Here is a 41,662-nt window from a genome sequence, read left to right on the forward strand (position 1 = left end):
GCGCCCGCCACGGGAGATGCGTACGCCTTCTGAACCGGTGATCATGGAGCGGTGATCGTCGAACGCGCGTATGCCCATGTGGATTCCCCCGACCCCGTACCACTGCTTACTGGATGACCGTGATCCGGTCCGTCGCCGGCGGGGCCAGCGGGGAGGCGGCCGAGGAGTGGGCCGCCAGGTAGGTGTTGAACACCTCCAGGTCGGAGGCGCCGACCAGCTTGTTCGTGCCCTGGCCGAGGGCCGGGAAGCCGTCGCCGCCGCCCGCGAGGAACTCGTTCATCGCGACACGGTAGGTGCGCGCCGGGTCGATCGCCTCGCCGTTCAGCCTGATGGTGTCGGTGACCACGCGGGCCGCGCCGGTCTTCGTCAGGTCCAGGGTGTAGGTGAGGCCCTTGGAGACCTGGAGGATCTTCGGTGCGGCCTCGTTGGCTCCGCTGACCTGCTGCTGGAGCGCGGTGACCAGCTGGGCGCCGGTCAGGTCGACGACGTTCATCATGTTGGTGAACGGCTGCACGGTGAACGCCTCGCCGTAGGTGACGACCCCGTCGCCCTCACTGCCGGACGCCTTGTAGACGAGGTCCGCGCGGATGCCGCCGGGGTTCATGAACGCGATCTGCGCACCGCCCTTGTCGGCCGGGGCGAGCGCTTCGAGCTGGGCGTCGGCGATGACGTTGCCGAGCGGCTTCTCGGGGGCCGTGGAGCCCCGGCCGTTGATGTCGGCGCTGATGTAGCCCTGCGGCGCGTTGGCGATCGGGGCCGCGAGGCGGTTCCAGCGCTCGATCAGGCGGGTCATGTCGGTGGCCTTGGGCTGGTCCCGGGTCACGACGTGGTTCGCGGACTTCACCGACGTACGGACGATGTCCTTCGTACGGAGGTCGTAGGTGAGCGTGGTGTCCGTGTACAGCTTGCCGAAGGAGGCGGCCGAGGTGACCATCCGCGGCTTGCCCGCCGGGTCCGGGACCGTGCAGACGTACGCCTGGTGGGTGTGGCCCGTGACCAGGGCGTCCACCTTCGGCGTGATGCCCCTGGCGATGTCGACGATCGGGCCGGAGATGCCGTCGCCCGCGCCGGGGCTGTCGCAGTCGTAGTTGTACGAGGTGGAGGCCGGGGCCCCGCCCTCGTGGATCAGGGCCACGATGGACTTGACGCCCTTGCGGTCCAGTTCCTTGGCGTACTTGTTGATCGTCTCGATCTCGTCGTGGAACTTGAGACCCTTGACGCCCTCGGCGGTGACGATGTCCGGCGTGCCCTCCAGGGTCACCCCGATGAAGCCGATCTTGACGCCGTTCTTCTTCCAGATCGTGTACGGCTTGAGCAGCGGCTTGCCGGTCTTCTCCTTGGTGACGTTGGCCGCCAGGTAGGGGAAGTCCGCGCCCTTGAACTTCTTGCCCTTCTCGTAGCAGCCCTCGACCGGGTGGCAGCCACCGTTCTGGAGGCGGGCCAGCTCGGCGGCACCCTCGTCGAACTCGTGGTTGCCGACCGCCGAGACGTCCAGCTTCAGCCCGTTGAGCGCCTCGATCGTCGGCTCGTCGTGGAAGAGGCCCGACAGCAGCGGGCTCGCGCCGACCATGTCACCGGCGGCGGCCGTGATGGTGTACGGGTTGCCCTTGCGCGCGGTGCGCAGCGAGGTCGCCAGGTACTCGACGCCACCGGCGGGGATCGTCTCGACCGTGCCGTCCGGGTGCGTCTTCGTGACGTTGCCCGCCGAACCGGCCGGGGGCTCCAGGTTGCCGTGCAGGTCGTTGAAGGACAGCAACTGCACGTCGACGGTACGGGGCTGGTGGCCGTGCCCGTGCCCCTGGCCGTGTCCCTGGCCCGGTCCCCGGTCGTGGGCCCCGGCCGGCATCGCGGCGACGAGGGCGCCCACGGTGGCCAGCCCCGCCACGGCGGCGAGCACCCGCCGGGAGGCACGTTTCTTCTGCGGAGTCGCTGACATCGGTCCCCTTGTGTCGCACGTCTGGAATCCTGCGTGCCGCAGCCTAGAGTCAACGCGCGTAGCGCAACAGGTGTCAGGGGTTACAACCTGGTTGCCATCCGGCCAATTGGCTCACGGACCTACCTTCGCGCCTGCCTTAGGGCCTGCCTTCGCCCATCCCCTCAGACGTACCCCGCCGCCCACATCGCGGGCCAGACCGAACCCGCCGCCGCCAGCCAGAAGTCGTACGCGCGCGGGCGGGAGAGACGGGCGGCGACCCGTCCCGTCCAGGCGTCCGGGTCGGCGTAGTGGGCGCGGTCGAGCAGCCAGTCCCTGCAGTGGCAGATGAGGAAGAGGCCCAGGCAGAGGCCCATGGCGAGCAGGGAGACGAAGCCGGGGGTCTCGAAGACCGGATGAACGTGGTCCCCGAGGGCGAGAAAGAGTGCGGAGAGCAGGATGCTCACCATGAGACCCCCACCCCAGGCCCCGCACGCGGCCGGGTACGCCACGTCGAGGTCCTCGTTGTCGACCTCCTCACCCCGGGCGATCCGGAGGCAGACCTCGCGTTCGTCCGCCCGCTCCTCGGGCGGGGGCCGGTGGCCGGTCAGCGCGTTGAGGGGGAGCGCCCAGCGGGCGATGTACCAGGCGATGTCCATGGGTTCAGCTTTCTGACGAGAAGAGGAGGAGAGAGGGAGAGTGAAGGCGCCGCCAGCTCCCTCAGGGCGTTCACGGCCTCACACCATTCCGGCCCCCCAGAGAGCGGGCCACACGGAACCCGCCGCCGCCAGCCAGAAGTCGTACGCGCGCGGGCGGGAGAGACGGGCTGCGATGCGTCCCACCAGGGTCTGCGGGTCGGCGCGGTCGAGCATCCAGTTGCGCAGGGCGCAGAGGAAGACGAGCGCGAGAGCGATGCCCATGGTGAGCAGGGCCACCAGGACCAGCACGTCGAAGGAGGGGTGGACGTCTTCGAGGAAGAGCCCGAGGACGACCAGAACCATGGAGGTCATGATTCCGCCCCACCAGGCGGAGATCGCCGCGCCGTAGGCGAACTCCAGATCGTCTGCTGGGACCTTCTCCCGGCGGGAGAGACGGCGGCAGAGGTCCTGCTCCTCGGCCCGCTCCTCCGGCGAGGGGTCGTGGCCGATGAGGCGGCCGAGGACCAGGATCCATCGGACGACGAGCCAATTGAGGTCCACGTTCGGGCCTTTTCATGATGAAGGGTATGGATGGGACGGGGCGCAAGGGCGGGGCAGGAGAGCCCCGCCCTTGCGGGAACATCTATTTTCCGGTCATTCAGCGGCGCCGGTTGTTCCAGTGACTCTGGGCGACCGCGACGTGGACACCGAACGTGGTGTACCGGGCGTCGTAGCGACCCCAGCGGGTGGCCCTACCCGCCGCGGAACGGTAGCGCGCACCGGACCTGGCGACAGCTCGCTTGCTGGAGCCCTTCTTTCTGATTCGGGTGGACTTGGCCGTGTTGTACGCCTTCTTCGCCTGGTTGGCCTTCCGGCCGAGCCGGTAGGCACGACCCGCGATGCCCACACCCGGGAGGGCGAGGGCCACACCGAGTCGGTCACCGCTCTTCGCCGACCGGTAGACGCTGTAGGCGTTCAGTCCGAGCGCGACCAGCCCCAGCCCGGGCACGAACATGCTCGCCACCGAGGCGACCGTGGCGATGGTCCCGATGTTGCGGTTGACGAATCCGCCGACCCTCTTCGCCAACTTCTTCCAGCCGAACCGGCCGTCGAGGTCGTAGCAGTTGACGGGGTCGGCCGTGCAGTACTCGTAGGCGTTGGCGTTCCCTCCGTGGACCGGGTCGGTGGAGAGGAACCGGCCGGTGGCCGGGTTGTAGAGGCGGACGCCCATGAGCGTGAGACCGGTGAGGGTCTCGGTGGAGCGCTGCTTGGCGCCGAGCCAGGTGTAGCGGGTCGCCTCCTGGCCGACGCGCGGGTTGCCGTACTCGTCCGAGTCCAGGGCGACGGGTGCCTCGCCCGCGGTCAGCGGGAGCTTGAGGGCGACGTCGCCGTGGATGGTGGTGAGGTGCAGGACGGTGTCGCCGGTCTTGCTCGTGGTGGCGGCGAGGTCCCCGGAGGCCGAGTCGACGTTGCGGGTCAGGGCACCCGACGCGGTGTCCTCGGTGATCCAGCGGGGGTTGTCGCTGTCGCTGTCGTAGTGGTTCAGCTTGGACGCGGTCTGGGTCCAGGTGGAGCCGCTGCCTGTCTCGACCTTCCAGGAGCGGAAGCGATGGGCGGCGTCGAGCTGCCAGGTCTGCCGCTTGCCACCCGCGGTCTGCTGGTGGGCGAGGTCGTTGGCGTAGTACCCGATGGTGCTGCCCGGCAGGGCGGTGGTGCGGCCGAACGCGTCGTAGACGTGACCACTGTCGACGAGGCGGTCGGCACTGTCGTAGGTGTGGTTGGTGGTGGTCCCTCCGGTGGTGGGGCAGTCGGCGCCGGGGGTACCGGTCGCCGTGGTGCGGGACTTGCGGTTGGTGCGCGCGTCGAAGGTGTAGGCGCGGCGGGTGCAGACGGTGTCGGCGGTGTCCTCGACGGTGGTGAGGCGGCCGATCGCGTCGTAGCGGTAGGTCTGGCCCGACCAGCCGTCGTGGCTGGTGACCTGCCCGTGGACGGACTCGGTCACGGTGTCGGAGTAGACGATCGTGCCGTCGCTGTCGCGTGTGTAGGTGCGGTCGGTGGTGGCACCCGTGGTGTCCTCGGTCTGGGTGAGGGTGTAGCCGCCGGGCAGCTTCTCGGAGCTGACCGACCCGTCGGCGTCGTACGTGGCGTGGAAGGCGCCGGCGACGGAGTCGGTGGTCCTCGTGGCCAGGCCGCGCGGCTCGGCGTTGTGGTCGTAGGTGTAGGTGACGGTCGAGGGGGCGCTGTCGGTGACCTTGACCGGGCGGTCGAGCAGGTCGTACTCGGTGGTGGTCTTCCCGCCGTCGGCGTCGGTGTAGGACACCTGGCGGCCGAGCTTGTCGAACACCTTGGTGATGGTGCCGCCGGTCGGCGAGACCGTCCTGACCGCCCGGCCGGTGGCCGGGTCGTACTCGGTGGTGGCCTCCGGGACCGCCGGGCCCGTGCCGCCGGTGATGGCGACCCTCGTCTGACGGCCGGCGTTGTCGTAGGTGGTGGTCGTGGTGCGGGTGACGCCGTTGGCCGTCTCCGTCGCCTTGGCCGCGCTGCCCCACCAGTTGTACTCGGTGGTGGTGGTCGGCAGGGCGGTCGGGTTGCTGCCGCCGCCGGTGATGGCACCGGCCGGTCCGGTGGAGCAGACCAGGTCGGCCCACTCCGGGCGGCCCTGGCAGGTGCCCGTGCCGGTGGCGGACCAGTAGGTCGTCACCCGGGTCGCGGCGTCGCTGCCGGTCGCCCCGGGCAGCAGCTGCTTGGTGATCCGGCCCTGGGCGTCGTACTCGGTGGTCTCGGTGATCGCGAGACCACCCGGGTCCTTGACCGTCTTCGTCGGCAGGCCCTTGGCCCAGTCGTAGACCGTCTGCGTGACCCGCGGCTCACCGAGCACGGTGGGGTGCTCACGCACCTGCGCACCGGTAGTGACCTTGGTGACCTGGTCCCTGACCTTCGCCGTACCGTCCGTGGGGCGCCCGGCGTCGAACTCGTTGACCGTCCAGGTCCGGGCCGTCACCGACGTACCCGAGGGGACGAGGGTGGTGGTGCCGGACTTGAGGTCGGTGGTGAGGTCGATCCGCCGCAGCGGGCCGAACTCCTCCAGCTCCCGGATGCCCTTCTCGTCGTACACGGAGGTGGTCGCCAGCAGGTCGGCGCGCTCCGCGACGGTGAGCCGGTCGATCCCGAGATCGGCCTGTACGGCACGGTCGGCGGCGGTGGTCCCCCGGGCGACGGCCAGGTTGGCCGCCGACAGTTCACGGACGGTGTTGCCGAAGCGGTCGTACTCGGTGGTGGCCGTGTGGCCGCCGGGAGAAACGGTGTTGACCGTGCGGCCCGAGACACCCATGTAGGTGATGTCGGCCCGCTTGTAGAAGGTGCTGGTCAGCGAACCGCCCGTGGCGGATGCCGGTACGGAGTCGGCCGGGAAGACCGCGGTCGCATCCGTCGGGGCGTCGAGCTGGCCCCATGTCCTCACGTCCGCCGCGCCCATCTTGTACGGGGCGGTGGTGCCGGTCAGCGGTACGTCGTAGACGACGCTGGTGGCGGCCGTACCGGACTCCGTACCCGTGGTGCCCTGCTGGAGGCCGGGGCGGGATGCCTTGAGGAGCATGCCGTCACCGGCGGTGGCGGCGTTGCCCGCCTTGCCGTAGGTGAAGGTCCAGGGCAGTTCGCCCGCCGGGGCCAGGGTGGTGACCCGGCCCGCCGCGTCATAGCTGTGCTCGGTCTTGAGCGCGGGGCTGGTCAGCGGGTTCCAGGTCTGGCGGAGCCGCCCGCTTCCGTCGTACGCGTACGACTGCACGGCCTTGGAGGTCGCGGAGGCGGCACCGGGCTCGGTGGACCACTGCCGGATCTCCTTCACGCGTCCGGCGTAGTCACCGAAGGCGGAGCCGGTGGCCGTGGTGGAGGTGGCGTAGACGAACTCCAGCCCGCGGCAGCCCTTGGCGGTCGGGGTGGCCGTGCAGGTGGCCGTGGTCGTGGCGGAGGTGGGAGCGATGATCCGCTTGGGGCGGGCCAGCTTCTTGCCGTCCACCGTCACCGCCTCGGAGACGACCGTGGTGGTGGAGTTCGCCAGGCCGTTCAGGAGCGTGGAGCTGACCTGCCAGGTGGGCACGCCCGGGTCGGGCTTGGTGAACTCGGTGACGGTCCCTTCGGTGTCGGAGAGGGTGAAGGAACCGGTCACGCTGCCGGTGAGGGTGAGGTCCTCGGAGCCCGGCTCCGGGATCCACCCGGTCTTCGCCGCGTTCGCGGTGAAGAACAGCTCCTCGCCCTCGGCGTCGACGACGGTGACGGCGGTGTCCGAGACCCTGCGCAGCTGGGCGTAGTCCGAATCGGTCAGCTCGGCGGCGGTACCCGAGACCCACTCCTTGCCGAAGATCGCGACCTGGCCCTCCTGCTGCGCCCCCTTGTCGGGGTTCCGCGAGGAGGCCGTACGGGAGACGGCCAGGCCGAACGCCGAGGCGTCCGACGCGGAGAGCGTGTAGTCACCCGTGAGCAGGTTGACCGAACCGGGGCCGACGTCGCTGGTGGCGGCGCCGGAGGCGTTGCGGTCCACGATGACGGTGAGCGGCTCGGTGGCCCCGGTGGCGTTGTTGGGGCCGGTGAAGTCGGCCTTGAGCTGGACGCTGCCGTCCGGGTCGACGGTTTCGGTGGCGTTCCAGACCAGGGGCGCGTTGCGGCCGTTGGTCATGGGGACCGGCCACGCGGTCAGCTGGGTGCCGCCGGAAGTGACCTGTCCGGCCGGGATGCGGACCCAGGGGTCGGCCTCGGAGCGGCGCCAGGAGAAGGCCACGCCGGTGAACTTGGCAGCCTCCGCCTCGGCGACCAGCGGCAGACGGCGGGCGGTGCGCTCGCCCTCGGACGGCTGGATGAACCCGCCGGGCCCGGCGTGGAAGGTGTAGTCGATGGCCTCGGACTTGTTGTCGGCCTTGTCGACGGCCCGCACCTGGAGGGCGTGCGTGCCGTCCTTCGGCGGGGTCACGCTGATGGCCTTGGCCGCGGCGGCGCCGCCGGTGGTGACCTTGGTCCAGGTCAGCCCGTCCAGGGACCATTCGACCCAGTTGTGGTCACTGCCGGAGGGCGGGGTGACGGTGAACGTACCGGCCTGGCCGGCGCCCTTGACCCACTTGTCCACCGGGTAGTCGGTCGAGACGATCTTCGTGGGGGCCGAGGGGGCGGTGGTGTCGACCGTGAAGGTCTTCCACGCCGACCAGCCCAGGTTGTAGTGCGTCCCGTCGTACGGGCTGCTGCGGAACTTGTACGTCTTGCCGTTGGCCAGCACGCCCGCCGGAACCGTCACCGGGGCGGGCTGCCCCGAGGGGACGAAGGCCGAGCGCAGGACGTCCCCGACCTGGGTGTCGGTGGCGTTGTCGAAGATCTGGTACGCGCCCTGGATCTTGTCACCGTTGGGGTCGACGAACGTGTCGCGCAGAGTGGGACGCACGGTGTTGACCGTGTAGGCACCGCCGTAGGAGAAGAACGGCGGACCGGCCTCCTGCTTCGTGCCCGTACGCGGCCGGTAGTTGTACGTCACGACCAGCTTGGGCGGGTTCTTCGCGGCGTTGGCGGAGTTGACCCGCTTCCACTGCGGCACCGACGTCTCGCTGGTGGCCCGCAGGCCCATGTGGGACCGGGCCGCCTTCGCCGAGGCCCACTCCTGGACCAGGGTGGTGACGTTGGCGTTGATCCAGCCGTCCGGTGCCGAGGTGCAGGACGGGTTGCCCTTGGTCTCGGTGGAGGTGGCCTTCTTCGCCGTCCACGCCGGCTGCGCGGTCCAGCGCGAGGAGGTGGAGGCGGCTCCGGCCGACCAGACCTCCCACGACTGCGGCTTGCAGTCGGTGTTGCCGGAGTGGAAGTTCCACAGGCTCAGCTTGGCGTCCGTGACGAGTGCGTCAGCGATGGGCGCGGTGTTCCAGGAGATGAACGAACGCGCCGTACGGGGCGTGCCGTTGGCGTTCTTCGTGCCCGGGTTCCCGAGGTCCAGCTCGACGTCGGTGGACCAGTCGCGGGTCTCGCCCTGCTGGACATAGGTGTCGAAGACGTTGGAGAGCGCCGATGTGGACGGGTCGACGATGACCGGGTACTTGGTGGCGGGGTCCGCGAGGAACTTCGCGTCCGGGGTGACGACCAGGTCGACGCCCTCGTCGTTCTTCACGACCTTCATCGCCACCGGGACCCGGCGGGTGTGCTCACCGGAGACCTCGTCCACGGTGGCGTCCCACATCACCGGTGCGGGCATGACGGCGGTCTTCTTGTTCTTCGCGTCCGTGAACAACACGCTGCCGTCGGGCTGCTGTTCGACGTCCAGGCCCTTGGCCTTCAGCGGCAGCGTGTAGGTGTAGCTCTCGACTGCGGGCCGCTGTTTGATCTCGACGTACTGCTCGAACCCGGTCCGGGTCGCCTCCACGACCACATCCGCGCCCGGCACGGCGTTCACGTACTCCGCGCGCGTGCCCTCCAGCTTCGGCGTCGGCAGCGCGCCCTTCCACTGGAGAGTGATCTGCTCGTCGCCCTCGCCCAGGGTGACCAGGTCAAAGGCCTTGGCCGACTGGGCCGCCCGCAGCGAGGTCGGCGGCGTGCCGGTACGGCCCGCCAGCTTCAGCCCCTCCGGGTGCGCCTTCGGCTCCACCGAACCGTCGTCGCCCGCGACCAGGTCCAGATCGACATCACGCCACTCGCCCGTGGCCTCGTCCTCGAAACGGACCGGACCCGCCGTCAGCTCGGTGGTGAGCGAACCGTCCTTGTTAGCCCAGGTCGTGGAGGTCTCCGTACGCTCCGACAGCGCCTCCACCCGCTTGCCCGACAACCGGGCGGCGACACGGGCGGACGGTATGTCAGCGGCCTGCGTGACAGCGGCGGGCTTCTCCGGCGCGACAGGCTCCTGGCGCTGGCCCGCGGCCACCGCCGCACTTCCGTCGAGCAGCGTCACGGACAGCGCCAGCACCAGACTCCCCGCCAGATAGCGGAGACTCCCCCCGGTCCACAGCCGCCCACGCTCCTCAGGTGCAGGTATATGCACCGTCATATCCCCCTCAGTCTCATCAACACATTCTCATCACTTACGTGATGCAGATGTGAAAGATACTGGTGGGTAAATAATGTGAAATACCCCTGAAGAGTGATTATTCAGACTCCCAGCTCCCGGAAGGTCGCGTGATCTGCGTCTCCGTTGGGGACATTCGGTGAACGGCACCACGGCCGACCGCATCTTCCACCGCGTCCACCGTGCGCACGCGGTGGGCACCGGGTGCGGCACCGGGAGGGAGCCCCGCACGGGACGCACGCACACCCACCCTCCGAGCGATGGGCTGACGCCGAGAAAGGGGCGGACCGCATGGAGCGGACGCGGAACAGCCGTCGTGACCGGCGCCGGGCCCTGGCCCGGGAGCGGCGGGCGCGGCAGGAGGTGCTCGCGGGCGAACTCACCCCGAGCGCCACTCCCCTGGCGTGGGGCGCCGGGCCGGGCAGCCGGGTGCTGGCAGTCGTATGGCTCGCGCTCCTGGTGGTGTTCGGGCCCTTCGCGTACGACCGGGATCTCGGCGCGTTCAACTGGGCGGACTGGCTCTTTCGGGGGTGGGGGCTGGCCGCGGGGCTCTGGATCCACTGCCGCCTCTCCGCGTGGAAGATCACCGCGGACCGCGACGGGGTGGCGATCCCCGGCCTCTTCTCGGTCGACCACGTCCCCTGGGCCGACCTCGGCACCGTCGTGCCCCGGCGAGACGGGTGCCTCCGCGTCGTGGACCGGATGCCCGGACCCTTCCTCCCGCCGCTCCTGGCCCGCCTGCCGCGCCGGCCGGTGACCGTGGAGACGGTGGCCGACCATCTCATGGCGCTGTCACGCCACCCCGGACTCCGCCCCACCGGGACGGCCGGGCCCCGGGCCTGGGGCCCGCCCTATGCCGTCTGGCTGCCCCTGCCCCTTCTCGTCATCGCGATCCCCCATCTGTTCGCACTGGCGAAGTGAGTACGCGCGTACGCGAGTGGGCGCGCGGGCGGGCACGGGTCGGCGCGAGCCGGTGGTCACGGCGGCCGTGTGACCGCCGCCCCGCCCGTTCCCGTACGCACCCCGACCGCGCACCCACCCCCCGTACGCTCGTCCCATGACGACTGAGACACCCCTTCCCTCCCCCGGGCGTGAGATCCAGGCGCTCGACGTACTCGACCCCGAACAGGCCGACGCCGTCCTCGAACTCCTCGGCGAGGCGGCCCGGTTCGACGGCAGGCAGGCGGTCTCCGAGCAGGGAAGGCTCCGCATCCGCGGCGGACACCGCGTCGGCGTACGCCACTTCCTGCTCATCAGCGAGGGGAGCCTCGCCGGCTACGCGCAGTTGGAGGACACCGACCCGGTCGAGGCCCCGGCCGCCGAGCTCGTCGTCCACCCCGAACGCCGCGGCACCGGCCACGGGCGGGCCCTGGGCGCCGCGCTCCTCGCGGCGACCGGGAAGCGGCTGCGGGTCTGGGCGCACGGCGGCAGTTCGGCGGCCCGGCACCTGGCACAGGTGCTCGGCCTCTCCCTCTTCCGCGAGCTGCGCCAGCTCCGCCGCGGCCTGGTCCCCCTCGACCTCGCGGAGCCCGTACTGCCCGAAGGCGTCACCGTACGGACCTTCGAGCCGGGCCGGGACGACGCCGCCTGGCTCGCCGTGAACCGCGCCGCCTTCGCCCACCACCCCGAGCAGGGCTCCCTGACCCAGCAGGACCTGGACGACCGCAAGGCCGAGCCGTGGTTCGACCCGAAGGGGTTCTTCCTGGCCGAGCGGGACGGGGAGATCGTGGGCTTCCACTGGACGAAGGTGCACGCGGAGGAGCAGCTGGGCGAGGTGTACGTCGTCGGCGTGCTCCCCGAAGCCCAGGGCGGCGGCCTCGGCAAGGCGCTCACCGCGATCGGCCTGCACCACCTGGCCGCGCAGGCACTGCCCACCGCGATGCTCTACGTCGACGCGGACAACACGGCGGCCGTGACGGTCTACGAGCGGATCGGCTTCACGACCCATGAGGTGGACCTGATGTACCGCGCGGAGTCCTGAACCCCGCACCCGCGCCCGGAAGAAAATCTATCGCGGCGGGAGTAGACATCCCGCTTTTGACGGGTCTAGTGTTTCTCGTGCAGCCGGACAGCGAAGAGGGCACGGCGGTGGAGTGGTGGAGCCGGAAGCAGTGGGTTCCTCCGCTGGTCGCCGGGCCGGAAGGCCCCCAGGGGGCGTACACCGTACTCGCCCTGTCCGGCCGATGAACCGAACCGACCGAGGTAAGGAGCAGACACCATCAGGATCGCCCGGGCGAGGCGCACACCGCCCGGGTACCGCAGGCCCCAGAACGGAAGGTGGTCCCCGGTCACGCATCCGCGATCCCCGCTCCCCCGCCCTCACCGGCGGACCGGCGGAAAAAGAGGGCCGGCCGCAACGGCCGGCAGATGGTGTTGAAAGCTCGGGGCCCGAGCGCCGCACGGCGCTCGGGCCCCCCGACGTGTGCACGCCCCCCAGACCGGACGTGTCCCCGAAAGAAGAGGTCTATGCCCCCTCGCAGTACCCGCCCCACCGACCACCTGGACGACGACGACTACCCCGCCTACACCATGGGCCGGGCCGCCGAGATGCTCTCCACCTCGCCCGCCTTCCTCCGCGCACTCGGCGAGAACCGCCTGATCACGCCGCTGCGCTCCGAAGGCGGCCACCGCCGCTACTCCCGCTACCAGTTGCGCATCGCCGCCCGCGCCCGGGAACTCGTGGACCAGGGCACCAAGATCGAGGATGCCTGCCGCATCGTCATCCTGGAGGACCAGCTCGAAGAGGCCCAGCGCATCAACGAGGAACTGCGTTCCGCACGGACGCGGTAGACCTCTCCCGGACACGCTCAGGGGCGGCGTCACTTGACGCCGCCCCTCCCTTAGGCCACCCTTTCACTACTCAATTAGTGAAAGGGTGGTGAACATGGCAGAGTCCGCAGCGGTCGAGTTCCGCATCGACCGGCGCAGCGGCGTCGCCACCTACCTCCAGATCGTCCAGCAGACGAAGCAGGCCCTGCGCCTGGGCGTCCTGGAGCCCGGGGACCGCTTGCCCACCGCCCGCGAGGTCGTCGAGGCCACCGCCATCAACCCGAACACCGTCCTCAAGGCGTACCGGGAACTGGAGCGCGAGGGCCTCGTCGAGGCGCGGCGCGGGCTCGGCACCTTCGTCCGCAGGACACTCGGCGGCGCGGCCGAGGCCTCCGCCGCCGACGCGCCGCTGCGCACCGAACTCGCCGACTGGGCCCGCCGGGCACGGTCGGCCGGGCTGGAGAAGGACGACGTCAGCGCGCTCTTCACAGCCGTACTGGACAGCACGTACAAGGGGGACCAGGACTGATGACAGGTGCTGCGATCGAGGCCCGGGGCCTCACCATGGCCTACGGGCGCGGAGGGCATGCGCGCCCGGCCCTGGACGGTTGCTCCTTCCGCCTCCCCGCCGGACGGGTCTGCGCACTCGTCGGCCCCAACGGGGCGGGGAAGTCGACCCTGTTGAACCTGGCGGCCGGGCTCGCCGGGCCGAGCGCCGGGTCCCTCGCCGTCCTCGGCTCCGCCGACCCCGCCGCCGTACGCGGGCGGATCGCGTACGTGCCCCAGGACAAGCCGCTGTACCCGCAGCTCACCGTGGCCGACACGCTGTGGGCCGGCGGCGAGCTGAACCCGGCGCGGTGGGACGCCGACACCGCCTGGCGGATCGCCGCCCCGCTCCCGTCCGAAGCCCGGGTCCGGACGCTCTCCGGCGGGCAGCGGACCCGGCTCGCGCTGGCCCTCGCGCTGGGCAAGCGGCCCGAACTGATGCTGCTGGACGAGCCGATGGCCGACCTCGACCCGCTCGCCCGCCATGAGCTGATGGGCGTGCTGATGGCGGAGACCGCCGAGCACGGCACCACCATCGTGATGTCCTCGCACATCCTCACCGAGCTGGAGGGCGCCTGCGACTTCCTGCTCTTCGTGGACGGCGGGCGCGTCCGGCTCGGCGGCGAGGCCGAGGACATCGCCTCCGCCCACGCCCTGGTCACCGGCCGGGCCGACCGCGAACTGACCCCGCACACCGTGGTCGAGTCCCGCACGACGGGACGTCAGCTCACCGCTCTCATACGGAAGGAGGGCCCTGTGGACGAGTCCCTCTGGGCCGTCACGGAACCCTCCCTGGAGGAGTTGCTCCTCGCCCACCTCCGCTTCCCGGAGGCCCCGCCGCTGCTCACGCCGAGCGCGATGCCGGGTGCGCTTCGCGATGCCCGTGAGGCGGTGGCTTCCGCATGAGCGCTCTGACCGCGAAGGTCCGGACGCTGCGGGGTCCCTCCCGGGTCCTGTTGCGCCTGCACCGACGGATCCTGTGGACGGCAGGCGCGGCCGTCGCCGTAGGAGTCGTCGGCCTGATCGCGCTGGGGCTCCTGGCCGACCACGCCGTCACGGACTTCGCGAACGCCGGGTGCACCCTGTCCAGCAGCACGGAGGCATGCTTCCAGCCGGCCCGCGACTTCACCGACCGGATGCTCGACCTCAGCCGACTGCTCGTCTACGCGGGCTACGCCCTCATCGCGCTGCCCGCGATCGTCGGGGCCTTCGTCGCGGGCCCGGTGATCGCCAGGGAATGGGAGACCGGCAGCATCAAGCTGTCCTGGACCCAGTCGGCCTCGCCCTCCGCCTGGCTGGCCGCACGATTCGCCACCCTCGTCGTCCCGGTGGTCGGCGGGATCGTGGTGCTGTCCGCCGCCTTCTCCTGGTCCCGAAGCAGGCTCGACTACCCGTTCCCGGCGATCTGGGAGGAGCCGTCGGCCTTCGGCGCCACGGGAACGGTCCCGGTCGCCAGTGCGCTGCTGGCGCTCGCGCTGGGCACCCTCGCCGGTCTGCTGCTGCGTCGCACGGTTCCGGCGCTGGCGGCGGCCCTGCTCGCCTCCGGACTGGTGACGGTCGTCCTCGGCACGGTGCGCGACCACCTGTGGCCGACAGTGAAGGCCACCTACCCCCTGGAAGGCGCCTACCCGGTCCCCACATGGTCCGCCGTCGTCGAGTCCGGTTTCGTGACGAGCGGGGGCGACCGGCTCCCCCACGACATCTGTGCCGGCATGTCTTCCGGCTACGAGGGCTGCCTGGCCGGGCATGACGTGGTACGTAACTACGTGCACTACCACCCCGCCTCCCACTACTGGCCCCTCCAGCTCGTCGAGACCGGCATCCTGCTCGCCCTCGCCGCACTCGCCGTGTTCGCCGCCTTCCGGGTCCTGCGCCGCCTGCACGGCTGAGCCCGGGCCGGTACCGGCCCGGGCACCGACCTCGCCGTCCGGGCCCGACAGGGGTGGGCCCGGGCGGCGAAGACACGTCGGCACCGGTCACGTACGGTTACCGCGAGCCCCAGCCGCAGGCACACCGCTCCCTGGACGTCATGTCTCCGTTACCGTCCATTCAGACGCCCTTGCGACCCTCACGGAATGCAGCCAGCCGTGCCCGCCCCCCGCCGCAACGGGAGAGCCCGGGGCGGCGCGCCCGAGGACGCCTCGGACCGTGCCCCGGACCGCGTCCCCGGGTTTCCCGGGCCTTCCGCGATCTTTCCCGGCTCCGACGCGCCTGCTTCGCCCTCCAGGCGGAACAATGGGTTCATGAGCCAGCAGCCCAGCTCCGAGGTCCCGGTCCAGTCCGCCCAGCCGTCCGCCGGCCCCGGTCGGCCGTCCGCCGGCGCGGCCCAGCCGTCCGTCAGCGCTCTCGCCGCGCACCGGCCGCAGGCCGTCGCGCACTCCTCCTCCGGCGCCGGATTCTCCACCGCCGCCGACCTGGACCCCGGTCTCGACGCCGACGCGGACGCGTACGAGCCCGACCGGGACGGCGACGAGCTTCCCCAGGGCCGCTTCCTGGACCGCGAGCGCTCCTGGCTCGCCTTCAACGAACGCGTGCTGGAGCTGGCCGAGGACCCGTCGACCCCGATCCTGGAGCGCGCCAACTTCCTCGCGATCTTCGCCTCGAACCTGGACGAGTTCTTCATGGTCCGGGTGGCCGGCCTCAAGCGCCGCATCGCCACCGGCGTCGCCACCCGATCCGCCTCCGGCCTCCAGCCCCGCGAGGTCCTCGACCTCATCTGGACCCGCTCGCGCGAGCTCATGGCCCGGCACGCCGCCTGCTTCCAGCAGGACATCGCCCCGGCCCTCTCCGACGAGTCGATCCAGCTCATCCGGTGGCCGGATCTGACCGAGAAGGAGCAGGCCCGCCTCTTCACCTTCTTCCGGCAGCGCGTCTTCCCCGTGCTGACCCCGCTGGCCGTCGACCCCGCGCACCCCTTCCCCTACATCTCGGGGCTCTCGCTCAACCTCGCCGTCGTCGTCCGCAACCCGGTCAGCGGCCACCGCCACTTCGCCCGGGTCAAGGTGCCTCCGCTGCTGACCCGCTTCCTGGAGGCGTCCCCCCAGCGGTACGTCCCCATCGAGGACGTCATCGCCGCCCACCTGGAGGAGCTGTTCCCCGGGATGGAGGTGCTGGCGCACCACATGTTCCGGGTCACCAGGAACGAGGACCTGGAGGTCGAGGAGGACGACGCGGAGAACCTGCTCCAGGCCCTGGAGAAGGAGCTGATGCGGCGCCGGTTCGGTCCCCCGGTGCGGCTGGAGGTCGAGGAGTCCATCGACCCGTACGTGCTGGATCTGCTGGTCCGCGAGCTGAAGGTGTCCGACGCCGAGGTCTACCCGCTGCCCGGCCCCCTGGACCTGACCGGCCTCTTCGCCATCGCCTCGCTGGACCGGCCGGAGCTGAAGTACCCGAAGTTCATCGCGGGCACCCACCGGGACCTCGCCGAGGTGGAGTCCGCCTCCGCGCCCGACATCTTCGCCGCCCTGCGCGAGCGGGACGTCCTGCTCCACCACCCGTACGACTCGTTCTCCACCTCCGTCCAGGCCTTCCTGGAGCAGGCGGCGGGCGACCCGGACGTGCTGGCCATCAAGCAGACGCTCTACCGCACCTCCGGCGACTCCCCGATAGTGGACGCCCTCATCGACGCGGCCGAGTCCGGCAAGCAGGTCCTCGTCCTCGTCGAGATCAAGGCCCGGTTCGACGAGCAGGCCAACATCAAGTGGGCCCGCAAGCTGGAGGAGGCGGGCTGCCATGTGGTCTACGGCCTCGTCGGGCTGAAGACCCACTGCAAGCTCTCGCTCGTCGTCCGCCAGGAGGGCGACACCCTGCGCCGCTACTCGCACGTCGGCACCGGCAACTACCACCCCAAGACGGCCAGGCTCTACGAGGACCTCGGCCTGCTCACGGCGGATCCGCAGGTCGGGGCGGACCTCTCCGACCTGTTCAACCGGCTCTCCGGCTACTCCCGCCGCGAGACCTACCGCCGCCTCCTGGTCGCCCCGAAGTCCCTGCGCGACGGGCTGATCGCCCGGATCAACAAGGAGATCGCCCACCACCGCGCCGGGCGCCCCGCCTACGTACGCATCAAGGTCAACTCGATGGTCGACGAAGCGATCATCGACGCGTGCTACCGGGCCGCCCAGGCAGGCGTGCCCGTCGACATCTGGGTCCGCGGGATCTGCGCCATCCGCCCCGGGGTCGCCGGGCTCTCCGAGAACATCCGGGTCCGCTCCATACTCGGGCGCTTCCTCGAACACTCCCGGGTCTTCTCGTTCGGCAACGGCGGCGAACCCGAGGTGTGGTTCGGCAGCGCCGACATGATGCACCGCAACCTCGACCGCCGGATCGAAGCCCTCGTCCGGGTCACCGACCCCGCCCACCGCGCCGCACTCAGCCGACTCCTGGAGACCGGTATGGCCGACACCACCGCTTCCTGGCACCTGGGCCCCGACGGCAACTGGACCCGGCACGCCACCGACGCGGAGGGGCAGCCGCTGCGGCACGTCCAGGAGATGCTCATCGATGCCCGGAGGCGCAGGCGTGCGACGCCCTGACCACCAGACGACGACCCGCCCCACCACCGTGAACGGGGGCCCGGAGGACAGCGGGCCGGGGGGCGGAGGCCCGGGCGCCGGGGTTTCGGAGTACGTGATTCCTCAGGCCGGTACGGCGGGGGGCCACGCCCCGGACGTGTCCGCAGGCCTCCCCGCCGAGCCCCCGGCCGACCCGCACCGTCCCACCGGCGGCCTCCCCGCTGACGGGGTGACCGCCGAAGGCGTCCTCGCGCCCTACCTCCAGGGGCAGGCCGCGGAATTCCTGCGCAGCCTGCGGCTGCACCACGAGCACAGCGCCCCCTCGGACGCGGCCGGCCAGGGGGTCGAGGCCGCGGCCCGCGCCCTGCGGCGCTCGGCCCGGCGCATCAGCGGCTCGCTCCACACCTTCCGCAACGCCCTCGACCCGGTCTGGGCCGACCACCTCCGAGCGGAACTGGCCTGGCTCTCCGGCACCCTCGCCCGCGAACACGCGTACGCCGGCCGGCTCACCCGCCTCGTCGACGCCCTGCACCGGCTCTCGGGAGCCGCCCTGCCCGCCGCGCGCGGGGCGGAGCCCACCGCGAAACCCGCGAAAGCCACCGGCCCGGGCGCCCAGGGCCGGGCCGTCCTCGGTGTCGGGGCGGCGCGGGCCGGGGCGCTGCTGGAACGCCAGCTCACCCTGGCCCGGACGCGGGCCCACTCCGCCGCGCTCCAGGCGCTGGGCTCCTCCCGCTTCCACGCGGTCGCCGACGCCGTGGCGCTCCTCGCCTCCGAGGTCCCGCTGGCACCCGGCACCACCGGCCGGGGGACGGAAGCGCTCCTGGGGCCCGCCGAACGCGCCGAGCAACAGCTGATCGATGCGGTGGCAGCCCTCCCGCCCGACACGTCCGCGGAGCCGTACAACGAGGCGCAGGACACCGCCTGGCACCAGGCCCGCCTGCTGCTGCGGCTGCACCGGTACGCCCACGAGGTCGTCCTCGGCACCGCCGACCCGGTCCTCTCCGGCGCCGGGCACGCCCTGGACCTGCACCGGGACGCGGCGGAGGCCGCTGCGGCGGCGGCCTCCGCGGCCCGCACCCCACGCATCGCCCCGGCCACCGCGTACGCCCTCGGGGTGCTCCACGCGGACCAGCGGCACGAGGTGGAGGCGGCGCGGGCGGTGTTCCGGGAGACCTGGCCGTACGCGACGGCCATGACGGCCCCGTGAGCCGACCCGGGCAGCGCCCCGGCGGCCTCGGCACCGTCCTCGCCGCGGGCTGCGTCCTGTGGCGCCGCGCCCCGGGCGGGGACGGCTGCGGAGTGGAGGTGTGCCTGGTCCACCGGCCGCGCTACGACGACTGGTCCTTCCCGAAGGGCAAGCTGAAGCGAGGCGAGGACCCGCTCACCGCCGCCGTACGGGAGGTCCTGGAGGAGACCGGCCACCACTGCGCCCCGGGCCGGCGCCTTCCCACCGCCCGGTATCTCGTCGACGGGCGCCCCAAGGAGGTCCGCTACTGGGCCGCCGAGGCGACGGGCGGCGCCTTCGCGGCCAACGCCGAGGTGGACCGCCTCCTGTGGCTGGCCCCCGAGGCCGCCCTCGTACGCCTCACCCAGCCACGCGACCGCGAGCAGCTCACGGCCCTGCTCGACACGCTCCCGGGAGCCTGAGAGCCCGCCCGCGCCCCGAAAGCCCCGCCCGAATCCGGCGAACGTCCCGGTCAGAGCGCGGTCGGCAGCGCACCCGAAGGCAGCGGCCACCGGCGCCTCCTCACCCGCCTGCCCGACACGATTCACCTGCCGTTCACTTTCTCCCGTGGGCGGCTTCACCTGTTCTGCCTAATTTCGGACGTACACGGTGCGCGGCGCCAAGCCGCAGCAGCCCTCCTCATCGCACGCCGTCGTAGAACGAACAGACCACGGCGGCTCCTGGAAGGAACACCCGAAAGTGAAGCTTCAGCGCAAGAACCGGCTTCGTGCCACCGCGCTCGGTGCCCTCGCCGTCTCCGGCGCCCTGGTCCTCACGGCGTGCGGTTCGGACGACAACGGCGGCGACAGGGCCGGCACCGGCCAGAAGAGCACCGCCGCCGCCTCGGACATCAAGTGCGACGACGCCAAGGGCCAGGTCCTGGCCGCCGGCTCCAGCGCGCAGAAGAACGCCATGGACGTGTGGGTCAAGGAGTTCCAGGCCGCATGCCCCGGCGTGGAGATCAACTACCAGCCCATCGGCTCCGGCGGCGGCATCACCAAGTTCACCCAGGGCCAGGTCGCCTTCGCGGGCTCCGACTCGGCCCTGAAGCCCGAAGAGGTCGCCTCCTCGCAGAAGATCTGCGCGGACGGCGGCAAGGGCATCAACCTGCCGATGGTCGGCGGCCCGGTGGCCATCGGCTTCAAGCTCGACGGTGTCGATGAGCTCGTCCTCGACGCCCCGACCCTCGCCAAGATCTTCGACACCAAGATCACCCGGTGGAACGACCAGGCGATCGCCAAGCTCAACCCGGACGCGAAGCTGCCGGACACCGCGATCCAGGCCTTCCACCGCTCCGACGAGTCGGGCACGACGCAGAACCTCAACAAGTACCTCAGCATCGCCGCCCCCGATGACTGGAAGTACGACGCCTCGTCGAAGTCCTGGGAGGCCAAGGGCGGCCAGGCCGCCAGCGGTTCGGCCGGTGTGGCCTCGGGCGTCAAGGACACCAACGGGGCCATCGGCTACTTCGAGCTCTCCTACGCGGCGGCCAGCGGCATGACCACCGTCAAGATCGACACCGGTGCCGGAGCGCCGGTCGCGGCCACCACGGAGAACGCCTCCAAGGCCATCGCCGCCGCCAAGATCAAGGGCACCGGCAACGACCTGGCCCTGGAGCTCGACTACGCCACCAAGGCCGAGGGCGCCTACCCGATCATCCTGGTGACCTACGAGATCGCCTGCGACAAGGGCAACAAGGCGGAGACGCTGCCCTCCGTCAAGGCGTTCCTGAACTACGCGATCAGCGACGCGGGCCAGAAGGTCCTCACCGACGCGCACTACGCCCCGATGCCCGCGGAGATCGCGGCCAAGGTCCGCGAGATCGTCCCCACCCTGTCCTGACCCGGCCGCGGCCGGCCCCCTGACCGGGGTCGGCCGCGCCTTCCGGTGCACCGCCGCCAGGAGCCCCACGGCTCCGCAGACCGGAGACATCAGATGGAAACAGCAACCTCACCCACACAAGCGCCGCCACCAAAGCAGCCGCGGGACACCCCCCGCGGCAAGGCCCGGCCCGGCGACCGGATCTTCCTCGGCCTGTCCAGGGGCTCCGGTATCACCCTCCTGGTGATCATGGCCGCCATCGCGGCCTTCCTCAGCTACCGCGCGGTCCTGGCCATCTCCAAGAACGAGGCGAACTTCCTCACCGCCTTCGAGTGGAACCCGGCCGGCGACCCGCCCGTCTTCGGTATCGCCGTCCTGGCCTTCGGCACCATCGTGAGCTCGGTCATCGCCATGGTGCTGGCCGTGCCGGTCGCCATCGGCATCGCCCTGTTCATCTCGCACTTCGCGCCCCGCCGACTGGCCGGCCCGATAGCCTACGTGGTGGACCTGCTGGCCGCGGTCCCCAGCATCATCTACGGGCTCTGGGGCGCGGTCTTCCTCGTGCCCTACCTCGACGGTCTGAACAAGTGGCTGGACGAGTACCTGGGCTGGACCTACATCTTCGAGCGGACCAGCGAGGGCCTGGCCCGCAACCTCTTCACCGTCGGCATCCTGCTGGCGATCATGATCCTGCCGATCATCACCAACGTCACCCGCGAGGTCTTCCTCCAGTCGCCGAAGATGCACGAGGAAGCCGCACTGGCCCTCGGCGCAACCCGCTGGGAAGTCATCCGGATGGCCGTCCTCCCCTTCGGCCGCTCCGGCATCATCAGCGCCTCGATGCTGGGCCTGGGCCGTGCGCTCGGCGAGACCATGGCCGTCGCCGTCGTCCTCTCCCCGAGCTTCGTGCTCTCCGGCCGGCTGCTCGATCCGGGCGGCGGCACGTTCGCCCAGAACATCGCCGCGAAGTTCAACGAGGCGGACGAGTTCGGCCGTGACGCCCTCATCGCCTCCGGCCTCGTCCTCTTCGTCATCACCCTGCTGGTCAACGGTGCGGCCCGCGCGATCATCGCCCGCCGCAAGGAGTACTCGGGGGCCAACGCATGAGCCACACCGTCCAGGAAAAGCGCCCCGTCGCCGCCGCCCCGACGACCGCCACGCTCGCCCACGCCAGGATGCCCCGCTGGGCTCCGGCGGGCATCGCCGTCGGCTCGGTGGCCACCGGCTGTCTGATCGGGTTCGTCACCGGGCTGGAGAGCCGCATCCAGTGGGGCCTCATCTCCGCACTGGTGTTCGTGGCCGCCACCTACCTCATCACCGCCAAGGTGGAGGGCAGCCGGCAGGGCAAGGACCGCGTCGCCACCAGTCTGGTCTGGGTCTGTTTCGTCCTGGCCATCGTGCCGCTGCTCTCGCTCGCGTGGATCACCCTCACCAAGGGCCTCACCGTCCTCGACGGCTACTTCCTCACGCACTCGATGAGCGGTCTCCTCGACGCCGAAGAGGGCGGCGGTGTCTACCACGCCCTGCTCGGCACCATCGAGCAGGTGGCCATCGCGGCGGTCATCGCGACGCCGATCGGTCTGCTGACCGCCATCTACCTGGTCGAGTACGGGCGGGGACGGCTCGCCAAGGCCGTCACCTTCTTCGTCGACGTCATGACGGGCATCCCCTCGATCGTGGCCGGACTCTTCGTCCTCGCGACCTGGAACCTCATGCTCGGCTTCGGCCCGTCCGGCTTCGCCGGCGCCCTGGCCCTCGCGATCCTGATGATGCCGGTGATCGTCCGCTCCACCGAGGAGATGCTCAAGCTCGTCCCGAACGAGCTCCGCGAAGCGTCCCTCGCCCTGGGTGTCCCGCAGTGGCGCACGATCCTGAAGGTCGTCCTGCCGACCTCGATCGGCGGTATCACGACAGGTGTGATGCTGGCGGTGGCCCGCATCACCGGTGAGACCGCCCCCGTCCTGCTGCTGGTCTTCGGCACGAAGCTGATCAACCCGAACCCCTTCGAAGGCGCGCAGTCGTCCCTGCCGCTGTACGTGTACGAGCAGTACGCCGTCGGCACCACCGCATCGGTCGACCGCGCCTGGGCAGGCGCCCTGGTCCTGATCGCCTTCGTCATGATCCTCAACCTGGTGGCTCGCGGCATCGCCCGCTGGAAGGCCCCGAAGACCGGCCGCTGAGGCCACCGAAAGTGAAGTGATCCCCATGGCCAAGCGCATCGACGTCAGCGGCCTGACCGCCTTCTACGGCACGCACCGTGCCATCGACGACATCTCGATGACCGTCGAGCCCCGCTCCGTGACGGCCTTCATCGGCCCGTCCGGCTGCGGCAAGTCCACCTTCCTGCGCACCCTGAACCGCATGCACGAGGTGACGCCCGGCGGCCGCGTCGAGGGCAAGGTGCTGCTGGACGACGAGAACCTCTACGCCAGAGACGTCGACCCGGTCGCCGTGCGCCGCACGGTCGGCATGGTCTTCCAGCGCCCGAACCCCTTCCCGACCATGTCGATCTTCGACAACGTCGCGGCGGGTCTGCGTCTGAACGGCAACTACAAGAAGTCCGAGCTCGCGGACGTCGTGGAGAAGTCGCTCAAGGGCGCCAACCTCTGGAACGAGGTCAAGGACCGCCTCAACAAGCCGGGCTCCGGCCTCTCAGGCGGCCAGCAGCAGCGCCTGTGCATCGCCCGCGCCATCGCGGTCGAGCCGCAGGTCCTGCTGATGGACGAGCCGTGCTCCGCGCTCGACCCGATCTCGACCCTCGCCATCGAGGACCTGATCGGCGAGCTGAAGGAGCGCTTCACGATCGTCATCGTGACGCACAACATGCAGCAGGCGGCCCGCGTCTCGGACCGTACGGCCTTCTTCAACCTCGCGGCCGTGGGCCAGCCCGGCAAGCTCGTCGAGATAGACGACACGGAGCGCATCTTCGCCAACCCGTCGGTCCAGGCCACGGAGGACTACATCTCCGGCCGCTTCGGCTGATCCCCCATACGGCCTTGCGGTGCTGCATGGCGGTGCCACCACAAGGCGAAAGGGTCCGCCCCCGCTCTCCCTGGTACGGAGAGCGGGGGCGGACCCATGCGGTGTGCGGCGACGGACCGGCTCAGCCGAAGAGCAGCAGTACCGCGCCGTAGCTCAGCGCGGCGACGAGCGCGGCGGCCGGCATGGTGATGAACCAGCCGAGGATGATGTTCTTCGCGACGCCCCAGCGCACGGCGTTCACGCGCTTCGTGGCGCCGACACCCATGATCGCGGAGGTGATGACGTGCGTCGTGGAGATCGGGGCGTGGAAGAGGAACGCCGAGCCGAACATGATCGACGCGCCGGTCGTCTCGGCCGCGAAGCCCTGCGGCGGGTCCAGCTCGATGATCTTCCGGCCGAGCGTACGCATGATGCGCCAGCCACCCGCGTACGTCCCCAGGGAGAGCATCACCGCACACGCGATCTTGACCCAGATCGGGATCTCGTCGTTGGGGCCCTCGATATCGGCGATGACCAGGGCCATCACCACGATGCCCATCGTCTTCTGCGCGTCCTGGAGCCCGTGGCCGAGCGCCATGCCCGCCGCCGAGACCGTCTGCGCGATCCGGAAGCCGCGCTTCGCCTTGTGCGGGTTGGCCTTGCGGAACATCCACATGATGCCGACCATCACCAGATAGCCGACGCCCAGACCGATGATCGGGGAGAGGAACATCGGAATGACGATCTTCTCCAGCACCCCGGACCAGATGACGTCCGTCCCGCCGGCCAGCGCCGCGCCGACCATGCCGCCGAACAGTGCGTGCGAGGACGAGGAGGGGAGACCGTAGTACCAGGTGATGAGGTTCCAGATGATCGCGCCGACCAGCGCCGCGAACAGGATGCCCATCCCCTTCTGCCCGACCGGCGTGGCGATCAGGCCTTCGCTGACGGTCTTGGCGACGCCCTGTCCCAGGAAGGCACCGGCGAGGTTCATCACCGCCGCCATCAACAGAGCCGCACGTGGAGTCAGCGCCCGGGTGGAGACCGAGGTGGCGATGGCGTTCGCGGAGTCGTGGAAGCCGTTCGTATACGTGAAGCCGAGCGCGACCCCGATGGTCACGACCAGCGCAAAGGTGTCCACGAGGTTCAGGACTCCTTGACCGCGATGGTCTCCACGGTGTTGGCGACGTGCTCGAACGCGTCGGCCGCCTCTTCCAGCACATCCACGATCTGCTTGAGCTTCAGCACCTCGATGGCGTCGTACTTACCGTTGAAGAGGTGGGCCAGCAGCTTGCGGTGGATCTGGTCGGCCTGGTTCTCCAGACGGTTGACCTCGATCCAGTACTCGGTGAGGTTGTCCATGGTCCGCAGCCCCGGCATGGCCTCGGCGGTCAGCTCCGCCGCCCGGGCCAGCACCTCGATCTGCTGCTCGACACCCTTGGGGAGTTCCTGGACCTGGTAGAGGACGACCAGGTCGACGGCCTCCTCCATGAAGTCCATGATGTCGTCGAGGGAGGACGCCAGCTTGTAGATGTCCTCGCGGTCGAACGGCGTGATGAAGGAGGAGTTCAGCTGGTGGAAGATCGCGTGGGTGGCGTCGTCCCCCGCGTGCTCCGCTGCCCGCATGCGCTCCGCGATCTCGACTCGGGAGGCAGAATCCGCCCCGAGCAGTTCCATCAGGAGTTTCGAGCCCGTGACAATGTTGTCCGCGGACGCGGAGAACATGTCGTAGAAGCTCGTCTCCCTGGGGGTCAGACGAAAGCGCACGTGGGGTCCTCGGGATGCTTTGGATTCGGTCAGGCTGATGCTAGGCGCATCATCCGGCCACGGCTAACCGGCGTTCTTCAGTGTCGCCCATCGGGAACGGGGAGCAGTACGGACCCCCCGTCACGTTTCCGCCGGATTCGTTACGATATACCCGGCAGGGGTATATCAGGAGTCAGGTGCGCAGAACCGCAGCGTGAACGGCCGGCGGACCAGCACCACCGGCCACATCAGGCCACACCAGGAGGACGCAGATGACCACCACCGAGACCACGGGCGCGGCAGCGGCACCGGACGCGGTGCCTGGAGCCGGGGCCGGACCGGCGGACACCGGGGAGATCGTGACCGACCACGACCTCGGCATCCACGGCTACCACCACCAGAAGGACGAGCACCTCAAACGGCTGCGCCGGATCGAGGGCCAGATCCGCGGCCTCCAGCGCATGGTCGACGAGGACGTCTACTGCATCGACATACTCACCCAGGTTTCGGCCTCCACCAAGGCCCTGCAGTCCTTCGCCCTCCAGCTGCTGGAGGAGCACCTGCGCCACTGTGTGGCGGACGCGGCGGTCAAGGGCGGCGCGGAGATCGATGCGAAGGTCGAGGAAGCCACGAAGGCCATCGCCCGCCTGCTGCGTACGTGAAGGCGACGGGGCACGTGCCGACGGGGGCGGCGCCGGTGCGGAAGTGAGCGCGAGGGGGCCGGTACGACACCGGGCCGAACACATCGACACCAGGCGCGATCGCGATGCCCGGGCGGTCGCGGAGACGGCCGGGCGGCGTCAGCGCCGACGGACGCCCTGCCGGGGGACGGTCGTACGCGCCTCCGCGTCACCACCGGCCCCACCGCCGGGCAGCTCACTCCCGGGGCGCAGTTCGTCCCGGACCTTGAGCACCTCATCGATCCGGTCAGGACTGAGACGCTCCTCGCGCGCCGCCGAGGCCGCGATCATCAGCTCGCCGCACAGCTCGATCTCGGCGAGGGCCACGTAGTCCTGAGCGTTCGGAGCGCTGAGCGTCACCACCTGCGTCACCTCTCTCTGCCGTCGCCGACCCTTCGCCGATCGCCGACCTTTTTCGACGCACCGGCTCCCTAGCGTAGGGAGCCCGGTACGTGCCGCGCATGGCACGGACGGACCATTTAGCCCCCTCCCAACCGGCCCCTCCCGTCCCGCCCTCCCCTCCAGGGACGGACCGACGGGCGGCCGCTCACCCCTGCCGGATCTCCCCCGTGTAGATGTCCTCCTCGTCCGGCAGCGTCACGGTGACCGGCACCCCGAACCCGTACAGCAGCAGCGTCGAGACGACGGTGACCTCCGCTACCTCCTGGCCCTCGGTGGCGAAGGTGAAGCGGTGGCGGACCTTCCGCAGCCGCCCCTCCTCGTCGAGGTACGCGTCGAACGGGACGGCGTCCCTGCTGAACCCTTTCGCCGCCGCACTCAGGGCACCACGCGACTGCGGTGACGCGGCCCGCGCGGCACGGTTGAGGTCCGCGACACCCCGGTAGTGATGCACCGTCACCCCGGCCAGCTCCGACTTCCCCACGTACGCCACGTCACCGGCATCCCTCAACAGCTCGGCCGCGGCCATCGGATCGGTGACCCCGCCGGTGACGAGGTTGCCGTCCTTGAGGGCGGTCGTGTCGATCCTGACCCACTTGTCGTCGGGGACCCCGGCGCCACGGTTCTTCATGTAGAGCGCGCCCGGCGCCAGCAGTTCGGTGATCGGCCGGTGGTCCTCGGTGCCGGCCGCGTCGGCGGGCAGCACGACCTTGAGCCGCCCCGTCTGCGTACGGAAGTCGTAGACGCCCTGCCCCCGGATCGTCACCCGGGTCCCGCCGGCCGCCGTCTCCATCGACGTACGGGCTTCCGCCCCACCCGCCCCGGCGAGGACGTCGGCGGCCCGGTCGAGCGCATCGAGGGGGCGCTCGGCGGCCACGGCGCGCCGCTCGGACCCGTGGCTTCCCCCGCCCCCACTTCCCTCACCGCTTCCGCCGACGCAGCCGGCGGTGACCGCGATCACTCCGGCCACGGCGAGGGCGCGGGCAGCGCGGGCCCCGCCTCCGTCCCTGTACTGCTGCACCACCATCGCCTGCCAACCCCCAACGACTGCCGCTCGGCCGAGCCCTCGCCCGCTCCGCATAACGACCACCGGCGCCCCCCGTCACGCCGACCCCGCGCGTACGCCGTACGCCGGGGCTCCGTACGGCCCGCGGCCCCCGTTCCCAGGCCGTCCCCGGTACCGTGGACAGGTGCACGAGGAACCTCCCGCCCCGGTCCGCACCACGACCCTTCACCCCCCTTCGCACTCCCCGCCGCCGCCCGCGGCGGAGCACGCCGGCACGACGATCGAACGCGGCTCGTTCTGCCTGGCGCGCTGCACCTGCGGCTGGTCGGGCCCGGCGCGCAGATCCCGGGACCGGGCCCGCACGGACGCCTCCGAACACGTCACGGCACTGCGGCCGACCTGAGCCGAGGCCTCCCTCACCCACCGCCCCGGGCATGGCCGGAACAGCACGATCCCCCAGGCTCTGAGGAACCTGGGGGATCGAAGTTCGGGAATGCGGGGTCCGGGACGGGCAGGGCCCCTCGGGAGGCACGGACAGGGAACCCGGGAGCATGCGGCGGCCCGGGCAGGAATCAAGCGGCGAGATCCTTCTCCCCCGGATTGCCCCGCCCGGTGCCCGGCCGCGGCTCGGGGATGCCCAGCTCGTCGCCGCGCTCCTCGGCGTACGCCGTGTCCGCCTTCTTCGACCGGACGATCCAGCCGACCCGGTCGGAGCGGGAGATGGCGGCCATGAGCGGGGTGAGCAGGGCCATGGCGAGGGGCGCCAGCAGCAGGACGACGGCCGTGCCGAGGGCGAAGCCGCCGATGACGTCGGTCGGATAGTGGACGCCCATGTAGACCCGGCTGACGCCGGCGACGACCGCGAGGCCGAGCGCGACGGACCCGAACTTGCGGTTGGCCACGAAGATGCCGACGGCCAGGGCCATGGCGAGGGTGGAGTGGTCGCTGACGAAGGAGTAGTCCGTCTTGCCGTCGATCAGGACTTCCAGGCCTTCGTGGTCGTTGAACGGACGTGGTCGTTCGACGAAGCCACGGATCGGGACGTTGACCACGACAGCGAGCGCGGCGGCGAGCGGCGCCCAGACAAGCGCGGCGACCGTCGTCACCGAATCGTCGACGCTCCCGCGCTTGCGCATGCTCCACCAGCACCAGAGGCCCACCAGGACGAGGCCGAACATGGTCCCGTACTCACCGACGAACTCCATGACCCGGTCGAACCAGGGAGGAGCGGCCTTCGCCAGCCCGTTGATGTCGTAGAGCAGACTGACGTCCGGGTTCGACCCTTCGCGTTCGAGTCCAGCCATCTGCTGCGGCCCCTTGCCTTGTCTGCTTCATCTGTGGCGACGTGCGTCCGTGCGCGCCACCGTGGTCGAACCCCCGTGATTCGGTGTGGTTCCGTTCTCGCGCACGCATGGTCGATGCACATGCTGTCCGCAGTCCCTGTCCAGGGAACGGCTCGCCCCGCGCCCGCGTTCCACTCTCCACCGAATGATCACCATGACGTTATCGAAGAGTGACTGGTCGCCGCAGCTCAGGGCCCAGCCTTCACGGAGAGTTCCGGCCAGGGCCGACTCCCCGTCAGCTCCCCCGCACAGCACCGCATGGCACCGCACCGCACCGCACCGCATCGACGAGAGGCAGATCACGTGAGGACAGCCCTTAGGGCGCGTCCTTCGGCAGATCGGTCGGCAGAGCGGCGGCACCGTCCTTGGTGACCCGGGTCGCACCGAAGTAGTCAGGTGTATCGATCTTGTCGAACCGGATGACCGCTCCCGTGAAAGGGGCATTGATCATATAGCCGCCCCCGACATAGATCCCGACGTGCCGGATCGCCCGCGAGTTGGTGAGGTCGTCCGAGAAGAACACCAGATCCCCCGGGAGCAGCTCGTCCCGCGAGGGGTGCGGCCCGGCGTTGTACTGGTCGTTGGCGACACGTGGCAGTTCGATTCCGACGCTCCGGTACGCGGCCTGGGTCAGCCCCGAGCAGTCGAACCGCCCCTGCTGCTCGGGCGTCCCGTTGCCGCCCCACAGATACGGGGTGCCGAGCTTCTTCTGCGCGAAGTAGATGGCCCCGGCCGCCTGCCGTGAGGGGGCGACGCGGCCGACGGGCCGGGCGAAGCTCTTCTCCAGCGAGCGGATGATCTTGACGTAGTTCTGCGTCTCCTTGTAGGGCGGCACGCCGCCGTACTTGATGACCGCGTAGGCGCCGGCGTTGTACGCGGCCAGCATGTTGTTGGTCGGATCGCCCGGCACCTTCCTGACGTACCCGGCGAGCTCACAGTCGTACGAAGCGGCCGAGGGGATCGCGTCGGCCGGGTCCCACACGTCCCGCTTTCCGTCGCCGTTGCCGTCGATCCCGTGCGTGGCCCAGGTGCCGGGGATGAACTGGGCGATCCCCTGCGCGGCGGCATGGCTCTGCGCCCTCGGGTTCCAGCCGCTCTCCTGGTACAGCTGCGCGGCCAGCAGGGCGGGGTTGATGGCGGGGCAGAGGTTGCCCCACTTCTGCACGAGCGACTGGTACCGCGCCGGAACGGCCCCCTTGGCAAGCGCGACGGCCCCTCCACCCCCCGCGCCGACGAGCCCGGCAGCAGCCGAGTACGTACCGACGAGGAGCAGCGCCATGAAGCACGCCACCGCGCCCACGCCGATGCCACCGAAGACCCAGAATTTCCGCACCCCTCAACCATCCCCCATCGGGGAACCGTTCAGGGGCGTTTTCGACGGTGTGTACGAGTCATCCGCGGCACACCACCGGCGCACCCGGAGCACACGGGGGCGGCGCAGGCCCACCTGCCCCTCCCTTCCCGCCGGCGCTCACGCACTGACGACCGATCAGCCCCCGCCTGCCGACCAGAAGTCGGAGTGGATGTTGGGCCGGGGGATGAACTCCAGCCCCTCGTAGAGGGGCGCGGTCGCCCTGCTGGTCGAGTCGGCCACTTCGGACTCACGGACGCAGGGCGTGTCCACCTGGAAGAAGGCTTGGCCTTCGCCGCCGATACGAAGGCTCACCGCGAATCCGTCGCGTGTCTGAGCATAAATCGCCGGAAATGACTCATCGTTATTTACAGCAGTCATCCGGTATCCGCCCTTACGCCAGAACCGGTCCACAACGCCCAATAGATTTCCCCGCCGCGCAGCAGAGACGTCCGTCATGACAACACGTCTTCGTGTCAGATCGCAGATTCCCACGGTCGTGGGACCGTGCGTCCACCGCAGCTCCGGCCTGACCTCTCGCAACACCGCGTCGAGGATCGCATCCGCCCTTTCTGCTGCGGCCTGCATATCCATGTCCGACTCCCTTTGAACCGTGCACCCACCCACTACCAGAACGACAATGACGGCAAGCAGAAAGGGCCGTATTGAGTGCATCACCGTGCCGCCTCCTGCTTGACCTTCTGCCCTTGCCCTGCCACCACCAGTGCAATGCTGCCTGCCGACGCAGAATCCAACCTCGGGTCGAAGTACTGCGAATGCGCGTCAAGCGAAAGGCGTCCGGGACCGATGACGGGAGGCCCCGGATCCACTGCGAAACGCCGCGCGCCGAAGCCCTCGCTCGCCGGGTCCCTTCCGAACCAGAGATCGCCGTCGCCCGGGTGGGCGACATCCACCATCACCGCTCCCGCAGGGCCGAGCGCACGCCCGGCGGCGGCGAGCAGCCCCTGCTCCTTGGACGGAAGCCGAGTCACCACGTCGTTGTCCGCAGCACCGACGAATACATGGTCTTTCCCTACCCCGAGGTCCTCCGCGCGGTCCACGCCGACGCCAGGGCTGCCGACCAGGACGATGTCATCAACCCCGGGGATGCCACCTCCTTGCTGCGTTGCCGCCCCGACTGTTCGCGAACCATATGAGTGCCCGATAGCCGTCATGTGCGGATCGTCGTGATCGTTCGATGCCTCCAGCCCGGCCATAAAGCCCCGAAAGGCGCGACCGCCACTCTCCGCCCTCCCCGTGCCAGCGACAGCCAGGCTGCTCAGCCCGTCCGGACTCTGAGGTGCGTCGTATCCCAGCCAGACCATTGCCGCTGTCGAGTGATCGATCTCCCTGGCGGCCGCGGCCGTATCACGCGCCCGCTTCAGATCACCCTTGGCGAAATCCTCATCCAACGACGTGTTCAGCCCAGGAACATAGACCGCCACATTCCTCGACGTATCCGGGTTCCCGTACGAGACGATCGCCCGCCCGTTTCCCTCGCCCCCGATGCCGAGCAGATACACCGACGGCTCCCCCGGCTTCGGCACCGCCCGCAGCTGCCGGTCGATCTCCCGCAGCGCGGCCAGCTTCGTGACCGCGTCCGCGTCATCCCGCCCCGCCAGCTCGCCCATCAGCAGCTGGAGGTTGTCGCGATTCGCCGCGTCCCGGACCAGAGCCGGAATCCCGTCCAGGTTGCCGATCAGATCCGGGTACACCGCGAGGTACTCCTCGCGTTGTCCTTCCGTCAGCCCCGCCCACCACGCCTGGCGTTCAGCCGGAGAGCCCTCCGTCGGGATCCCCCGCCCCAGATACCCGTTCGCCGCCTCCCGCACCGCGGCCGCGTCGCCCGCCGCATCCGTCCATGTCGCCGTCCCCGCCCCCAGGCCGTCCTCCGCCTTCAGCGCCCGCAGGATCTTCGCGTACCGCCAGTCCACGTCGGCCGCCCCCCGCACCGCCCGGGCCACCCGGTCCGCGATGTCCTGGGCCAAAGCGGCGTTCGGGTTGGGCATGACGAGCCCGGAGGAACCGGCCAGGCCCGGGTTGGGCACCCCGGACGCCCTGCCGCCCGCCAACGGCTTCCCGTCGACCAGCCCCTCGCCCCCCGCCGGATACGTCACGGAACCGTCCGGGTGCACCGTGAACTTCAGGGCCGCCGCATCGTCGAGCGCCCCCTGAAGCACCCGCTGCTGGGCCTTCAGCTCATGGGCCAGACTGTTCAGCGTGGTCCGGAGCAGCCCGCACTCCGTGTAGACGTACTGGAAGTTCTTCGACAGCCGCCGCAGCCGCCTGACCGCCACCCGGGCCGCCTCACCCTTCTGCGTCCGGCCCAGCTCGGTGACGATCCGGGTGTCGATACGGTCCCGGGCGGCGTCGGCACGGCCACTGACCCGGCCCCACCCGTCCGCCGCCTCCTCCAACTCGCCGCACTTCACCTCGCGTAACTGCGCCCACGTCAACACCGATCCCAGCCCGCCCACCCCGCTCACCGCTCCTCACTCCCGCCGGAGCCAGAGCCGGCGCCCGCCCCGGGTCCCGCTCCCGCGCCTCCACCCGCCACCCTCACCCCGTCGAACGCCCCCTTGACGGTCTCGTTCACCGCGGACTGGGTGACGGCCACCGCCCGCAGCTTCCCGGCGAGGCTGCGGCACTCGTCGCGGGCGGTCTCGACCCGCCGCTCCCACGACGCCCGTACGGCACCCAGCTCGGCGAGCGCCGACAGCTCACCGACCCCGGCCGTCAGTCCCGCGTGCGCCCGCCCCACCTCGGCCCGCACCGGACCGAGGTGCGCCACCAGTGCCTCCGTGTCCCGGGCAGCCCGCAGCCACGGCCCGTCGCTGTGCTCAAGGTCGCCACCACCGCCACCACCTCTTCCGCCCCCGTCCGCCGCCCCCTCCGGCGCCCCACCGCCCGGCCCGCCCCACCACCACGGCCGATCACCGCCCAACGGCCCCGACCGCCCCACCGGCCCCATCCCGCCCACACCGCTCGACCCACCCGCTCCACCCACACCGTTCACCTCGTCCTCGCTCACGGAGCGGCACTGTCCCAAACACGGCATCGCCGACATGCCGCCCACCTGCACACCGAGGAGACGGAGACGGGGGCGGTCGGGCCGTGATCGCGGGGCTTCTCGCCGCTCCGGGCGGACACGGGATTCACCCGGACGACGGACGCCGACCCCTGACCTCCCCCTGCACCCGCCCGCCCTGACGGCGCATCGCCCCGGCTCACCGGCGCACCGGCAGTCCTCGAACGGCGCATACGAACACCCCGTGCCCCGCGAACGCTGCAACCGCACCGGGGACCCATGGCCACCCTCGTTGCTCGCGGTCACACCGCGTGATACACAGAGTGACCAGGCATGTGCATGTGGATACCGGGAGGCGCCGCAGGTCAGGGCAGCCCTGTCGGTCGAACGTGCGAGATCCGGGTAAAGAGACCGGGAAGGCGTCGTGCGAGCGCGGTTTCATCAGCGAAGATAGAAGGCGACCCGTGCCGCACGGGCGCGGAGAAGCTAACTACCCAACAGGGGCGGTGACTTACATGATCCTGGCAGCAGAGAAGGGCGACATCACCACCATCATCGGCGGAATCGCCCCCAACTGGGGCCCGTTCGGCTCGCTGGGCAACGAGGCACGCATCATGATCGAGGTGGTGATGGCGATCGCCATCCTGCTCTGCCTCGGCATCGCGATCTGGGGCGCGGCGAAGCAGCGCATCGGGGCCACGGCGCTGCGCGACACGTTCAGCGCGGAGCAGGGCAAGGGCCTGATCGTGGCGGGCCTGACCGGCGTCTTCATCATCGGCTCGCTCGGCACGCTCTTCACCATCGTTTACGGAATGGCTGTCTGACCCGCCGTCGGCCAGACCGCACCGGGCCGTCCCCGCCCGCCCCCACCATCCGTCCGTCGTGCCCACCGGCTGAGGTTGCGTCTCCCTGATGTCGAGTCACTCCACCGCGCTCACGCGGCACCCAGCACAGCTACCGTCGTCATGCGCGGAACCGCGCACGACCGAGGGAGCGAACGCGGCATGAGTCCCGGCGACGAGCGCGACTACCGCGGCATGGACCAGGGTGGGCGCGCGGACGATCCGTACAGCACCCTCGGCGGCACCCGCCAGACCCGCACCCGCCTCCCGGACGGCGACCCGGGCCACCCGCACCCCCGTCGGCCCGCCCGCAACTCGCGCTCCCTCGTCACGATCACCGGCGTGGTCGTCCTCCTCATCGCCGCGATCGCCTTCGCCAACCGGGGCGGCACGAGCAACGACGACAACGCCTCCCCAGGGTCGCAGAGCTCCGGCTCCGCGGGCTCGGCCCCCACCGCCCCCACCGGCACCAAGCCGGTCCAGGGCAAGAACGGCACCATCGCCTCCGGCTTCGCCCACGACGAGCAGGGCGCCCAGAGCGCGGCGGCGAACTACTCGGTGGCACTGGGCTCCGCGGAGATGTTCGACAAGGCCAAGCGCGACGAGATCCTCGACGCCGTCATCGCGCCCGCCTCGGTCAGCCGGTTCCGCGACACCCTCGACAAGGCGTACTCCGCCCGCTTCTACAAGAACGTCGGCCTCAACGAAGACGGCTCCACCCCCGAGGGCTTCACCTTCATCTCCCGCACCGCGCCGCTCGGCACCAAAGTGACCAAGGCCACCGCGGACGAGGCCACCGTCGAGGTCTGGTGCACCGGGCTCATCGGACTCGCCGGTGAGGGTTCGACCAAGCCGGTGACCGACGGCTGGTTCACCATCACCATAGAGCTGGCATGGATCGACGGCGACTGGAAGGCCGTCACCCACTCCCAGAAGGACGGCCCCACACCGGTGGGCGGCGACACCCGGGCCTCCAGCGCCGACGAGATCGCTGACGCGGTCAATGGGTTCGGAGGATTCACCTATGCCCGGTAGCCCACGCCTGCGCGTCGCTTCCTTCGCCGCCACGCTGGCGGCAGCGGTGCCCGTGTCCGTAGCCGCTCTCGCCACTCCGGCAGCGGCTGATCCGACCCCGACGCCGACCCCCACTCCGAGCCCGAGCGCCAGCAACGACCCCTGCGACCTGATCCACGGCCCCGCCCGCGACTACTGCGAGAACGGCGAAGGGGCCAGCACCCGCGCCCCCACCGACATCGACAATCCCGCCGACCCCCTCACCTCACTCGCCCAAGGCTGCGCAGACGCCGCCGCCTGGATCGTCGGAAAGCTGAGCGAGGCCGTCGAGTCCACGGCCAACGTCGACTTCACGAACCCCAAGTTCCTCCAGCAGTACGCCGTCATCTTCGCGGCCTCCACCGTCCTCACCCTCGTCCTCTGGCTCCTCGCTGTGGCCAAACGGGCCATCCGCGGCGTCCCCCTCACCACCGCGATCTCCGAGGCCGTCGGCTTCCTCTGGCTCACCGTCCTCGCCTCGGCCTTCACCCCGCTGATCCTCTACACGATCGTCTCTGCCACCGACGGGGTCACCGATGTCATCGCCTCCTCCACAGGGGGCCAGACCGACGTGTTCTTCGGCGCGTTCGCCGAGGCCCTGAAGAAGGGCACCGACATCGGCGGCGGACCGATCATGCTGATCGTCGTCTCGCTCGTCTCGATCGTCGCCGCCGGCATCCTCTGGCTGGAACTGGTCATCCGCGCCGCCCTGCTCTACGTCGGCGCCCTCCTCGGCATCGTCGTCTACGCCGGTCTCGTCGACAAGAACATGTGGGGCCACGTCCGCCGCTGGGCCGGCATCATGATCGCGGTGATCATGGTCAAGCCGGTCATCGTCATCGTTCTCGGACTCGCCGGAGCACTCTCCGCCGGTGACGGCCCCGACGCCTTCTCCGCCGTCGTCTCAGGCCTCGCCATCATCCTGCTCGCCATCTTCGCCTCCGCGATGATCTACCGATTCGTCCCCGGCTTCGGCGACGAGATCCAGGGCGCCCGCACCAACCGCAAGCAGGCCACCGACGGCGCCCAGGCCGCCGCCCTCATCAGCTCCCCCGCCGCCCTCGTCTCCCAGGGCATCAAGACCCACAGCGGCCGCACCGAGCAGGGTGGCGGAGGTGGCGCCCGCCCCGCCAACCCGGCCAGCGGCGGCGTCGCCGCGCACAGCTCCCGTACCTCCGGAAGAGGCGGGGCCGGCGGCGGATCTGTCCCCTCCGCCGCACCCTCGCCCCGCAGCGGGTCCGCACCCACATCCGGGACCCCCCACAGCAGCCGCCCCTTCCGGGGAGGCGGCTCCGGCAGCACAGGTAACTCGAGCACAGGAGGTGGAGGGCGTTGACGACTCAGTCCCACACGATGACGCCCCGCCGTACGTATCTCATCGGCCGCGCCCGGCCGAACGCGATCGTCGGCAAGAACCGCGAGTCCGGCGAGATCGCCCTGATCATCGCCGGCGCGTTCCTCGGCATGATGAGCGGGCTCCTCGTTCCCGTCCTCTCCCTCCGTATCGTCTGCCTCGTCGGCTTCCCGATGCTGGCCCTCGCCGTCGTGTACGTCCCGTACAAGGGCCGCACCTTCTACAAGTGGTTCGAGATCAACCGCAGCTTCAAGCGCTCCCTGCGCCGCGGCACCGCCTACCGCTCCGGTGCCATGGAGGCGGGCGTCCGCGCCGACGGCCGTGAGGTCGAGATCGGCCCGCCCCCCGGCATCGGCCGCATCAGCTGGCTCGCCGCCCCCTTCGGACCCGACGAGATCGCCGTACTCCTCCACGCCGACCGGCGCACCGTCACCGCCGCCATCGAGATCGAGGGCCCCGGCGTCGGCCTCCGCGACAGCGAGGACCAGGAGGCCCTGGTCGACCGCTTCGGCACCCTCCTCAAGCACGTGGCCAACGGCGACGGCTTCGTCACCCGCCTCCAGATGCTCGCCCGCACGCTCCCCGCCGACCCCGACGCCCACGCCAAGGACGTCGCCCAGCGCGGCGACAAGAACGCCCCCGGCTGGCTCCAGGACTCCTACGACCAGCTCCAGTCCATGGTCTCCACCTCCAGCGAGCAGCACCGCGCCTACCTCGTCGCCTGCATGCACTACAGCCGCGACCTCGCCGCCGAGGCCAACGCCATCGCCCGCGCCGCCCGCCCTCACAGCGGCCGCAGGCTCGACCGCGACGCCGGACTCGCCATCGTCATGGCCCGCGAACTGACCGACATCTGCGCCCGCCTCGCCGAGGCCGACATCCGGGTCCGCCAGCCGCTCGGCCAGAGCCGCCTGGCCTCCCTCGTGCACTCCATGTACGACCCCGACCACCCCATCGACCACATCCAGGCGATGACCAAACGCAACGCCTGGCCCGCCGAACTGGACGCGGTCGAGCCCACGTTCCTCCAGGCCAAGACCCGTGAGTCCACCACCCGCGCCCCCTGGTGCCACGCCACGGCCTGGGTGAAGGAGTGGCCGATGACCCCCGTCGGCGTCAACTTCCTCGCCCCGCTCCTCGTCCACACCCCCGACGTCATCCGTACCGTCGCCGTATGCATGGACCTCGAACCCACCGAGGTCGCCATCGAGCGCATGCTCACCGAGAAGACCAACGACGACGCCGAGGCCAGCCGCCAGGCCAAGATGAACCGCACCGTCGACCCCCGCGACATCGCCGCCCACGGCCGACTCGACCAGCGGGGTGAAGATCTCGCCAGCGGTGCGGCCGGGGTGAACCTGGTGGGGTACATCACGGTGTCGTCCCGTTCCCCCGAGGCCCTCGCCCGCGACAAGCGGACGATCCGCGCCTCGGCCGGCAAGTCGTATCTCAAGCTGGAGTGGTGCGACCGCGAACACCACCGCGCCTTCGTGAACACCCTCCCGTTCGCCACCGGCATCCGCCGCTGACCCGGACACCACGTCCCGACCCGCCACCCCGGCCCACCCGCAGGAAGAACCCCGACAAGAGAGGGCGCCCACGCCATGCGAGACCCCCTGTCCGCATTGTCGGACGCCTTCACCTCCTTCCTCTTCGGCAAGGTGGAGACGACCCGGCTCCCCGTCCGTACGTCGACGGGCCAGGCCCAGGCCGTCTACCTCCCCACCGCCGCCCCCGGCCTCGGCGACTCCGGCGTGATCATCGGCCGCGAGGTCTACAGCGGCAAGGGCTACATCTACGACCCCTTCCAGCTGTACGGGCAGCAGCTCCCCGCCCCCCACTGGCTCGTCCTCGGCGAGTCCGGCAACGGCAAGTCCGCGCTGGAGAAGACCTACGTCCTGCGGCAGCTCCGCTTCCGCGACCGCCAGGTCGTCGTCCTGGACGCCCAGGGCGAGGACGGCGTCGGAGAGTGGAACCTCATCGCCCAGGAGCTGGGGATAACCCCCATCCGCCTGGACCCGACCGCCGCCCTCAACGGCGGCATCCGCCTCAACCCCCTCGACCCCTCCATCACCACCACCGGCCAGCTCGCCCTGCTCCGCACCATCATCGAAGTCGCGATGGGCCACGGGCTCGACGAGCGGTCCGGCTTCGCGCTGAAGGTCGCCCACGCCTACGTCACCGCGACCATCACCGAACGCCAGCCGGTCCTCATGGACATCGTGGAGCAACTGCGCCACCCCAAACCCGAGTCGGCCGAGGCGATGAACGTCGACATAGACGACGTACGGGCCTGGGGCCTGGACGTCGCCCTCGTCCTGGACCGGCTCGTCGACGGTGACCTGCGCGGCATGTTCGACGGCCCCACCACCGTCGGCATCGACCTGGACGCTCCCCTCATCGTCTTCGACCTCTCGCACATCGACCGCAACTCGATCGCGATGCCGATCCTGATGGCGATCGTCGGCGTCTGGCTGGAGCACACCTGGATCCGGCCCGACCGCAAGAAGCGCATCTTCCTGGTCGAGGAGGCATGGCACATCATCAACTCGCCCTTCGTCGCCCAGCTCTTCCAGCGCCTGCTGAAGTTCGGACGTCGTCTCGGCCTCTCGTTCGTCGCCGTCGTCCACCACCTCAGCGACGTCGTGGACGGAGCGGCGGCGAAGGAGGCTGCGGCGATCCTCAAGATGGCCTCCACGCGCACGATCTACGCCCAGAAGACGGACGAGGCCAGAGCCACCGGCCGGGTCATCGGCCTGCCCCGCTGGGCCGTCGAGATCATCCCGACGCTCACCCCCGGCATCGCGGTCTGGGACGTCAACGGCAACGTGCAGGTCGTCAAGCACCTCATCACCGAGGCCGAACGCCCGCTCGTCTTCACGGACCGTGCCATGACCGAGGGCTCGGCCGCGGACCCGGAACCGGACGATCTGCTCCCCGACGACCTCCGCGCCGCGGAGCTGGAGACAGAGCAGCGGGCGGCCCGGATCGAGAACCAACAGCTGCTCAACGAGTCGTCCCGGTCCACGGTGGCCTGACATGGCACGCAGACCAGCAGCGCACGGTCCGATGCCGGAACAGGGCCGCCGACACAACCCCCGCCAGGCGGAATCCGGCGGCGGCATCCCCGACGGTCTGCTGGTCGGGCTGATGGCCCTCCTCTTCGCGGCGACCCTCCTCGCCTGGACGGCCACCGGCCTGGCCGGCCTCCTCGCCCACGGCTCCTGGCCGGACAATGTCACCTTCACCCGAACCCCCCTGGCTCTGCGCGAACTGGCCACGGCCCCACAGGACCTCTCGGCCGCCTGGCCCCACACACCCCCGCCCCAGCTCTCCGGCTACGGCCTGTTCTGGGGCCTCTTCATCGGCGAGCTGATGGCGCTGGTCGTGTTGACGGTGTTCGTCCTCGGGTCCGTGGCCCGCTGGCGGGTGGTACGGGAACGGCGCCGCGAGGAACAGTCGTACGGCTCGTACGAGTCACCTCACGAGTCCCGAAACACCCACGCGTCCCACCAGCCCGACGACGTGCCCCAGACCATGCACGGGGCTCCGGCCCCCCTCACTCCATCGCGCCCGCTCGCCGAATCCCCCGAAACCCCACCCCGACCAGAACCACCATCGCACCCGGCGGAGCGGGAAACACACCGGACAGCCCCCGAGGCTCCGCCCCTGCCACCCCCACCGACTGCCCTCCTGCTTCCCTCCCCCCGCACGCCCCTCCTGGTCTACGCCCCCGCCTCCGACCGGCGCCCCACCGTCGTCCAGGCCGTCAGGGAAGCCGCGGGGCCCGCCCTCGTCGTCACCTCGGACCCCACGGTCTGGGCCGAGACGAAGGACGCCCGCGCCAAGCTCGGCCCGGTCCTCGTCTACGACCCCGGCCACCTCTGCGACACTCCGGACCGCCTCCACTGGCCGCCCACCGCCGGCTGCGAGCACCCCGACACCGCCGCCGTACGCGCCGCCGCCCTCCTCGCCCCGGTCCGCCCGCAGGCCAGGATCGACGCTGCGGTGGCCGACACCGCCCAGACCCTCCTCCAGTGCTGGCTGCACGCCGCCGCGGTGGACGGCCGCCCGTTCCGCCAGGTCGGCCGCTGGGCCTCCGGCGCCTCCGCCCACGAACCGGTACGCCTTCTCCGTACGCACCCCCAGGCCGCATCCGGGCTCGCCGGCCTCCTGGAGTCCGCACTCACGGCCTACCCGGAACGGCGCGAAGTCGCCCAGGAGTTGAACGTACGAGCCTTCTCGGCCCTCTCCTCGGTCCACATCCGGGAGGCCTGCACGGCAAACCGATCGGATTCGGCCGCGCTGGCATCTTTTGCCCGCGAGGGGGGAACGCTCTATGTGGTCGGTGAACCCATCGAGGATCCCCGCACCCACCCCGGCGCGATGCCCCTCCTCACCGCGCTGGCCTCGTACGTGGTCGAGCACGGCCGCCGCATGGCCGCACGGTCATCCGACGGTCGGCTCGACCCACCAATGACGCTGGTCCTGGACGACGTCGCCGCCGTGGCCCCGCTCCCCCAGCTTCCCGAACTGCTGGCGAGGGGCCAGGACCTGGGCCTGCCCACGATCGCGCTCCTCCGATCCCGCGAGCAGGGCCGGGCCCGCTGGCAACAGCACCTGCACGCGCCCACCCCCGCCCCCGGCTCCGGCCACCCGGCCTGAGCGGCCCACGGGAGAGAAGCCCCTACTGCCGCCCACGTTCCATCACGTACTCCAGCTCCCAGGCATTCTCGTCGCCCGGAACCGCCATCCGCTTCCCGGAGGGTACGAATCCGAACCGCCGGTAGAAGGCCGCAGCCCGCGGGTTGTCCTCGTGCACATACAGCCGCACCCGCTCCAGCCGGGGCGCCGACAGCGACCAGCACCAGTCCACAGCGGTACGGAACAACGCATCGGTCACCCCGCTCCCCCGCGCCCCGGCCCGGACGAAGACGCCCACCAGGTGCCCCTGGACCACCGCGGGAGCCTCTCCGAAGCGGACATCGTCCTCCGGGCGCTCGACCAGCGCGGTGACCGTTCCCACCCACTCCCCCTCGGGGGACTCCGCGACGAACTGCCGTACGTCCACGCCCTCGGCAGCCGCAGCCGTACGGTCCTGCCAGAAGGAGTCCGGCCGCGCGACCGCCGCCTCGTAGGAGTCCAGGAACGCCACGGGGGCCGCCGGGTCCTGGAGGGCATCCAGCCGCAGTTGCCGGGCGAGCGGCCATTCATCGGCGCGCACGGAACGCATCACGTATTTCATTGCCCGATCCTCGCCTCAACCGCCCCCCGCTTCAACCGAGTAAGTGAGCCTCACATCGCGCGGTAAGACCCACTCCCCGCTGATGGGCGTGGGTCGCGGTGTCAGAAGTCCAGAACGCAGGAAAGCCCCGCACCATACGGTACGGGGCTTTCCCAGAAAAATTGTTCGGCGGCGTCCTACTCTCCCACAGGGTCCCCCCTGCAGT

The 41,662-nt window shown here is 70.6% G+C and carries 36 protein-coding genes; 22 read left to right on the forward strand and 14 right to left on the reverse strand.

Going from position 1 to position 41,662, the window contains the following annotated elements:
• Positions 1-106: 106 nt before the first annotated feature.
• The 4 genes from AC0682_RS28790 to AC0682_RS28805 form a co-directional block, all read right to left on the reverse strand.
• Positions 107-1,936, reverse strand: coding sequence for a bifunctional metallophosphatase/5'-nucleotidase (locus tag AC0682_RS28790; RefSeq protein ID WP_478536085.1), 1,830 nt, complete (start codon positions 1,934-1,936; stop codon positions 107-109).
• A 161-nt stretch (positions 1,937-2,097) separates the two neighbouring features.
• Entirely contained in the window at positions 2,098-2,571 is a 474-nt protein-coding gene (locus AC0682_RS28795) for a hypothetical protein (protein ID WP_478536086.1), read from the reverse strand.
• A gap of 78 nt (positions 2,572-2,649) precedes the next feature.
• Positions 2,650-3,111, reverse strand: a complete 462-nt coding sequence (locus AC0682_RS28800; RefSeq protein ID WP_478536087.1) for a hypothetical protein — start codon at positions 3,109-3,111, stop codon at positions 2,650-2,652.
• A 97-nt stretch (positions 3,112-3,208) separates the two neighbouring features.
• Positions 3,209-9,556, reverse strand: a complete 6,348-nt coding sequence (locus tag AC0682_RS28805; protein ID WP_478536089.1) for a DNRLRE domain-containing protein — start codon at positions 9,554-9,556, stop codon at positions 3,209-3,211.
• Positions 9,557-9,865: 309 nt separating this feature from the next.
• On the opposite strand from AC0682_RS28805, the gene AC0682_RS28810 reads away from it, so the two are divergent.
• The 14 genes from AC0682_RS28810 to pstB all read left to right on the forward strand — a co-directional run bounded on the left by AC0682_RS28810 (position 9,866) and on the right by pstB (position 23,431).
• Positions 9,866-10,495 (forward strand): hypothetical protein, encoded by a 630-nt coding sequence (locus AC0682_RS28810; RefSeq protein ID WP_478536091.1) that lies wholly within the window; start codon positions 9,866-9,868, stop codon positions 10,493-10,495.
• Positions 10,496-10,631: 136 nt separating this feature from the next.
• Positions 10,632-11,555, forward strand: a complete 924-nt coding sequence (mshD, locus tag AC0682_RS28815) for a mycothiol synthase (protein WP_478536092.1) — start codon at positions 10,632-10,634, stop codon at positions 11,553-11,555.
• Between the two features lie 77 nt (positions 11,556-11,632).
• Positions 11,633-11,761, forward strand: a complete 129-nt coding sequence (locus AC0682_RS28820; RefSeq protein ID WP_478536093.1) for a hypothetical protein — start codon at positions 11,633-11,635, stop codon at positions 11,759-11,761.
• A 279-nt stretch (positions 11,762-12,040) separates the two neighbouring features.
• On the forward strand, positions 12,041-12,364 hold the full coding sequence (locus AC0682_RS28825) for a MerR family transcriptional regulator (RefSeq protein ID WP_254812048.1): 324 nt from the start codon (positions 12,041-12,043) through the stop codon (positions 12,362-12,364).
• Between the two features lie 94 nt (positions 12,365-12,458).
• Positions 12,459-12,872 carry a GntR family transcriptional regulator gene (locus AC0682_RS28830; RefSeq protein ID WP_478536094.1) on the forward strand — a complete coding sequence of 138 codons (414 nt, stop codon included), beginning with the start codon at positions 12,459-12,461 and terminating at the stop codon, positions 12,870-12,872.
• Complete coding sequence (locus tag AC0682_RS28835; RefSeq protein WP_478536096.1) at positions 12,872-13,795, forward strand: ABC transporter ATP-binding protein; 924 nt, start codon at positions 12,872-12,874, stop codon at positions 13,793-13,795. The genes AC0682_RS28830 and AC0682_RS28835 overlap by 1 nt, the downstream gene beginning before the upstream one ends.
• Entirely contained in the window at positions 13,792-14,778 is a 987-nt protein-coding gene (locus tag AC0682_RS28840; protein WP_478536097.1) for a hypothetical protein, read from the forward strand. Before AC0682_RS28835 ends, AC0682_RS28840 begins: the two co-directional genes overlap by 4 nt.
• A gap of 354 nt (positions 14,779-15,132) precedes the next feature.
• Complete coding sequence (locus tag AC0682_RS28845; protein WP_254812049.1) at positions 15,133-17,424, forward strand: RNA degradosome polyphosphate kinase; 2,292 nt, start codon at positions 15,133-15,135, stop codon at positions 17,422-17,424.
• Complete coding sequence (locus AC0682_RS28850) at positions 17,393-18,610, forward strand: CHAD domain-containing protein (protein WP_478536099.1); 1,218 nt, start codon at positions 17,393-17,395, stop codon at positions 18,608-18,610. Before AC0682_RS28845 ends, AC0682_RS28850 begins: the two co-directional genes overlap by 32 nt.
• Entirely contained in the window at positions 18,607-19,050 is a 444-nt protein-coding gene (locus tag AC0682_RS28855; RefSeq protein ID WP_478536100.1) for an NUDIX hydrolase, read from the forward strand. The genes AC0682_RS28850 and AC0682_RS28855 overlap by 4 nt, the downstream gene beginning before the upstream one ends.
• 277 nt (positions 19,051-19,327) lie before the next feature.
• Positions 19,328-20,470, forward strand: coding sequence for a phosphate ABC transporter substrate-binding protein PstS (gene pstS / locus AC0682_RS28860; protein ID WP_478536102.1), 1,143 nt, complete (start codon positions 19,328-19,330; stop codon positions 20,468-20,470).
• A 93-nt stretch (positions 20,471-20,563) separates the two neighbouring features.
• Positions 20,564-21,556 carry a phosphate ABC transporter permease subunit PstC gene (pstC, locus tag AC0682_RS28865; protein WP_478536103.1) on the forward strand — a complete coding sequence of 331 codons (993 nt, stop codon included), beginning with the start codon at positions 20,564-20,566 and terminating at the stop codon, positions 21,554-21,556.
• On the forward strand, positions 21,553-22,629 hold the full coding sequence (gene pstA / locus AC0682_RS28870; RefSeq protein WP_478536104.1) for a phosphate ABC transporter permease PstA: 1,077 nt from the start codon (positions 21,553-21,555) through the stop codon (positions 22,627-22,629). Before pstC ends, pstA begins: the two co-directional genes overlap by 4 nt.
• 25 nt (positions 22,630-22,654) lie before the next feature.
• The gene (gene pstB / locus AC0682_RS28875; protein ID WP_478536105.1) at positions 22,655-23,431 is read left to right on the forward strand and encodes a phosphate ABC transporter ATP-binding protein PstB; all 777 of its coding nucleotides are present in this window, start codon (positions 22,655-22,657) and stop codon (positions 23,429-23,431) included.
• Between the two features lie 121 nt (positions 23,432-23,552).
• Here the strand turns inward: pstB and AC0682_RS28880 are convergent, their stop codons facing one another.
• Positions 23,553-24,551, reverse strand: a complete 999-nt coding sequence (locus AC0682_RS28880) for an inorganic phosphate transporter (protein WP_478536106.1) — start codon at positions 24,549-24,551, stop codon at positions 23,553-23,555.
• 5 nt (positions 24,552-24,556) lie between these two features.
• Positions 24,557-25,177: a DUF47 domain-containing protein gene (locus AC0682_RS28885; protein ID WP_029395747.1), complete on the reverse strand. Its 621-nt coding sequence runs from the start codon at positions 25,175-25,177 to the stop codon at positions 24,557-24,559.
• A gap of 251 nt (positions 25,178-25,428) precedes the next feature.
• Between AC0682_RS28885 and AC0682_RS28890 the strand changes: the two genes are divergently transcribed.
• Positions 25,429-25,818, forward strand: a complete 390-nt coding sequence (locus tag AC0682_RS28890) for a metal-sensitive transcriptional regulator (RefSeq protein WP_254812050.1) — start codon at positions 25,429-25,431, stop codon at positions 25,816-25,818.
• 138 nt (positions 25,819-25,956) lie between these two features.
• Here the strand turns inward: AC0682_RS28890 and AC0682_RS28895 are convergent, their stop codons facing one another.
• Together AC0682_RS28895 and AC0682_RS28900 are read right to left on the reverse strand one after the other, a co-directional pair.
• A complete protein-coding gene (locus tag AC0682_RS28895) occupies positions 25,957-26,208 on the reverse strand; it encodes a hypothetical protein (RefSeq protein WP_478536108.1) in 252 nt (83 codons plus the stop codon).
• Positions 26,209-26,383: 175 nt separating this feature from the next.
• On the reverse strand, positions 26,384-27,262 hold the full coding sequence (locus AC0682_RS28900; RefSeq protein WP_478536109.1) for an SCO4651 family lipoprotein: 879 nt from the start codon (positions 27,260-27,262) through the stop codon (positions 26,384-26,386).
• Between the two features lie 163 nt (positions 27,263-27,425).
• Between AC0682_RS28900 and AC0682_RS28905 the strand changes: the two genes are divergently transcribed.
• Positions 27,426-27,644 carry a hypothetical protein gene (locus tag AC0682_RS28905; protein ID WP_478536110.1) on the forward strand — a complete coding sequence of 73 codons (219 nt, stop codon included), beginning with the start codon at positions 27,426-27,428 and terminating at the stop codon, positions 27,642-27,644.
• Positions 27,645-27,813: 169 nt separating this feature from the next.
• Here AC0682_RS28905 and AC0682_RS28910 read toward each other — a convergent pair whose 3' ends face one another.
• From AC0682_RS28910 to AC0682_RS28930, 5 genes are all read right to left on the reverse strand, one after another.
• Positions 27,814-28,545, reverse strand: coding sequence for a phosphatase PAP2 family protein (locus tag AC0682_RS28910; protein ID WP_478536112.1), 732 nt, complete (start codon positions 28,543-28,545; stop codon positions 27,814-27,816).
• Positions 28,546-28,900: 355 nt separating this feature from the next.
• On the reverse strand, positions 28,901-29,863 hold the full coding sequence (locus AC0682_RS28915; protein ID WP_478536124.1) for a C40 family peptidase: 963 nt from the start codon (positions 29,861-29,863) through the stop codon (positions 28,901-28,903).
• A gap of 210 nt (positions 29,864-30,073) precedes the next feature.
• Complete coding sequence (locus AC0682_RS28920) at positions 30,074-30,529, reverse strand: hypothetical protein (RefSeq protein WP_478536113.1); 456 nt, start codon at positions 30,527-30,529, stop codon at positions 30,074-30,076.
• Between the two features lie 80 nt (positions 30,530-30,609).
• Positions 30,610-32,421 (reverse strand): alpha/beta hydrolase, encoded by a 1,812-nt coding sequence (locus tag AC0682_RS28925; RefSeq protein WP_478536114.1) that lies wholly within the window; start codon positions 32,419-32,421, stop codon positions 30,610-30,612.
• Positions 32,418-32,726 (reverse strand): hypothetical protein, encoded by a 309-nt coding sequence (locus AC0682_RS28930; protein WP_478536115.1) that lies wholly within the window; start codon positions 32,724-32,726, stop codon positions 32,418-32,420. The genes AC0682_RS28925 and AC0682_RS28930 overlap by 4 nt, the downstream gene beginning before the upstream one ends.
• A gap of 752 nt (positions 32,727-33,478) precedes the next feature.
• Here AC0682_RS28930 and AC0682_RS28935 point away from each other — a divergent pair.
• The 6 genes from AC0682_RS28935 (at position 33,479) to AC0682_RS28960 (ending at position 40,877) form a co-directional block, all read left to right on the forward strand.
• Positions 33,479-33,787, forward strand: coding sequence for a hypothetical protein (locus tag AC0682_RS28935; RefSeq protein ID WP_018490423.1), 309 nt, complete (start codon positions 33,479-33,481; stop codon positions 33,785-33,787).
• A 180-nt stretch (positions 33,788-33,967) separates the two neighbouring features.
• Complete coding sequence (locus tag AC0682_RS28940; RefSeq protein WP_478536116.1) at positions 33,968-34,840, forward strand: DUF8175 domain-containg protein; 873 nt, start codon at positions 33,968-33,970, stop codon at positions 34,838-34,840.
• The gene (locus AC0682_RS28945; RefSeq protein WP_478536118.1) at positions 34,830-36,194 is read left to right on the forward strand and encodes a hypothetical protein; all 1,365 of its coding nucleotides are present in this window, start codon (positions 34,830-34,832) and stop codon (positions 36,192-36,194) included. The genes AC0682_RS28940 and AC0682_RS28945 overlap by 11 nt, the downstream gene beginning before the upstream one ends.
• The gene (locus AC0682_RS28950; RefSeq protein ID WP_254812053.1) at positions 36,191-37,741 is read left to right on the forward strand and encodes an SCO6880 family protein; all 1,551 of its coding nucleotides are present in this window, start codon (positions 36,191-36,193) and stop codon (positions 37,739-37,741) included. The genes AC0682_RS28945 and AC0682_RS28950 overlap by 4 nt, the downstream gene beginning before the upstream one ends.
• Positions 37,742-37,816: 75 nt before the next feature.
• Positions 37,817-39,250 (forward strand): ATP-binding protein, encoded by a 1,434-nt coding sequence (locus tag AC0682_RS28955; RefSeq protein WP_478536120.1) that lies wholly within the window; start codon positions 37,817-37,819, stop codon positions 39,248-39,250.
• Position 39,251: 1 nt separating this feature from the next.
• On the forward strand, positions 39,252-40,877 hold the full coding sequence (locus AC0682_RS28960) for a type IV secretory system conjugative DNA transfer family protein (RefSeq protein ID WP_478536121.1): 1,626 nt from the start codon (positions 39,252-39,254) through the stop codon (positions 40,875-40,877).
• A gap of 22 nt (positions 40,878-40,899) precedes the next feature.
• Here the strand turns inward: AC0682_RS28960 and AC0682_RS28965 are convergent, their stop codons facing one another.
• Positions 40,900-41,457: a GNAT family N-acetyltransferase gene (locus AC0682_RS28965; protein WP_478536122.1), complete on the reverse strand. Its 558-nt coding sequence runs from the start codon at positions 41,455-41,457 to the stop codon at positions 40,900-40,902.
• Positions 41,458-41,662: the final 205 nt, after the last annotated feature.

The sequence above is a fragment of the Streptomyces sp. NPDC043746 genome (assembly GCF_056436485.1).

Bases quoted from the DNA above. Each gene is read 5' to 3' on its own strand.
- AC0682_RS28790 (WP_478536085.1), bottom strand. From the start codon at position 1,936: ATGTCAGCGACTCCGCAGAAGAAACGTGCCTCCCGGCGGGTGCTCGCC.
- AC0682_RS28795 (WP_478536086.1), bottom strand. From the start codon at position 2,571: ATGGACATCGCCTGGTACATCGCCCGCTGGGCGCTCCCCCTCAACGCG.
- AC0682_RS28805 (WP_478536089.1), bottom strand. From the start codon at position 9,556: ATGACGGTGCATATACCTGCACCTGAGGAGCGTGGGCGGCTGTGGACC.
- AC0682_RS28810 (WP_478536091.1), top strand. From the start codon at position 9,866: ATGGAGCGGACGCGGAACAGCCGTCGTGACCGGCGCCGGGCCCTGGCC.
- mshD (WP_478536092.1), top strand. From the start codon at position 10,632: ATGACGACTGAGACACCCCTTCCCTCCCCCGGGCGTGAGATCCAGGCG.
- AC0682_RS28825 (WP_254812048.1), top strand. From the start codon at position 12,041: ATGCCCCCTCGCAGTACCCGCCCCACCGACCACCTGGACGACGACGAC.
- AC0682_RS28830 (WP_478536094.1), top strand. From the start codon at position 12,459: ATGGCAGAGTCCGCAGCGGTCGAGTTCCGCATCGACCGGCGCAGCGGC.
- AC0682_RS28835 (WP_478536096.1), top strand. From the start codon at position 12,872: ATGACAGGTGCTGCGATCGAGGCCCGGGGCCTCACCATGGCCTACGGG.
- AC0682_RS28840 (WP_478536097.1), top strand. From the start codon at position 13,792: ATGAGCGCTCTGACCGCGAAGGTCCGGACGCTGCGGGGTCCCTCCCGG.
- AC0682_RS28845 (WP_254812049.1), top strand. From the start codon at position 15,133: ATGAGCCAGCAGCCCAGCTCCGAGGTCCCGGTCCAGTCCGCCCAGCCG.
- AC0682_RS28850 (WP_478536099.1), top strand. From the start codon at position 17,393: ATGCCCGGAGGCGCAGGCGTGCGACGCCCTGACCACCAGACGACGACC.
- pstC (WP_478536103.1), top strand. From the start codon at position 20,564: ATGGAAACAGCAACCTCACCCACACAAGCGCCGCCACCAAAGCAGCCG.
- pstA (WP_478536104.1), top strand. From the start codon at position 21,553: ATGAGCCACACCGTCCAGGAAAAGCGCCCCGTCGCCGCCGCCCCGACG.
- pstB (WP_478536105.1), top strand. From the start codon at position 22,655: ATGGCCAAGCGCATCGACGTCAGCGGCCTGACCGCCTTCTACGGCACG.
- AC0682_RS28890 (WP_254812050.1), top strand. From the start codon at position 25,429: ATGACCACCACCGAGACCACGGGCGCGGCAGCGGCACCGGACGCGGTG.
- AC0682_RS28900 (WP_478536109.1), bottom strand. From the start codon at position 27,262: ATGGTGGTGCAGCAGTACAGGGACGGAGGCGGGGCCCGCGCTGCCCGC.
- AC0682_RS28910 (WP_478536112.1), bottom strand. From the start codon at position 28,545: ATGGCTGGACTCGAACGCGAAGGGTCGAACCCGGACGTCAGTCTGCTC.
- AC0682_RS28915 (WP_478536124.1), bottom strand. From the start codon at position 29,863: ATGGCGCTGCTCCTCGTCGGTACGTACTCGGCTGCTGCCGGGCTCGTC.
- AC0682_RS28920 (WP_478536113.1), bottom strand. From the start codon at position 30,529: ATGGATATGCAGGCCGCAGCAGAAAGGGCGGATGCGATCCTCGACGCG.
- AC0682_RS28935 (WP_018490423.1), top strand. From the start codon at position 33,479: ATGATCCTGGCAGCAGAGAAGGGCGACATCACCACCATCATCGGCGGA.
- AC0682_RS28940 (WP_478536116.1), top strand. From the start codon at position 33,968: ATGAGTCCCGGCGACGAGCGCGACTACCGCGGCATGGACCAGGGTGGG.
- AC0682_RS28945 (WP_478536118.1), top strand. From the start codon at position 34,830: ATGCCCGGTAGCCCACGCCTGCGCGTCGCTTCCTTCGCCGCCACGCTG.
- AC0682_RS28955 (WP_478536120.1), top strand. From the start codon at position 37,817: ATGCGAGACCCCCTGTCCGCATTGTCGGACGCCTTCACCTCCTTCCTC.
- AC0682_RS28960 (WP_478536121.1), top strand. From the start codon at position 39,252: ATGGCACGCAGACCAGCAGCGCACGGTCCGATGCCGGAACAGGGCCGC.
- AC0682_RS28965 (WP_478536122.1), bottom strand. From the start codon at position 41,457: ATGAAATACGTGATGCGTTCCGTGCGCGCCGATGAATGGCCGCTCGCC.